Consider the following 57,175-nt stretch of genomic DNA (forward strand, 5'->3'; position numbering starts at 1 on the left):
GGCCCGCGAGGTGTCCCGGGCCGAGCGGGTGGCCCGGGAGTCGGACGCGGCGCGGGCGCTCGGCCAGCCGAGGTTCGCCCGTTCGCAGCCGGGCCCGGCAGCCGGCGGCCCCGTGCAGGCGCAGCCCCGGCCGGCGGCCGGCCCGCGCCAGGGTTCGCAGCCGGAACCCGGGCCCACCGTCCCGGGGGCCCGCCCGGCGGGTCGGGAGCGGCAGCAGACCCCGCTGCCGGGTCGCCCCGGCGTCCGGAAGCTGGACGCCAGGCGGCGGCTGCGGCGCCAGCGGCTGGTGGTCTTCGTGACCGTCACCCTCGGGGTGGCGCTGGTGATCGCGGCGGCCCAGGGCTGCCAGAACCGGCACGCGCAGGGGCGGCCGCCGGCCGCGCCCCCTGCCGCGGCGAGTGCGGGCGAGCAGGTCGGCGCGGCCGGTCCGGCGATCGGGCTGTCGGCGGACGGGGTGCAGCCCTCGGCTCCGGCGGCGCCGGCCGCGCGGACCAGCGGCGGGGCGGGCGGTGCGCCGCTGCCCGCCGGGTTCGGGCCCGCGCCGGGGCCGGTGCCGCCGGTGGACTGGCCGAACCGCAGCTACCCGGACCCGTCCGGCGGGCCGGCCGTCCAGCTGCACGACGGGCGCTCGGCCGGCAGTCCGCAGGTCGCGCTCACCGCGGTGCTGCCGGCCCGGTACCGGGGAGCCCAGGCCGAGCTGGTGGTGCTGCGCCGCACCGACGGGTCGGTGCCGGTGGACCTGGTGGAGCTGTTCGCCTTCACCCCGGACTCCCCCACCCTGCTGACCGCCCGCAGCTCGGCGGCCGACCCGCAGTCCACCGCCACCTGGCGGCTGGACGAGGGCGCGCTGACCCGCGAGGAGCGGGTCACCCAGACCGGGGCGACCACCACCACCCGGTACGCGGTGCGGGCGGACGGCACGCTGGACGAGTCCTGGCCGGGGGCCGGCATCTCGGGCGGCATCGGCGGCTGATCCGCCGCCTGCGCCGCCCCAGGGCCTGCGGCGCGAACATGCCACGACGTACGACAGTTGGTGCCGCACCCTTCTGACGCTGCGTGAGCAATGAGAGACTCTGCGCATGGACCGGATACCTTCGGAGTCCGCTGGTGCGGCCGAACAGCTTTACGCGCTGGGCGAGTTCGCCGCTCGCCCGCCCTACCCGGTGCACGGGCTGCACAGACCGGTGCTGATGCCGGCCCGGCTGGCCAGGTGGGAGACCAGGGACGGCGAGACGGTGGCGGTCCAGCTGGTCTACGGCGAGCTGCAGGAGCCGGGCGCGGCCTTCCTGGCGGTGACCACCCGGGCGCCGGGCAGCGCGGTGGAGCGCGCCGACCTGCTGGGCGAGCTGCGCCGCGAGCGCCTGCTGGAGCGGGGCTCGTGGTCGCAGCCGGAGTACCAGCCGCTGCCGGCCGGCCCGGCGGCGGTCGGCGAGGTGTGCCGGGTCGGCCGGGTCTGGGCGCTGGCGCTGCGGTCGGACGGGCAGGCCGTCACGGTGCTCGGCCGGGGCGTGGAACCACTGGACGTGGAGACCGGGCCGGTCCGCGACCTGCGGCCCTACCTGGGCGGGCAGAGCCGGCTGGTGCGGCTGGCCACCGCCGAGCCCTGGGCCCGGCCCGAGCCGGAACTGGCGCCCGCCCACGGGATCGCGGCGGTGCGGGCCTTCCTGGAGACCTTCCTGCCCGGCGCGCCGGACGCCGGGCCGGCCTACCGGGCGCTGGGGCGGCGGGCGGTCACCGAGCTGGACCGGGCGCTGGGCTGCGGGGTGGAGCGGGCCGAGCGGCTGATCGCCTCGCTGGTCGGGCAGTTGGCCGAACTGCGCCGCCAGGTGCCGTGGTTCACCGAGCCGGACGGGCCGCGCACCGCCGCGCTGGAGGAGTTGCTGCGCCACGTCGGGCTGCGCCAGCCGGTGGACAGCGAAGCGGCCCAGGCGCTCTGGGAGCGCTACTGGGCCGCCCAGCAGTACCTGCCCGCGGAGCGGCTCACCCGGCTGCGCGAGCTCTGGGTTGCCGCCTGGACCAGCTGGGCGCGCGACCGGGAGCGCCCGTGGTGACGGCGGGTCAGCCCGGGTGGACGGTGTAGAAGGCGATGGCGGCCGCCGCGCCCACGTTGAGCGAGTCGATGCCCAGCGACATCGGGATCCGGACCCGCCGGGTGGCGGCGGCCAGCGCCTGCGGGGTGAGGCCGTCGCCCTCGGCGCCGAGCATCAGGGCCGCCCTGGGCAGCTGGTGCGCGGCCGCCTCGGCCAGCGTGACCGACCCCTCGGCGGGGGTCAGGGCGAGCAGCTCGAAGCCGGCCGCGCGCAGCACCTCGAGCGAGGACGGCCACGGGTCCAGGCGCGCGTACGGCACCGAGAAGACCGCGCCCATCGAGGTCTTGACGGCCCGTCGGTACAGCGGGTCGGCGCAGTCCGGCGAGAGCAGCACCGCCTCCATGCCGAGCGCGGCCGCGCTGCGGAAGATCGCGCCCAGGTTGGTGTGGTCCACCAGCCCCTCCAGCACCGCCACCCGGCGCGCACCGGCCAGCACCTCGGCGGCGGCCGGCAGCGGCTTGCGCTCCATCGAGGCGAGCGCGCCGCGGTGCACGTGGTACCCGGTGACCTGCTCGGCCAAGGCCGGCTCGACCAGGTGCACCGGGGCCTCGGTGGCGGCGATCAGATCCGCCATCACATCCAGCCACTTGGCGGTGAGCAGCATCGACCGCATCCGGTAGCCGGCCGACAGGGCCCGCCGGATCACCTTCTCCCCCTCGGCGATGAACAGCCCCTCGGCGGGTTCGCGGCGGCGCCGCAGCTCGACGTCGGTCAGGTCGGTGTAGTCGGCGAGCCGCAGGTCGCGGGGGTCGGTCACGGTGCTGGGCTGGGACACGAGAACCCCTACTGGGCGGGACGGGTGGCGGGGTCGAGCACGTGGACCACCTCGCCGACCACGATCACGGCCGGCGGGCGGACCTGCTCGGCGGCGACCACCCCGGCCACCGTGCCGAGGGTGGCGTCGATCCGCCGCTGGCCGGCCGTGGTGCCCTCCTGGACCACCGCGACCGGGGTGTCGGCGCCGCGGCCGGCGGCCACCAGGCGGGCGGCTATCGCGCCGATCTTGTCCACGGCCATCAGCAGCACCAGCGTGCCGGTCATCCCGGCCAGCGCCTCCCAGTTGACCAGCGAGCGCGGGTCGTCCGGGCCGACGTGGCCGGAGACCACGGTGAACTCGTGGGTCATCCCGCGGTGGGTGACCGGGATCCCGGCCGCGGCCGGCACGCTGATCGAGCTGGAGATGCCCGGCACCACGGTGACCGGGATGCCCGCCTCGGCGCAGGCCAGCAGTTCCTCGCCGCCGCGCCCGTACACGTAGGGGTCGCCGCCCTTGAGCCGGACCACGAACTTGCCCGCCTTGGCGTGCTCGATCAGGGCCTGGTTGATCGCCTCCTGGGCCATGAAACGCCCGTACGGGATCTTCGAGGCGTCGACGACCTCCACGTGCGGCGGCAGCTCGGCGAGCAGCTCGCGCGGGGCCAGCCGGTCGGCCACCACCACGTCGGCGTCGGCCAGCAGGCGGCGTCCGCGCACCGTGATCAGGTCCGGGTCGCCCGGGCCGCCGCCGACCAGTGCCACCCCGGCGGCCCGCTTGCGGTACTGACGCGCGCTCAGCGTGCCGTCCCGCAGGGCCTCCACGACGGCGGTGCGCAGTGCGGCCGAGTGCCGCGGGTCGCCGGTCAGCACGGCGACCGTGGTGCCCGCGCCGTCCTGGCCGCTGGCCGGGGTCCAAGCGGTGGCCGCGGCCGCGTCGTCGCTGCGCGAGCAGAAGATCCGGCGCCGCTCGGCCTCGGCACTGACCGCCTCGTTCACCGCGGGCTCGTCGGTGGCCACCAGCACGTACCAGGCGTCCTCGAGGTCGCCGTCGGCGTAGCCGCGCCGGTGCCAGGTCAGCTCGCCCGCGTCGGCCATCCCCTGCACGGCGGGGGTGGTACTGGGCGAGACCAGCTCGACCATGGCCCCGGCGGCGATCAGCGCGGGCAGCCGGCGCTGGGCCACCTGGCCGCCGCCGACCACCACCACGCGGCGGCCGGCCAGCAGCAGGCCGACGGGGTAGGGGGTCCGGCCCTCGGTGGAGGGGTGCGGGTTGGGCGCGTTCATCGGGAGGTGCTCCTGGGGGGCGGTGAGGGTTTTCGGGTAGCGACGTGCCCCGTACCGGCGCGCCCTCGGGCCGGTACGGGGGGTGGAGCGGCGGGGCTCAGCCCTTCTCGGTGACCCCGGCGGAGTCGAAGGTGGCTACATCGTGCATCGCCCGGGCCGCACTCTGCACCAGCGGCAGGGCCAGCAGCGCGCCGGTGCCCTCGCCCAGCCGCAGGTCCAGGTCGATCAGCGGGCGCAGGCCCAGCTTGGCCAGCGCGGCCTGGTGGCCGGGCTCGGCGGAGCGGTGGCCGGCGATGCAGGCGGCCAGCACCTCGGGGGCGATCGCCTTGGCGACCAGGGCCGCCGAGCCGGCGATCACACCGTCCAGGATCACCGGGGTGCGCAGCGAGGCGGCGCCGAGCAGGAAGCCGGCGATCGCCGCGTGCTCCAGGCCGCCGACGGCCGCCAGTACGCCGATCGGGTCGGCCGGGTCCGGGCGGTGCAGCTCCAGCGCGCGGCGGACCACCTCGACCTTGCGGGCGTGCGTCTCGTCGTCGATGCCGGTGCCGCGCCCGGTCACCTCGGCCGGGTCGGCGCCGGTGATCACCGAGATCAGCGCCGCCGAGGCGGTGGTGTTGGCGATGCCCATGTCGCCGGTGATCAGGATCTTGTTGCCGGCCGCGACCAGGTCGCGGGCGGTCTCGATGCCGACCTCCAGCGCCTTGAGCGCCTCCTCCCGGCTCATCGCCGGGCCCTGGGTCATGTCGTCGGTGCCCGGCTTGACCTTGCGCGGCAGCAGGCCGGTGGTGCGGCCCTGCTGGATCGCCTCCGGCAGCTCGGCCTTCACGCCCACGTCCACCACGCAGACCTCGGCGCCGACCTGGGCGGCGAAGGAGTTGACCACCGCGCCGCCGGCCAGGAAGTTGGCCACCATCTGCGCGGTGACCTCCTGCGGCCAGGGGGTGACGCCCTGGGCGTGCACCCCGTGGTCGCCGGCGAAGATCGCCACGCAGGCGGGCTCGGGGACCGGCGGCGGGCACTTGCGGGACAGGCCGGACAGCTGGGCGGAGATGATCTCCAGCATGCCGAGCGAGCCGGCCGGCTTGGTCATCCGCTTCTGGCGGTCCCAGGCCTCGCCGAGCGCCTTGGCGTCCAGCGGGCGGATGGTGCGCAGGGTGTCGGAGAGCAGGCTGTGCGGCTCCTCGCCGGGCAGCGCGCGGTTGCCGTACTGCTCCTCGTGCACCACCCAGGCGAGCGGGCGCTTCTTGGCCCAGCCCTGCTGCTGCAGCTCGGGCTCGTCCGGGAAGGCGTCCACGTAGCCGACGCACAGGTAGGCGACCACGTCCAGGTGCTCGGGCAGGCCGAGCTCGCGGACCATCTCCTCCTCGTCGAAGAAGCTCACCCAGCCGACGCCCAGGCCCTCGGCGCGGGCCGCCAGCCAGAGGTTCTCCACCGCGAGGGCGGCCGAGTACGGGGCCATCTGCGGCTGGGTGTGCCGGCCCAGGGTGTGCCGGCCGCCGCGGGTGCGGTCGGCGGTGACCACGATGTTCACCGGGGTGTCGAGGATGGCCTCGATCTTGATTTCCTTGAACTGCTTGGCCCGGCCCTTGGGCAGCGAGTCGGCGTAGGCGTCGCGCTGACGGGCCGCCAGTTCGTGCATCTTGCGGCGGGTCTCGGCGGAGCGGATCACCACGAAGTCCCAGGGCTGCGAGTAGCCGACGCTGGGGGCGGTGTGGGCGGCTTCCAGGACGCGCAGCAGCACCTCGTGCGGGACGGGGTCGGGGCGGAAGCCGTTGCGGATGTCGCGGCGCTCGCGCATCACCTGGTGCACGGCCTCGCGCATCGCCTCCTCGTAGCCGGGGGCGGCGGGCGGGCGGGGGGCCTCGGGCTCGGCGGGCTCGGCCGCCTCGGCGGGCGGCTCGGGCGCTGCCGGGACCTCGGCCGGCGGCGCCGGGGCGGCGGCGACCGGCTCGGCGGGCGTCTCCACGACGGGCGCGGGCGCCTGCTCGACGGCCTGCTGGACGGCGGCCGGCTCGACGGCGACTGCCTCGGCGACGGCTGCCTCGGCGACGGCTGCCTCGGCGACGGCTGAGGCGACTGCCTCGGCCGCGGGCGGCTGCTCGACGGCGGGCGCGTGCTCGGCCTCGGCCTGGACCTGGACCTGGACCTGGGCGGCGGGCTCCTCGACGGCGGGGGCGACGGGCTCGGCCACGGTCGCGGCCGCGGGCTGCTCGGGGGCCGGCGCCGCGGCGGGCTCGGGAGCGGTGACGGCGGCAGTGGTGGCAGTGGGGGCGGTGACCGGCTCGGCGACCGCCTCCGCCACGGCCAGGCCCAGCGGGGCCGGGTCGGCCAGGAAGGCGGCGATCCGGCGCGGGTGGCCGGCCTGCGGGGCAGGGGCGGCGGGGGTCGGTGCGGCGGGGGCCGGTGCGGCGGGCGGCACGGGCTGGGCCGGCGCGGTGACCGCGGTGGCCTGGTCGGCGGGCTGCTCGACCGCCGCCGGGACGGCCTGGGCCACCGGCTGGGCAGCCTGCTCGACCGGAGTTGACGGCGCGTCGACAACGGCCTCGGCGGCGACGGCCTGGGCCGGCACCTGCACCGCGACCGGCTGCTCCACGGGGGCCGGTGCGACCGGTGCGACCGGCGGCGCGGCGGCGACCAGCTCCACCGGCGCCATCTGGGCCGGCACCGCGACCACGGGCACACCGTGCGGCGGCGTGCCGCCGGGCGCGGACGGGCCGCGGTCGGCCAGCGAACGGACCGGCACCTGACCGGTCATCAGCGAGGGGTCCGGGATCGGCGGACCGGCGTGCAGCGGACGGCGGACCTGCTGCGCGGCAGCCTGCTGCGCCTGCGCGAGCGGCAGCTCGGTGACCGCGGCGACCGCCGGCGGCTCCAACGGCGGCCAGGACGGCTCGACCGGCGTGCCGGGCGGCTGCTCCGCGACGGCCACCGCGAGCGCGGCGGCCACCGGCTCGGCGGACGGCGCGGACGGTACGGGCTGCGCGGGCGCGCCGAGCGGCACGGGCGGCGCGAGCGGGACCGACTGCGCGGGCGCGACCGCCGGCGCGGAGGGCACGGCAGCACCGGGCGGCACCGCACCCACGGGCGCACCGAGCACACCGGTCGGCGCGACCACGGCCTCGGCCGCCACGGGCACGGGCGCCCCCGGCACCTGGGCCGGCGGCGCGACGGGCGCGCCCTCGCCGGCGGCCGGGTAGCCCAGCGGCGCGAACCCGCCCCCGGGCAGCAGCGCCTCGTCCAGCGGCGCGGCCGGCGTGGCGCCGTCGCTCCACGAGCCCTGCGGACCGGGCATCAGCAGCAGGTCGTCCTCGTCGTCCGGCTGGTCGATGAAGTGGTAGACCGGGCCGGAAGCCGCCACCGGGCCGCCCTGGCCGACGGGGACCGTGCCCCACCCGCCACCTCCCTGCGCCGGGTTGCTCCCGGCTTCGGGGAGCAGGTGCTCCGGCTGACCCTCGCTGGGGATCTGACCGCCGTCGGTCATCTCATACTCCTTCCAGGCCGCTTGCGCGTCCTTGGCGCCCCGGTCGCCGACCAGGGCGCACCGCCCGCTCCCGGGACGGAGCCGCGTGCCGGCCCACCCCACGTCCACCCTGCGGGCCGCCCGGTCGCGGTGGCCGACCCGGCCCCACCCGTCTCCCGCGCGAGCGGGTCACCCGTACGGGCAAGGGGGGATCGGGCACCGTCACCTGAGACAACGACAGCCCTGGGCATCCGGCACGACCGGCCCGGACACCGGGACATTCTCCCGGTCGGGCGCGTGTCAGTCGAATGCCGACGTACCGAACGGCATGTGGGTTGCGCCACGTCGGCACGGCAGCCACCCCCTGACCGGGGTGCCAGTCAGACCGTCAGACTACCTGTCGGCAAAGTCGACTTTGACCGACCGGTCAGCTCTCGGCCCACAGCAGGTATCCGCTCTGCGCGCCCCCGGCGACCACCCCGTCGGCCAGGTCCAGCGGCGCGGACTGCAGGAAGCTGCCCCCCGCCTTGTAGCCCGCGGCGGCCATCGCGGCCCGGATCTCCTCGGCCTCCACGGCGGACACCGTCCAGGCGACCAGCCGGCTCGGGCGCCTGGTCAGCACCGCGGCCACCACCTCCGCGCCGCCGCGCTCCACCACCACCGCGTCCGGTTCGGGCAGTTCGCCGAGCACCTCGGGGGCCCGCCCGGCGGCGGTCTCCAGCTCGACCCCGTACCGGCGGGCGTTGACCGCGATCCGGGCGCAGGTGGCCGCCGACTCCTCGACCGCCACCACCGCCGCGCCGAACCGGGCCGCCTCCACCGCGAGCGCGCCGGTGCCCGCGCCCACCGTCCACACCAGGTCGCCCGGGCCCGGGCCGAGGTGGGCCAGCACCACCGCGCGGGTCTGCGCGCTGAGCGTGGTCTGCCCCTCGTCGTCGTAGGCCTCGGGCTCCAGCGCCCAGCTGCGCTCGGCCGGCGGGTAGCCGACCGGGCGGCCGGCCAGCCAGCCGGCGGTGGCGTCCGCCGGCGGGTTCGGGGTGGAGCCGCCGAGCACCAGCACCACGTTGGGGTCGCGCCAGTCGTGGTCGGGGACCCGGTCCGAGGTGAGCACGGTGACGTCCTCCTCCTCGGTGCCGAGCCCCTCGCAGACCACGAAGGTGCGGTGCACCCCGCGCAGCACCAGGGCCAGTTCGCTGGGCCCGGCGTCGGGACTGGTGAGCACGGCGACCTTGGAGTGGGCCCGGCAGACGTTGGCCGCCCGGCGCAGCCGGCCGCCGTGGGTGCTGACCACCTGGGCGTCCTCCCAGGGCATGCCGGCCCGGGCGAAGGCGGCGGCCACCGAGGAGACCGCCGGCAGCACCTCCAACTCCAGCCCGTACTCGGGGCGGCGCAGCGTGCGCACCACGCCGAAGAAGCCCGGGTCGCCCTCGGCGACCACCACCACCGCGCCGCGGTGCTCGACGATCCGCCGGGCCGCCGACTCCACGCTGCCGAGCGCGATCCGCTCGGCGCCGGCCGGGACGGGGAGCGCGCTCAACTGGTACGGCGCCCCCGCCACCAAGGTCGCCGCGCCGAGCGCGGCGGCGGCCGCCTCCGTCAGCGGCGTCCCGTCCCACCCGATGACCGTGATCCGGTCAGCCATCGCCGCTGCTCTCCCTGTGTCGTGCAGCCGGGGCCCCCGCCCGCCGTCCCCCGCCGTCAATGTTCCAGCCAGCCCGAGGGTACCGGGTGGGCCCGCCCGGCCGCCGCTCCCGGCGATCTTGACCCGCCGTTCGTGTTGCGCCGTCAGGTGTCTCCCCGCCCACGCCGGGCTCAGTCGTGCAGTGCGTACCCGGAGCGGTACGGCACGGGGGCCGGTTCGAGGTCCTCGGGCAGCAGGCTCCACACGATGAGGTCGCTGCGGCTCTCCTCCCCCGCCGAGCCGACCTCGCCGGTGCGCACTATCCAGGCACTGCGCAGCACGCCCTCGCTGATGCAGCCGATCTTCTGCGCCACCTGCTGGGCAGCGGTGTTGCCGGCCGCGGTGCGCAGTTCCAGCCGGTGGAAGCCGCGGTCCTCGAAGAGCCACTGGGCCACCCCGAGCAGCGCCTCGACGGCGTAGCCCTCGCCGCGGGCCCAGGGGGCGGTGACGTAGGCGGCCTCGGTGCTGCGCAGCCGCCAGTCGGTGTGCCGCAGTTCGACGGTGCCGACCAGGCGCTGGGTCAGGTGCTCGGTGATGGCGAAGCTGATGCCGCGGCCCGCCAGCCGGCCGGCCGGGGCCTGCTGGCGCACCCACGCGCGGGCGTGCGCCACGGTGTAGGGCTGCGGCACGTCGGTCCAGCTGAGGACCAGTTCGTCGGCCATCATCGCGACCAGCTCGGGCGCGTCGCCCTCCTCCAGAGGGCGCAGCAGCAGCCGTTCGGTGCTGATCGCGGTCTCGGGGAAGCTCGCTGGCATACCGTCTCTCCTCGCCGGGTCGTGGCCCAACGTTACGCCTCGTGCGCCGGAGCCGCTGTCGCAGGGCCGACGCAGCGTCAGTTCGCCCAAACGGCGCCCGGCCCCGCCGCGGAGTGCGGCGGGGCCGGGGGCCTGCGAGGTCCGGGTCGGCGGCCGTCGGACGGCCGCCCGGACAACCGGTCAGAAGGCCGGGATGACCGAACCCTGGAAGGTGTCGTTGATGTACTTCTTCACCTCGTCGGAGTGCAGCAGCTGGGCCAGCTTCTGCACCCGGGGGTCGTTCTCCTTGCCCTTCTTGACCGCGAGCACGTTGGCGTACGGGTTGCCGTCCGCCTTCTCCAGCAGGATCGCGTCGCTGGCGGGCTTGAGGCCGGCGCCCAGCGCGTTGTTGCCGTTGATCACCGCGGCGTCCACGTCGGAGAGCGCGCGCGGCAGCTGGGCGGCGTCCAGCTCCTTGAACTTGAGGTTCTTCGGGTTGCCGGTGACGTCGCGCACGGTGGCGCCGGTGCCGACCCCGTCCTTGAGGGTGATCACCTGGTTGTCGGCCAGCAGCTTGAGCGCGCGGCCCTCGTTGGTGGCGTCGTTGGGCACCGCGACCGAGGCGCCGGAGGCCAGGTCGGCGACCTGCTTGACCTTCTTCGAGTAGACGCCCAGCGGCTCCAGGTGGACGTTCTCCACCGGGACGACGCTGGTGCCGTGGGTCTTGTTGAAGTCGGTCAGGTAGGGCAGGTGCTGGAAGTAGTTGGCGTCGGCGGAGCCGTCCTGCACGGCGGGGTTCTGCAGGGTGTAGTCCGTGACCTCCTTGACCGTCAGCTTCAGGCCCGCCTTGGCCGCCAGGTTGTCCTTGATGTAGTTCAGGATCTGGGCGTGCGGGGTGGGGCTGGCGACCACGACCAGCGGCTTGTCGGCGCTGCTGGTGGAGGAGGAGCTCGAGGAGCTCGAGGAGCAGGCCGCCAGGGCGGTCAGGCCGGCTGCGGCGAGGACTGCGACGGTGGACTTCAGGACGGTACGCACGAAAAGTGCCTTTCTCCGTTGTGGTGAGGGGCCGCGCGCCCGGGTGCGGGCGGCGGAGGTCTGTGGGGCCCGTGGCGGGCCGTCAGGAGTGGTCGAGCCGCTTGCTCAGGAAGTCGCCGACCAGCTGGAGCAGGGTGACCAGCAGCACCAGCTCGATCACGATCACGACCATGAAGCCGGTCTCGAAGCGCATGTAGCCGTAGGTGATGGCGAGGTTTCCCAGGCCGCCGCCGCCGACCGTGCCGGCCGTCGCGGAGTAGCCGATCAGCGCGATCACCGTGGTGGTCAGTGCCGAGAGCAGGGCGGGCAGCGACTCGGGCAGCAGCACCTTGCGGACCACGGCCCAGGTGGAGCCGCCCATCGCGTGCACCGCCTCGACCAGGCCGCCGTCCACCCCGCGCACCGCGGTCTCCACCAGGCGCGCGTAGAACGGGATCGCCCCGATCGCCAGCGGCACGGTGGCGGCCTGCCAGCCGATCGAGGTGCCGACCACCCAGCGGGTGAACGGGATCAGCGCGACCAGCAGGATCACGAACGGCAGCGAGCGCCCCACGTTCACGATCGCGCCCACCACCTTGTTGACGGGTCGGTTCTGCAGCAGCCCGCCCTTGTCGGTGAGCACCAGCAGCACCCCGAGCGGCAGCCCGACCAGCAGCGTGACCAGGGTGGCGATGCCGACCATCTGCAACGTCTCGACGGTGGCGTCCTGCAGCAGCGGCTGCATCTCGTCCCAGGTCATGCGAGCGTTCCGTTCTCGGTCAGGACGTCCACCTGCAGGCCCTGCTCGCGCAGGTAGCCGATCGGGACCACGTTGTCCTGGTGGCTGCCGGGCAGTTCGACCCGCATCCGGCCGACCTGGCGGCCGCCGATCGTCTCCACCGCGGCGCCCAGGATGTTGAGGTCGATCTGGTAGGTGCGGGCCAGCTGGGAGATGAACGGCCGGCCCGAGCTGTCGCCCTGGAAGGTGACCTCCACCACCGTGCTGCCGCCGTGGCCGGCACCGAACTCGCTGAGCGGGAAGAGCTCGCGGGCCAGCGCCGAGCCGTCGGTGGCGATCAGCTCGGTGAGCGGGCCGGCCTCCACGATCCGGCCCTCGCGCATCAGCGCGGCCGAGTCGCAGACCGACTTGATGACGTCCATCTCATGGGTGATCAGCAGCACGGTCAGGCCCAGCTCCTGGTTGAGCCGGCGCAGCAGCTGGAGGATCGAGCGGGTGGTCTGCGGGTCGAGGGCCGAGGTGGCCTCGTCGGAGAGCAGCACCCTGGGGTCGCCGGCCAGCGCCCGGGCGATGCCGACCCGCTGCTTCTGGCCGCCGGAGAGCTGCTTCGGGTAGCTCTGCGCCTTGTCCGCCAGGCCCACCAGCTCCAGCAGTTCGCCGGCCCGGCGGCGGCGCGCGGTGCGGTCCAGGCCGCGGATCTCCAGCGGCAGCTCGACGTTCTGCTGCACGGTGCGCGAGGCGAGCAGGTTGAAGTGCTGGAAGACCATGCCGATCCGCTGCCGGGCCGCCCGCAGCTCGCGCCCGGCCCGCTGCTCGGTGCCGGGCAGTGCGGTGAGCTCGACCCCGTCCACCGTGACGGTGCCGGAGCTGGGCCGCTCCAGCATGTTGACGCAGCGGATCAGGGTGCTCTTGCCGGCGCCGCTGGTGCCGACGACGCCGTACACCTCGCCCTCGCGGACGTGCAGGTCGACGCCGCGCAGGGCGGTGGTCCGGCCGCCGCGCGAGGTGTAGACCTTGGTGAGGTCCTTGGTGGTGATCACAGCTGCTTTCCGTTGCATGAGGGGATATTGCGGGGCAACCAGCACAAATCGGCCGGCTCGGGCACGCCGGAAGCGGTGCCTGACGGCGATTCGGGACAGGATGACGGCCGGTTCGATCATGGCCGGTGGGCAGCACGGGCGCCGGTCGACCGAGCCGGGCGGCTCAGTACGGGCGCGGTGCGCGGGGGGCGACGGGGACGGTGCTCCCGGTCAGCGGCGACACATTCGACAACACATGCCGGACACACCTGCCGGCATGGTGCCGGTGGCGGTGGCTCTCGTCGTCGCAGTCATGAGAACCAGTAAAACAGATGATCCGCGCGCATCCCAGTTTTCAGGACTTGACGTCCGCATTGCGGACACGAGCCAGTCCTGCCAAGGAAAACGCCGAGGGCCCCGTCCGTTCGGACGGGGCCCTCGGCGCAAGTGGTTCAGACCGCGGTGGCCAGCGGCAGCGGGAGCGACTTCTCCAGCGTGACGAAGCTCAGCCGACCGCCGCCCGGGGTCACCTCGACCTGGCGGTAGCCCTGGCGGGCGTACAGCCGCAGGTTGCCGAGGCTGCGGTGGCCGGTGAACAACTGGAAGACGGTGACCCCGTGCTCGGCGGCCAGGCGGTCCTCGACCGCGCGCAGCAGCCGGCCGCCCAGGCCGTGCCCCTGCATCCGCGGGTGGACCACCAGGCGGCTTATCCGGCCGGTGCCGTCGGCGTCGACCCAGCCGCGCACGGTGCCGACCACCTCGTCGCCCAGCCGGGCCACCAGCACCTGACGGTCGGCCAACTCCTCGCGCAGGCTCTCCAGGGTCTGGGTGAGCGGTTCGATCGACCAGTCGCCGTAGAGCTCGGCCTCGCTCTGGTAGCCGAGGTACTGCAGTTTGAGGATCTGCTCGGTGTCCTGCTCGGTCGCATCCGAAATGATCACGCTCATGCCCATGTGCAGGGGCCTCCCATCGTCGATGCCCGGCGCGCGCAGTGGAGGGCCTGTTACCCAGTTGGTCTGCCGCGCCGGGTGGCCTGCCGGAGGTCGTCCCGGCCAGGAGGTGACCCGGCCCGGGAGTAGCGCTCGACCGTATCAGCAACCATCGTGCGGATACGTTCGCCAGCGCTCTACCCAGCCTTCAGCTGTTCTCAACCTTCCCGCAGCCGCACGTGGCCGAAGTCACTCGGATGCCCCGCCATCCGGGGGAGTCAGGCCACCCACTCCCGCTGCACCGCGAGATCGGCCTTGACCTCCGCCAGCTGCCGGGCGACCGCACTGGGCGCGGTGCCGCCGCGGCCGTCCCGGGCGCCGATCGCGCCGTGCACGCTGAGCACCTCGCGCACCTCGGGCGTCAGGTGCGGGGAGATCTCGGCGAACTGCTGGTCGGTCAGGTCCCACAGCTCGATGCCCAGGCCCTCGCAGACCTTGACGCAGGCGCCGGCCACCTCGTGCGCGACCCGGAACGGCACGCCGCGCTTGACCAGCCACTCGGCGATGTCGGTGGCCAGCGAGAAGCCGGCCGGGGCCAGCTCCTCCAGCCGCTCCCGGTGCACCGTCAGGGTGGCCATCATCCCGGTGAAGGCGGGCAGCAGCACCTCCAGCGTGTCGCAGGAGTCGAAGACCGGCTCCTTGTCCTCCTGCAGGTCCCGGTTGTAGGCCAGCGGCAGCGCCTTGAGGGTGGCCAGCAGGCCGGTCAGGTTGCCGATCAGGCGGCCGGACTTGCCCCGGGCCAGCTCGGCGATGTCCGGGTTCTTCTTCTGCGGCATGATCGAGGACCCGGTGGAGAAGGCGTCGTGCAGCGTGATGAAGCCGAACTCCTTGGTGTTCCAGATGATCACCTCCTCCGCGATCCGGGAGAGGTTGATGCCGATCATCGCGGTGACGAAGGCGAACTCGGCGACGAAGTCGCGCGAGGCGGTGCCGTCGATCGAGTTGCCCACCGAGCCGCCCTCGAAGCCCAGGTCGGCGGCGACCGCCTGCGGGTCCAGGCCCAGCGAGGAGCCGGCCAGCGCGCCGGAGCCGTAGGGGCTGACCGCGGTACGGGTGTCCCACTGCCGCAGCCGCTCGGCGTCCCGGCCCAGCGCCTGCACGTGGGCCAGCACGTGGTGGGAGAAGAGGACCGGCTGGGCGTGCTGCAGGTGGGTGCGGCCGGGCATCGCGGTGTCCGGGTGCGCCTCGGCCAGGCCGACCAGGGCCTCCTGCAGGTCGAGCAGCAGGGCGCCGATGGTCTTCGCGTGGTCGCGCAGGTACATCCGGAACAGGGTGGCGATCTGGTCGTTGCGGGACCGGCCGGCCCGCAGCTTGCCGCCGAGATCGGCGCCGAGGCGCTCCAGCAGGCCGCGCTCCAGCGCGGTGTGCACGTCCTCGTCGGCCACCGTGCCGGTGAAGGTGCCGGCCTGCACGTCGGCCAGCAGCTGGTCCAGGCCGGCCAGCATGCCGGCCAGCTCCTGCTCGCTCAGCAGCCCGGCCTTGGCCAGCACCCGGGCGTGCGCCTTGGAGCCGGCGATGTCGTACGGGGCGAGCCGCCAGTCGAAGTGGACCGAGGCGGAGAGCTTGGCCAGTGCCTCGGAGGGGCCGTCGGCGAACCGGGCGCCCCACAGGCGCACGTCGGCGGGCTGATCGAGAGTCATCGCGGGGGCTCCTCGGGTACGACACGGTCACTGGTGGCATAAGTATGCATGACACCGTATGAAGCATCAAAGCCGGGGGCGGCAGCCACCCGAGCGGGCCGCCGCCCCCGCCGAGACGGGTGCTACCAGGCGACCGGCAGCTCGTGCAGGCCGTAGATCAGCGCCTCGGTGCGGAACCGGAGCTCCTCGAAGGGGACCGCCAGGCGCAGCGTGGGCAGTCGGCGCAGCAGGGTGCCCAGCGCGATCTGCAGCTCCGCCCGGGCCAGCGGCTGGCCCAGGCACTGGTGCACACCGAAGCCGAAGGCCAGGTGGCGGCGGGCGTCCCGCTCCACGTCCAACTGCTCGGCGTCGCCGAACAGCTCCGGGTCGCGGTTGGCGGTGGAGATCGCGCAGAGCACCCCGTCGCCCTCCTCGACCACCACGCCGCCGCCCAGGTCCACCCGCTCCAGCGCCACCCGGGGCACGCCGGTGTGCACGATGGTCAGGTAGCGAAGCAGTTCCTCGACCGCGCCGAGGATCAGGCCCGGGTCCTGGCGCAGCCGCTCGGCCTGGGCCGGGTGGCGCAGCAGGGCGACGGTGGACAGCGAGGTCATGTTGGCGGTGGTCTCGTGGCCGGCCAGCAGGAGCAGCACGCCGTTGGCCGCGACCTCCTCGGGCGTCAGATCCCCGCGGGCGGCCAGCTTGGCGATGACGCCGTCCGGGTCGCCCTGCTTGGCGGCGGCCACCTCGGCCAGGTATCCGGTGAGCGCGTCCATGGCCTGCTGCGGGACCCCCAGCGGCTGGCTGGTGTCCAGCAGCAGCCGGCCCTGCTCCTGGAAGAACTCGTGGTCCGCGTAGGGCACCCCGAGCAGTTCGCAGATCACCAGCGAGGGGACCGGCAGCGCGAACCGGGCCACCAGGTCGGCGGGCGAGCCGGTGGCGATCATCTCGTCCAGCGTCTGGTCCACGATCCGCTGGATCCGCGGGCGCAGCGCGTCCACCTTCTTGATCAGGAAGTCGGTGGTCATCATCCGGCGCAGTCGGCTGTGCTCGGGGTCGTCCATCCGCAGGAAGCTCTGCTTGCGGGTGGCGATCACCTCGCGCGCCACCGGGTTGGTGAACGGGAAGGTCGGGTGGTGGGCGTCGGCGCTGAACCGACGGTCCATCAGCACGGTGCGGATCTGCTGGTAGTCCGTCAGCAGCCAGCAGGGGTTGCCGTCCCAGAGGCTGAACCGGGCGCTCGCGCGCCGGTGGTTGGGGGGCGGGTCGAACGGGCAGCCGGCGGGGCGCGGGGCGGGCAGGCCGAGCTGTTCGGCGGTGGTCACCGGGCCACCTCCGCCAGGGTGATCGCACCGCCGGGGCAGAGCGCGGCGGCGGTGCGCAGCTTGGCGGCCAGCTCGGGGGCGGGGCGGTCCTGGAGCAGGACCACCAGACCGTCCTCGTCGCTCTGGTCGAACACGGTGGGGGCGGTCAGCACGCACTGGCCCGAGCTGCAGCAGCGGTCCTGGTCGACGGTCACGTGCACGGGGTTCCTCCTGAGCGCAGGCGGGAGGGGCGCCCCGAGCCTGTTGCCCGGGGCAACCAACGTTCCGTCACAGAACCTAACCCCGGCGGGTACGGAGCGCGCCGAGCGTTGAAGGGTTCACCTCAGAATGGCCGGATCCGGCCGGTCGGGCCCACTCCGGCTGCGCGCACCGGGCGCCGGGCGCTCAGCGCTCGGTGCGGGCCTGGGCCAGCTGCATCAGGTGGTCCGCCAGGGCCTGGCCGCCGGCCGGGTCGCGGCTGATCAGCAGCACCGTGTCGTCGCCGGCGATGGTTCCGATGATCTCGTAGACCTCGGCGGTGTCGATCGCCGAGGCGAGGAACTGGGCCGCGCCCGGTGGGGTGCGCAGCACCACCAGGTTGCCCGAGGCGGTGGCCGACACCATCAGTTCGCCGGCCAGCCGGGCCATCCGCCCCTCGCTGGCCGACTCCCCCATCGGCGCCCGCGGAGTGCGGTCACCGCCCTCGGCGGGGACGGCGTAGATCAGCGCGCCGTCCCGGTTGCGGATCTTGACCGCCCCCAGCTCGTCCAGGTCGCGGGAGAGCGTGGCCTGGGTGACCACCAGCCCGTCGTCGGCCAGCAGCTTGGCCAACTGGCTCTGTGAGCGCACGGGCTGACGGGTCAGCAGGTCCACGATCCGCCGGTGCCGGGCGGTGCGGGTCTGCGGGACCTGCGGGGTCGCACCGCCGGCGGGCTGGTCGGCTGGGGGAACGGTCATGATGATGATTCTTCCGGACGATCGGTCGGTATGCGCGGCCGGGTCGCCCCGCAGGGCGACCCGCCGGGATCGTGCTCGGTGCTCAGCCCTGGTCGGCCGCGAGTTCGCGCTCGACCTCGGCCAGGACCGCGGGCAGGGCGGCCAGGAACTCGTCCGCCTGCTGCTCCGTCAGGACCAGCGGGGGGACCAGCCGGACGGCGTCCGGGACCGCGGCGTTCACCAGGAAGCCGGCCCGCTGGGCGGCCGCCTGCACCTGGGCCGCGACCGGCCGGGTGAGCACGATGCCGAGCAGCAGCCCGGCGCCGCGCACGTGGGAGACCAGCGGGTGGCCGATCGCCTCGACGCCGCTGCGCAGCCGGTCCCCCACCTTGGTGACCTGGGTCAGCAGGCCCTCGGACTCGATGGTGTCCAGCACCGCCAGCGCGGCCGCCGCGACCACCGGGTTGCCGCCGAAGGTGGTGCCGTGCTGGCCGGGCTGGAGCAGCTCGGCGGCCGCGCCGTAGCAGACCACCGCACCGATCGGCAGGCCGCCGCCCAGGCCCTTGGCCAGCGTGACCACGTCCGGCTCGACGCCCGGCTCGGCCTGGTGGGCGAGCCAGTGCCCGGTGCGGCCGATGCCGGTCTGCACCTCGTCCAGGATCAGCAGGGTGCCGGTGGCCCGGGTGATCTCGCGGGCCGCCGCGAGGTAGCCGGCCGGCAGCGGGAGCGCGCCGTTCTCGCCCTGGATCGGCTCCAGCACCACGGCCGCGGTCTCGGTGGTCACCGCGGCCCGCAGCGCCTCGACGTCACCGAAGGCGACGTGGGTCACCTCGCCGGGCAGCGGCAGGAACGGGGCCTGCTTGCCGGGCTGGCCGGTCAGCGCGAGGGCGCCCATGGTCCGGCCGTGGAAGGCGCCGTCCAGGGCGACCAGCCTGGTCCGCCCGGTCAGCCGGCTGATCTTGAAGGCGGCCTCGTTGGCCTCGGTGCCGGAGTTGCAGAAGAACACCCGGCCCGGGCGCGGGTCCAGCGCGAGCAGCCGCTCGGCCAGCTCGATGGTGGGCTCGGCGGTGAACAGGTTGGAGATGTGGCCGAGCCGGCCGATCTGCGCGGTCACCGCGGCGGTGATCGCCGGGTGGGCGGTGCCCAGCGCGTTGACCGCGATGCCGCCGACCAGGTCCAGGTACCGGTTGCCGTCGGCGTCCGTCAGCACCGCGCCGCTGCCCTCGACCAGCGGCAGCCGGGGCGTGCCGTAGTTGTTGGTGAAGGCCTGCCGGTACCGCTGCGTCAGTTCCTCGTTGCTGCTCACGCCAGTCCCCCCAGTACGGTCGGCTCGTCGTCCGGGACGACCATGGTGCCGATCCCCTCGTCGGTGAAGATCTCCAACAGCAGGCTGTGCGGCACCCGCCCGTCCAGCACGCGCGCGGTACCCACGCCGGAGCGCACCGCGCGCAGGCAGCCCTCCATCTTCGGCAGCATCCCGCTGGCCAGGGTGGGCAGTATGGCCTCCAGCTCGGTGGCGCTGAGCTGGCTGATCACGTCGTCGGAGGCCGGCCAGTCCTGGTAGAGGCCCTCCACGTCGGTGAGCACCACCAGCATCTCGGCGCCCAGCGCGGCGGCCAGGGCGGCGGCCGCGGTGTCGGCGTTGATGTTGTAGACGTGGCCGTCCTCGCCGCGGGCGATGCTGGAGATCACCGGGATCCGCCCGTCGCCGATCAGCGCCTTGACCGCGCCCGCCTCGATGTTGACGATGTCGCCGACCAGGCCGATGTCCACCTGCTCGCCGTCCACCACCGCGTACCGCTTGACGGCGGTCATGGTGTGCGCGTCCTCACCGGTCATGCCGACGGCGAACGGGCCGTGCCCGTTGAGCAGGCCCACCAGCTCGCGCTGCACCTGGCCGGCCAGCACCATCCGGACCACGTCCATGGTCTCCGGGGTGGTGACCCGCAGGCCGTTGGTGAACGAGGACTCCAGCCCCAGCTTCTCCAGCTGCGCGCTGATCTGCGGGCCGCCGCCGTGCACCACCACCGGGTGCAGGCCGGCGTAGCGCAGGAAGACCACGTCCTGGGCGAAGGCGGCCTTGAGCGCCTCGTCGACCATGGCGTTGCCGCCGAACTTGATCACCACGGTCTTGCCGTGGAAGCGCTCCAGCCAGGGCAGCGCCTCGATCAGGGTCATCGCCTTGGGCAGCGCGGTGTGGTTGCGGGCCCGTTCGCCCTTGGGTGCGATCTTCATGCTGCGGTCCCCCGTCAGGTGGAGTAGGCGCTGTTCTCGTGCACGTAGTCGGCGGTCAGGTCGTTGGTCCACAACGTGGCGGCGGCGGTGCCCGCGTTCAGCCGGGCGGTGATGACCACCTGACGGTCCTTCATCGACACCAGGGTGCGGTCCTCACCGGTGGCCCCCGAGCGGCAGACCCAGACGCCGTTGATCGCCACGTCCAGCCGGTCCGGGTCGAAGGCGGCGTCGGTGGTGCCGATGGCGGCCAGCACCCGGCCCCAGTTCGGGTCCTCGCCGTGGATGGCGCACTTGAGCAGGTTGTTGCGGGCGATGGTGCGGGCGACCGTGACCGCCTCGTCCTCGGTGGCCGCGTCGACCACCTCGATCCGGATCTCCTTGCTCGCCCCCTCGGCGTCGGCCACCAGCTGGAGCGCCAGGTCGGCGCAGACCTGCTCGACGGCGGCCGCGAACTCGGCCTCGTCCGGGGTGACCCCGGCCGCGCCGGAGGCCAGCAGCAGCACCGTGTCGTTGGTCGACATGCAGCCGTCGGAGTCCACCCGGTCGAAGGTGGTGCGGGTGGCGGCGCGCAGCGCCCGGTCCAACTGCGCGCTCTCCACCGCGGCGTCGGTGGTCAGCACCACCAACATGGTGGCCAGGCCCGGCGCCAGCATGCCCGCGCCCTTGGCCATACCGCCCACCACCCAGCCGGCGCCGCCGGCCTGGGCGGTCTTGTGCACGGTGTCGGTGGTCTTGATGGCGATCGCGGCGGCCTCGCCGCCGGTCTCGCTCAGCTGCGCGACCGCCAGGCCGACGCCCGGCAGCAGCAGGTCCATCGGCAGCCGCTGGCCGATCAGCCCGGTCGAGCAGACCGCCACCTCGCCGGCGCCGATGTTGAGCTCGGCGCCGACCCGCTCGGCCGTGGCGTGCGTGTCCTGGAACCCTTCGGGCCCGGTACAGGCGTTGGCTCCACCGGAGTTGAGGATCACGGCGGCCAGCTGGCCGTCCTTCAGCACCTGCTGGGACCAGAGCACCGGCGCGGCCTTGACCCGATTGCCGGTGAAGACGCCGGCCGCCGCGAAGGACGGTCCGTCGTTGACCACCAGGGCCAGGTCCGGGGTGCCCGAGGCCTTGATCCCGGCTGTGACGCCGGCCGCCCTGAAGCCCTTGGCGGCGGTCACTCCGGCACTGCTGTGTGCTGTGTTGCTCTGTGCGCTCACGGCGCGACTCCGTTCACGGGAAGGCCCAGCTCCTCGGGCAGACCGAGGGCGATGTTCATGCTCTGCACCGCGCCGCCGGCGGTGCCCTTGACCAGGTTGTCGATCGCGCTGACCACCACGATCCGGCCCGCCTGCTCGTCCAGCACCACCTGCACCAGCGCGGTGTTCGCGCCGGCCACCGACTTGGTCTGCGGCCACTGGAGTTCGGGCAGCAGGTGGACGAACGGCTCGTCGTCGTAGGCCTTGTGGTAGGCGGCGCGGACCTCGGCCGCGCTCACCCCGGGTCTGGCCTTGACGGAGCAGGTGGCCAGGATGCCGCGGGACATCGGGACCAGGGTGGGGGTGAACGAGATGCTCACCGGCTCACCGGCCACCGCGCTCAGGTTCTGCGACATCTCCGGGGTGTGGCGGTGCACGCCGCCGACCCCGTAGGCGCTGACCGAACCCATCACCTCACTGCCGAGCAAGTGGGCCTTGGCCGCCTTGCCGGCCCCGGAGGTGCCGCTGGCGGCCACGATCACCGCCTCCGGCTCGGCCAGGCCGGCCGCGTACGCCGGGTAGAGGGCCAGCGAGACGGCGGTCGGGTAGCAGCCCGGCACCGCGATCCGCTTGCTGCCCATCAGCGCGGCGCGGTGGCCGGGCAGTTCGGGCAGGCCGTAGGGCCAGGTGCCGGCGTGCGGGGAGCCGTAGAACTTCTCCCAGTCGGCCGGGTCCTTGAGCCGGAAGTCGGCGCCGCAGTCCACCACCAGCACGTCCTCGCCCAGCGCCTGCGCCACCGCGGCGCTCTGGCCGTGCGGCAGGCCGAGGAAGACCACGTCGTGTCCGGCCAGCACCTCGGGGGTGGTGGGCTGCAGTACCCGGTCGGCCAGCGGCAGCAGGTGCGGCTGCAGCTCACCGAGCCTGGTCCCGGCGTTCGACCCGCCGGTCAGCGCGCCGATCTCCACCTGCGGATGCCCCAGCAGCAGCCGCAGCACCTCGCCGCCGGCATACCCGCTGGCACCGGCAACAGCGACTCGCAAGGCCATGACCGCTTCCTTCCTTCGGCCCCATGTGATGTGGCATGAATATACGCAACGCGGAACATTCATGCAAGGAGCGGAAGGAGCGGCCCCCGGCGGCCGGTGACCCGGCGCTCCACCTGCGGGTGGCGCAACGCAGGGGGGCTCAGTGGTCCGGCGACCGTCCGGATTTACCCGCGGTCAGCCGCCAGAGGCCGGCCACCTCGTAGTAGACGCCGTTGACGAGTTGCAGCAGCACCAGGGTGACCGGCCAGAGCAGCGCGCCGAGGCCGGGCACCAGGTCCACCGGCAGGGTGTAGGCCATCGCGATCCGCACCACGGCGTCCAGCAGCATCGCCACGCCCCAGATCGCGGTCGAGACCCGCCAGATCCGCCGGAAGGCCGGCTCGCGTTCCCACAGCACGTCCCAGGAGGTGCCGTCGGACCGGAACCGCCCCTCCAGCAGGGGGCGCCCGCCGTGGAAGAGCAGGGGACGCTCGGCCCTGATCGAGATCAGGAACCAGAGGCCGGCCGCGCCGCTCAGCCAGCCGTCCTTGGCCAGCATGAACCGGGGGCTGCCGCTGACCAGCGCGGCCGCGACCCCGAGCAGCATGATCCCGGCGACGAATCCCGCGGTGCCCGCCAGACTGCGGGTGCGCAGCCAGTGCACGGCTGTGGTGGACACCGGCAGGACGGCGCCGGCCAGGAGAGCGACGAAGACGCTGACGCCGGCGGCGCGCAGGCCGTAGTACAGCGCGATCGGAACCACGAGGTCCAGGAGGACACCGAGCAGCAGACGTCGGCGGCTCGGCCGCGGTGGCCCCTCGGAGGTCGCCGCCGGCGGCACATCGCGCGCGGTCACGACGGACTCCGGTCCGAGAAGGGCCAAGGTGGTGCGGGCACGGTCGTCCACCTCCGGGGCGGCCGCGGCATCCGCGCGGCCGATCGAGGACCCCAGGGTGATTCCGTGCTGGACGACGGCCAAACCAGGGGCCGCGTCAGCGGGCCGGCTTGGTGGCGCGCAGGATGACGAACTTGGGGTTCGAGCTGACGGTCTCGCAGTTCCCGAACAGCCGGCGCAGTTTCAGGTGGTAGCCCAGGTGGCGGTTGCCGACCACCCAGAGCTCGCCGCCCGGGCGCAGGGCGCGGCGGGCGCCGGTGAACATCCGCCAGGCGGTCGCGTCGGTGGTGGCCTGGTGCGAGTGGAACGGCGGGTTGTTGAGCACCAGGTCCACCGAGTCGGCGGGCACCGCCGACAGTGCGTCGCCGGCCAGGAACCGGGCCCGGGCGCCTGCGGGCGCGTTGGCGCGGAAGGTGGCCTCGGCCGAGGCGACGGCCTGGTGGGACTCGTCCACGAAGAGCAGCTCGGCCCGCGGGTCGGCCAGTGCGGCGGCGGTGCCCAGCACGCCGTTGCCGCAGCCCAGGTCGACCACGGTGGCCGGGCCGGACGGGGTGGGCAGGTGCTGCAGCAGGAAGCGGGTGCCGATGTCCAGGCGGTCCGCGCAGAAGACGCCGGCCAGGTTGGTGACGGTCCGTCCGGAGAGCGGTCCGATGCCGTCCGGCAGCGCGTACCGCAGCGGCCACGGGTTGGCCGGGCGGTCCAGGCCGGGCGCCGGGGTGCTGAAGATCAGGCGCGCCTTGCGGGCGGCCAGCGAGGTGCGGGTGGGGCCGACCAGGCGCTCGAACAGGTCGAGGGTGGAGGTGTGGATCTCGGCCACCATGCCGGTACCGAGCACCACGCTGTCCTGGTGCAGGGCGGGCGCCAGCCGGTGCAGCTGGTCCTCCAGCAGCGCCAGGCTCTTCGGCACCCGGACCAGCAGCACGTCGATCCGCGCGGGCGGCTCCTCGCTGGTGGTGAGCAGGCGCACCGAGCCCGCGGGCAGCCCGTTGCGCTCCAGGTTGGCGGCGGTCGCCCGCTGCCCGAGGTAGGAGTCGCTGATCTGCACCACCGGGGCCTGCCCGGCCAGCGCCGTGCTGAGCGCGCCCCAGCGGTCGCCGAGCACCACCACCGTGCCGGTCAGCGCCACCGGCCCGGCCGTCGGCACGGCCGGCACCTCGGTCTGGCCGGCCAGTTGGCGCAGCAGGTACTCGTCGGCGGCGTCCCAGGCGCGCAGTTGCTCGCGCGGGTCCTCCGGGAAGCGGGTGAGCCGGTACGCGCCCCAGGGGGTGGTGAAACTGTTCATCGTCCGCCCAGGCTAGCCGCTGCCGGCCGGGTGCACCGGCACCGGGCAGAGCGGTAGGCCGTGAAGGGGTGGCGGCGCCCGGGGTCTGGCGCCGGGCGGGCGCGGGCGGCACAGTGGCGGGATGCAGACTGCACTGACCGGGCCGGTGAGCCGGTGAGCCGGGAGCGGACGCTGGCCGTGCTGGCCGATCTGCGCGCCGAGGGCGCGGAGCTGGACGCCCTGGTGGCCGGCCTGGACGAGGCCGGCTGGACCACGCCCACCCCCTCCCCCGGTTGGGACATCGCCTACCAGGTCGCCCACCTGGCCTGGACCGACGAGTGGTCGCTGCGGGCCTGCCGCGATCCGGACGGGTTCCACCCTGCGGCCAACGAACTGCTGGTCGGCGTGGCCGAGTTCGAGGAGATCGTGGACCGGGCCGCGGCCGCCGGCGCGGCGCTGCCGCGGGCCGAGCTGCTGGCCCGCTGGCGGGCCGGGCGGGCCGCGGTGTCGGCCGCCCTGGAGGCCGTGCCGGAGGGCACCCGGCTGCCCTGGTTCGGGCCGCCGATGAAGGCCGCCTCGATGGCCACCGCGCGGATCATGGAGACCTGGGCGCACGGCACCGACGTGGCCGACGCGCTGGGCGTGGCCCGGGTGCCCACCGGGCGGCTGCGGCACATCGCGCACCTGGGCGTGCGCACCTTCGGGTTCGCGTTCGCCGCCCACGGGCTGGCGGTGCCCACCGACCCGGTGCGGGTCGAGCTGACCGGGCCGGACGGGCAGGTGTGGAGCTGGGGGCCCGGGGAGGCGGCGGACCGGATCAGCGGGCCGGCGCTGGACTTCTGCCTGCTGGTCACCCGGCGCCGGCACCCGGACGACCTGGCCCTGTCCGCCACCGGCCCGACCGCCACCGCCTGGCTCCCGGTGGCCCAGGCCTTCGCCGGCCCGCCGGGCGAGGGGCGCGCGCCGCTGCGGAACTGACGAACCCCCGGCGGGACGGACGTCCAGCAGGTCGGCGCAGCACGGCGGACTGACGGCATGTCATGTCCATCACAAGATCCACCAATGATCCGCCAGGGTAGCGCACCCGGGGTGGGGCCTGTGCAGGATTCCCGCAGTTCGGACCGATTGTACGAACGGCCAGGTATCCATGGGGGCGGAAAGGACGTCCCGTGATCTTCAGCCGGATACGGTCCCGCAGGCCCGCACCCGCACCCTCCCCTGCCACCGCCTCCCCCGCGCCCGGCTGTCCGCTGGGCCACACCGGGCTCGCCCCCAGGCCTGGCGCCGCCGTACCCGATCAGGCCCGCCGGCAGCCGCCGGCCGCCCGCGCCGCGGACTTCACCGACCCGGCCGAGGCCGCCGCCTTCGTCCGCCAGTTCCACGCCGAACAGCCGGGCGCCGGCGACCCGCAGCCGCGGCTGGACCAGGTGCTGGACGAGATCGACCGCACCGGCACCTACCGGCACACCCCCGAGGAGCTGGCCTTCGGCGCCAGGGTGGCCTGGCGCAACGCCGCCCGCTGCATCGGCCGGCTGTACTGGCGCAGCCTGGTGGTCCGCGACCTGCGCGAGGTGCACGACGCCGACCAGGTGGCCCAGGGCTGCTTCGACCACCTGCGGCTGGCCACCAACGGCGGCCGGATCCGCCCGGTGATCACCGTCTTCGCCCCGGACCGCCCCGGCCGCCCGGCCCCGCGCATCCTCAACGCCCAACTGGTCCGCTACGCCGGCTACCAGACCCCGGACGGCGGCCGACTCGGTGATCCGGCCGGCCTGCAACTGGCCGCCCGGGCCCGGGACCTGGGCTGGAAGCCGGGTGAGGGCCGGTTCGACGTGCTGCCGCTGCTGGTCCAGGAGCGGCCCGGTGACCGCCCGCAGTGGTACGAGCTGCCGGATGACACCACCCTGGAGGTACCGCTCAGCCACCCCGACCACCCGTGGTTCGCCGAGCTGGGCCTGCGCTGGTACGCGGTCCCGGCGATCAGCGACCAGACCCTGGAGATCGGCGGCATCCGCTACCCGGCCGCCCCGTTCAACGGCTGGTACATGGGCACCGAGATCGGCGCCCGCAACCTGACCGACGCCGACCGCTACGACCAGCTGGCCGTGGTGGCCGAGCGACTGGGCCTGGACACCAGCAACGACCGCACCCTGTGGAAGGACCGGGCGCTGGTCGAGCTGAACCGCGCGGTGCTGCACTCCTACCAGGAGGCGGGGGTGACCATGACGGACCATCACACCGAGTCCGAACGGTTCCTCAAGCACGTCGCCCAGGAGCGGCGGCTGGGCCGGCCGACCCCGGCCGACTGGAGCTGGATCGTGCCCCCGGTCTCCGGCGGCCTGACCCCGGTCTACCACCGGTACTACGACCCGGTGGACCCCTCGCTGCGCCCGGCGTTCGTGGCCCGCACCCCCTGGTGACCGGCCCGGTAGCCGGCCTGGCGGTACCTCAGCTCCAGCCCGTCCAGCAGTGACTCCACGCCGAGCTCGAAGGCGGCCGCGTCTACCCGGTCGCGCTGCTCGGCCAGCCGGTGCGCCTCGCCCAGGTGCGGGTACGCGCTGCCGTACACCTCCGCGTCCACCGGGAAGCCGGCCGCGAAGGAGCCCAGCGCCGAGCCGGTGACGAAGTAGCGCATCAGCGCGCCGATCCGGGTGGCCTGCCCGCGCGGCCAGCCGGCCTCGACCAGGCAGCCGAAGACCGCATCGGCCAGCCGCAGCGCGTTCGGACGCCGCCCCGGTCCCTGGGCCAGCACCGGGACCACGTGCGGGTGGGCGGCCAGGGCGGCCCGGTAGGACCCGGCCCAGTCGCGCAGCGCGGTGCGCCAGTGCACGGGGTCGCCGCCGAACATCGACAGGTCGACTTCGCCGACCACGCTGTCGGCGACCGCGTCCAGCAGCTCGTCCTTGGTGGCGAAGTGGTTGTAGAGCGAGGGACCGCTGACCGAGAGCTCGGTGGCCAGTCGCCGGGTGGAGAGCGCCTCCAGGCCGTCCGCGTCCACCAGTGCCAGCGCGGCCGTGACGATCCGCTCGCGGCTGAGCAGGGGGGTGCGGGGCCGGGCCATGGGTGGGGCTCCTCCTCTCGGGTGGCAGTGGTCCAGTGTCGCAGGCCGCCCCTTCCCAGACGGGTCCCGGGCGGGCTAGAGTCGAATAAACTTGCACCGCTAGTTTAAGCCCGTCGTTCAGCCTGGGAGGCCGACAGTGAACCTGGAGCTCACCGAGGAGCAGTCGGCGGTCCGGGCGCTGGCCGCCGAGTTCACCGACCGCGAGATCGCCCCCTTCGCCGCCGAGTGGGACCGGGCCGAGTCGATCGACCGCGCGGTCATCGGCAAGCTCGGCAAGCTCGGCTTCCTCGGCCTGACCATCCCCGAGGAGTACGGCGGCAGCGGCGGCGACCACCTCGCCTACTGCCTGGTCCTGGAGGAGCTGGGCCGCGGCGACTCGGCCGTGCGCGGGGTGGTCTCCGTCTCGCTCGGCCTGGTCGCCAAGTCGATCAACGGCTACGGCACCGAGGAGCAGAAGCGGCACTGGCTGCCCAAGCTCTGCTCGGGCGAGGCGCTGGCCTGCTTCGCCCTCACCGAGCCCGGCACCGGCTCCGACGCCGCCAACCTGACCACCAAGGCGGTCCGCGACGGCGAGGACTGGCTGATCAGCGGCGCCAAGATGTTCATCACCAACGGCAGCTGGGCCGACGTGGCGCTGGTCTTCGCCCGCACCGGCGGCAGCGATCCCGACAAGCGCGGCCACAAGGGCGTCACCGCCTTCCTGGTCCCCACCGGCACGCCGGGCCTGGAGCGCCGGGAGATCCACGGCAAGCTCGGCCTGCGGGGCCAGGCCACCGCCGAGCTGAGCTTCGACCAGGTCCGGGTGCCGGACAGCGCCCGGCTCGGCGCCGAGGGCAAGGGCTTCACGGTCGCCATGGCGGCGCTCGCCAAGGGCCGGATGTCGGTGGCGGCCGGCTGCGTCGGGATCATCCAGGCCGCCCTGGACGCAGCCGTGCGCTACGCCACCGAGCGCGAGCAGTTCGGCAAGCCGATCGCCTCCTACCAGCTGGTCCAGGAGCTGCTCTCGGACATCGCGGTCGACCTGGACGCGGCCCGGCTGCTCACCTGGCGGGTCGCCGACCACATCGAGCGCGGCCTGCCGTTCGCCACCGAGTCCTCCGTCGCCAAGCTCTACGCCAGCGAGGCGGCCGTGCGCGCGGCCAACAACGCGCTGCAGGTCTTCGGCGGCTACGGCTTCATCGACGAGTACCCGGTGGGCAAGCTGCTGCGCGACGCCCGGGTGATGACCCTCTACGAGGGCACCAGCCAGGTGCACAAGCTGCTCATCGGACGGTCCCTCACCAACGTCAACGCGTTCTAGCAACGCGTTGTAGAACGGAGCCCAACGCCGTGCGTCCCGTCTACTTCGCCGCTGCCCGCCGCACACCCGTCGGCAGGCTGCGCGGCGCGCTCTCCACGGTCCGCCCTGACGACCTCTCGGCCGCCGTGCTGCGCCAACTGCTCGCCGACGTACCCCAGCTGGATCCGGCCCGGATCGACGACGTCTACTGGGGCGCCGCCAACCAGGCCGGTGAGGACAACCGCAACGCGGCCCGGATGGCGGTGCTGCTGGCCGGCCTGCCCGACTCGGTGCCCGGCGCCACCGTGAACCGGCTGTGCGCCTCCGGCCTGGAGGCGGTCACCCTGGCGGCCCGCACCATCGCGGCCGGCGAGGCGGAGGTCCTGATCGCCGGCGGCTGCGAGTCGATGACCCGCGCCCCCTTCGTGCTGCCCCGCCCGGACGAGGCGCTGCCGCACCGGATCGAGACCCACGACACCCGGCTGGGCTGGCGCCTGACCAACCCGAAGATGGCCGAGCTGCACCACGTGCTCAGCATGGGCGAGACCGCCGAGGAGGTGGCCGCCCGCTACGGGGTGGGCCGCGAGCGGCAGGACGCCTTCGCGCTGCGCAGCCACCAGCGCGCGGCCGCCGCCCGCAAGGACGGCCACTTCGACGCGGAGCTCTTCCCGGTGGTCCGCCCGGACGGGGTGGCGGTGTCCCAGGACGAGTCGATCCGCGAGGACACCAGTCTGGAGCGGCTCGCCTCGCTGCGGCCGGTGTTCCGCAAGGACGGCACGGTGACCGCCGGCAACGCCTCGCCGATGAACGACGGCGCGGCCGGCCTGCTGCTGGTCAGCGAGGCCACCCTGGCCCAGCTGGACCTGGAGCCGCTGGGCCGCTACGCGGCCGGCGCCTCGGCGGGCGTGCATCCGGACGTGATGGGCATCGGCCCGGTCCCGGCCACCCGCAAGGTGCTGGACCGGCTGGGCTGGCGGGTCGGTGACGTCGAGGAGGCCGAGTTCAACGAGGCCTTCGCGGCCCAGGCGCTGGCCTGCGTCGACCAACTGGGCTTCGATCCGGAGCTGGTCAACCCGAGCGGCGGCGCGATCGCGCTGGGCCACCCGCTGGGCGGCTCGGGCGCCCGGATCCTCACCACTTTGCTGCACCGGATGCGCCGCACCGGCGCCCGGCGGGGCCTGGCCACCATGTGCGTCGGTGTCGGTCAGGGCACCGCCGTTCTCGTCGAGAAGGACTGAGGGAGTTTCAGCGATGACACGATTCACCGGCAAGGTCGCCGCGGTCACCGGCGCCGCCCAGGGCATCGGCGCGGCCACGGCCAAGCTGCTGGCGGCGGAGGGGGCCGCGGTCGCGGTCATCGACCTGACCGCCGAGCGGGCGCAGCAGACCGTGGACGAGATCACCGCCAAGGGCGGCACCGCCCGCGCCTACGGCTGCGACGTGGCCGACTACCAGGCGGTCGAGACGGTCTTCGCGCAGCTGGTCGCGGAGCTCGGCGGGCTGCACATCCTGGTCAACAACGCCGGGATCACCCGCGACAACCTGTTCTTCCGGATGCCCAAGGCCGACTGGGACGCCGTCATCACGGTCAACCTGACCAGCGCCTACAACTGCAGCCACGTGGCGCAGAAGTACTTCGTCGAGCAGCAGTACGGCAAGATCGTCTCGCTCAGCTCCCGCTCGGCGCTCGGCAACCGGGGCCAGGCCAACTACGCGGCGGCCAAGGCCGGCATCCAGGGCCTGACCGCGACGCTGGCGATCGAGCTGGGCCCGTTCAACGTCAACGTGAACGCGGTCGCGCCCGGGTACGTGGTCACCTCGATGACCGAGGCCACCGCCGCCCGGGTCGGCTCCACCCCCGAGGAGCACCAGGCCGAGGTGGCCGCCCGCACGCCGCTGCGCCGCCCGGGCCGGCCGGAGGAGATCGCCGCCGTGGTGGCCTTCCTGGCCAGCGAGGACGCCTCCTACGTCAGCGGGCAGACCCTGTACGTCAACGGCGGCGCCCGCTGACCGGGCGCCGGTGACCTGTCAGGCCCCGCGCTCCCCTGACGGGGCGCGCAGGGCCTGACCTCGTGTCACTTCGTCCAGTGCGGGCGCAGCGTGACGCTCAGGATGGTGCGGTACTCGGCCGGCTGGGCGGCCGGCACGGTGTAGAGGCGGGCCGGGTCGGTGCCGTAGGTCGAGCCGGTGGCCGGCAGCGGCTTCGGGGTCGAGTAGCCGGCGAACACCATGGTCAGGGTGCCGTTGTCGTTCTGCACCACGGTCGGGTCGTACACCCGGCCGCCGTAGTAGCCGGCCACGTCCAGGTCGTCGCCGGCCGCCCGGGCGGCCAGGGCCGAGAAGGTGTAGTCGGTGGAGAGCAGCTTCTGCGGGGCGGACCAGTTCTTCCCGTCCGCGGAGGAGGAGTAGAAGATCTGGTTGAAGGCGTCGCTGTCGCCGTCACTGGCGTAGGCACCGGACAGGAAGAGGCCGTAGCTGCCGTCCGGGTTGGTGATCACGGTGCCGCGCGAGCCGATCCAGCGCAGCACCGAGTCGCTGGTGCTGGTCGGGTCGCCCAGGCCGTTCACCTGGCCGAGGTCGGTGAAGTGCAGGCCGTCGGTGGTGTAGGCGGCGCGGACCACGGTGTAGTCCTCGTTGTTGCCGTACAGCGACTTGGGCTTGTTCTTGCCCTCGCCGATCTTGGCCAGCTGGGCGTAGGGCACGGTGGCGGCGCCGGGCGCGCCCACGTTGCTGCCCTTGGCCACGGTGCCGGTGCCGCCGGTGCAGCCGGTCAGGTCGGTGGCGTCGGCGCCGGTGCAGGTGACCTGGACGATGCCGTTCGGGGTGCCCAGGCTCACCGTCACGCCGGCGCCGGCCGCCGGCTTGAGCGCCGTGCTGTCGGCCACCGGCAGGGTGGCGGCCGGCAGCGTGACGGCGGCGGTGGTGGTGGTCGGGACGAAGTAGTCGACGATCTTCTCGGTGTAGAGCACCGCGGTGCTGCCCTTCGGCGCGCCCGGGTAGCTCGGCACCGTGCTGATGATGCCGTCGGGGGCGATCAGGCCGGAGGTCTGCTCGGCCCCGGCCGGGATCACCGCGTCGGCCGTGACCGGGTCGCCGGCCTTGACCGCCACGCCGCCCGGGGTGCGGGTGGTGCAGCCGGTGAACAGGGTGGCGGTGGCGGCGTTGTCGTTGCAGTCCACGGTGACGCCGTCCACCGTGAAGTGGCCCGGCTGCTCGAACTTGGCGGTGGAGCCGACCGCGATGCTCACCCCGTCGCCGCCCGGGCCGGCCGGCACGGTGACCGCGGCGGTCGCCGTGGTGCTGCCGCCCTGGCCGACCGGCTCGGCGGCCGGCAGGCCGGCCAGCGGGTTGCCGCCCTTCGGGTGCAGGGGGTGCACGATCATGTTGGTGCCCAGCCGGTCGCCCGAGGGGCGGGCCAGGGTGTAGAGCAGCTGGCCGTGGCCGGGGACCTTGAGCACGAAGGCGTGGCCCTGGCCGTCGTCGTTGGTGTTGCCGTCCGGGCACAGGCCGGCGTTCTGCTCCAGCGCCTGGCCGGCGAACTGCCAGGTGCGGCCGTGGTCCTCGGAGGTGGCGGCGACCACCGCCTCGTCACCGTCCTTGGGGCGGTAGTCGAACAGGCCGGTCAGCTTGTCGCCGCCGTCCTGGCTGGTGACGAAGGGGAAGTAGTAGGGCTGCATCGGCAGCGTGGTGCCCTCGGGCTGGCGCAGCACCGAGCCGGTCTCGGGGGTCGGGCCGCCGCTGGAGCAGTAGCCGGGCAGCGGGCCCGGGGTGCCGGTGAATCCGCTGGCGGCCGGCACCGAGCCGGAGCCGGCCGGGTCGACGGCCAGGTTGGGGTAGCTGACCCCGTTGACGGTGACGGTGTCACCGTCAACGGTCGGGTCGCCCTGGGCCAGGGTCCACGGGCCGTTCTCGACCCGGTCCACCCGCGGGGTGCCCAGGCTCCAGGTGAGGGTGCCGCGGTGACGGTGGTGGCCGTCCTGCTGGTCGCCCTGGTCGGCGAAGGAGGGTGCGGCATTGGCGGTGAAGGCTGCGACGGTGGTGACCGCGATGGCCGCGGTGGTCGCGAGACGGCGACGTGCCATGAACTGTTCCTCCCGGATCCGTCCCCGTGCTCCTTGCCGTGCCGCACGGGTCAGCGACCGATAGTGCAGGGGGCGGCAACTGTTGGGGAGGGGGATGGCCGAGAGTTCACGGGCCGTTCGTCGACGGTCCGTCACTCCTTATACGAATCTGACGGACCGGCAGGACCATTCGACGGAATTTGTCGGAGTTGTCGCGCAGGGTTGGCGCTCATGTCAAGACTCCGAAATGACTATAGCTCCATCGGCTCTCCACACGATGGGATACCCGGGCCGACTCCGTGTCGGCCATACCCTCCATCTGAAGGAGTTCCATGGGCACGACCCCCGCCACCGCGGGCCCCCGACGCTCCGTGACCACAAGGGCGCTCGCCCTGGCTACCATCGGGGCCACCGCCCTGACCTGCAGCCTGGTCACCGCTCAGAGCACGGTCGCCGCCGCCTCCGCCTTCCCCCACGTGGCCTTCAGGCTGCACCCGGCCTCCGAGGGGCACATCAACGCGACCGCGCGGACCACCCCGATCAGCACCAGTGACTGCGTCACGCAGATCGGCATCCACTGCTACTCGCCGCTGCAGTACCGCAACGCGTACGACCTGAACCCGCTCTACCAGCAGGGCGTCACCGGCAAGGGCCGGACCATCGTGATCGTGGACTCGTTCGGCTCGCCGACGATCCAGCACGACCTGGAGACCTTCGACAAGCAGTGGGGCATCCAGGACACCCAGGTCCAGGTGGTCAAGTGGGGCAACGTCCCCGCCTTCGACCCGACCAACGCCGACATGACCGGCTGGGCCGGCGAGACCACGCTGGACGTCGAGTACGCCCACGCGATCGCCCCGGACGCCCACATCGTCCTGGTCGAGACCGCGGTCGCCGAGACCGAGGGCGTGACCGGCCTGCCGGAGATGATGGACGCCGAGAAGTCCCTGATCAACAAGGGCGTCGGCGACGTCATCACGCAGAGCTTCGGGGCCACCGAGAACACCTTCCCGGGCTTCGACAAGGGTGACTTCTCCTCGCTGACCAACCTGCGCTACGCCTTCAAGGCGGCCGCGGCGCACAACGTCACCGTGCTCGCCTCCTCCGGCGACAACGGGGTCACCGACGCGGACAACAACAACAACCTGTACCCGTTCAAGGTCAACTCCTGGCCGTCCTCGGACCCGCTGGTGACCTCGGTCGGCGGCACCCAGCTGACCCTGGACAACGACGGCACCCGCACCGCGCCCGACGCGGTGTGGCACGACGCGTACGGGGCCGGCGGCGGTGGCGTCTCCGGCATCTTCGACCGTCCGCTCTACCAGATCGGCGTGGCCGGCGTGGTGGGCGACCACCGCGGCACCCCCGACATCAGCATGAGCGCGGCGGTGGACGGCGCGGCCTGGACCTACGAGTCCTACGACCCGACCCGGGTCGGCTGGCACCTCACCGGTGGCACCAGCGAGGCCTCGCCGATCTTGTCCGGCGTGGTGGCCCTGGCCGACCAGCTGGCGGGTCGCCGCCTGGGCCAGATCAACTACAACATGTACGTGCTGAAGCTGCTGCCCTCGCAGTGGAGCGGCATCAACGACGTGACCGTCGGCGACAACGGCTGGAACGGCGTGGCCGGCTACCAGGCGGTCAAGGGCTACGACCTGGCCGCCGGCCTGGGCACGGTGGACGGCTACAAGTTCGTCCACGCGCTCGCGGGCCGCTGAGCTCCGACGTCGTGACGTCGGGACGTTCTGACGGTCAGCTGTTCTGAGGTCGGGATGTTCTGGTGGGGCGGGGTACTTCCGGGTACCCCGCCCTTCGGCGTGCTCCGGCGCTACGCCGGGGCCTGGGCGCCGAGCCGCTGGGCGTAGCGCTCGGCCGAGCGGAGCTTGCGGTGGTCCGGGCCCGGGAGCTGGGCGCGCAGTTCGAGGATGGCGGGGGCGGTGCGCAGCGCCCGGACGGGGTCCGGGATCGCCCGCCAGCAGGCCTCGGCGTTGGTGGCCACCCGCTGCGTCTCCTCGTCCGCCGGGCCCCGGGTGGTCAGCAGGACCAGGGCCACCTCGTAGTAGAGCTCCGCTGCGGCGGCCGGGTCGCCGGCCAGGCGGGCCACGTGAGCCCTGACCTGGCGGACCATCAGGACCGGGGCCGCCACCGCGCCGTGGGTGGCGAGCAGCTGCTGCTCCAGGGTGAGGGCGAGCTCGGTGGCCGCCGCGTGGTCGCCGGCCTCGGCGGTGCGGGCGATCTGGGCGAGCGCCGCGCGGTAGTCCTCGGGCGTGGGGGTGGGGCCGGGCGTGGGGGCGGGGGTGACAGCCGGCTGCGGCGCCTTGCGCAGGTCCACCGGGTGCACCTGACGCACCGTCGGGGCAACCCCGGCCTTCAGCAGGGTGACCGGGCCGCGCTGCTCAGGGATCACGGGGACCACCGGCTCGGCAGGAACCACCGGCTCCACCAGCTCCACCGGGGAAGCCGGTTGGCGGACCACCGGCTCCGCCGGGCGGCCCTGGCCGGCCCCGCGGGCCGTGTTGCGGAACACCGGGCGGTCCTGTCCCGGGCCCGCCAGCACCAGCGCATCCGGCCGCAGCACCGAGTGCACCTGCCCGCGCAGCTGCTCGGGGCTCAGGACCGGCCCGCCACCGGGGCGGCCGCCGTGCAGGCACTCGACCAGCGCCCGGGTGAAGATGCCCACCTGGTCCGGGTCCGGGCTGACCACGGCCCACAGCGGCAGCCCCTCCCCCAGCACCGGCAGCTGCGCCCAGCAGGCGGCCTCGGCGCTCAGGTCGGCGATCACCAGGGTGTCCCGGTCGGCAGGCCGGCCGTGCAGCTCGGCCGCGATCGCGGCCCAGGCCAGCCCGTCCTTGTCACGCAGCGTCAGTTGCAGCCCGCCGCCGCGCTTGTCGGCCACCAGGTGGCCGCCCAGGTGCACCAGCAGCGGCCCGGGGTGCCGGGCGGCCGAACGCAGGTGCGCCAGCACGGTCTGCGGGTCGCCGGCCGTCGGCAGGTGGACCGCGTCCACCTGCTCAGCCGCCAGCAGGGTCTGCGGGGCGACCGCGGCGAGCAGGGTGGAGAGCACCGGGGCCGCGGCCCCCGTGCCGGAGCGGCCCCAGCCGCGCCGACTGCCGTACCCGCCCTCGACGGTGAGGATCCGTCCGCGCAGCCCGCCGCCGACCGAGACCCGCACCGGCTCGGCGCCGGGCTCCTCGGGCGCCGCGGCCGGCTCGACGGCCTCCTGCCGAGCGGCGGCCCGCACCGAAGCCGGCGCCCGGTACTCCGCCGGAACCGCGTCCTCGACCACGGGCGCCGCGCCGCCGTCCGAGGCCGGGAACCCCGTACTGTCCGCCAACTCCGGTCACCACCTCTGGATCCGCTGGTCCGGCAGCTGCCGATCCCCCTGTCCGCGCCACCTTACGGGGTCGGCTCAGGCCCCTTCCAGGCAGTGCCGAGCGCCTCGCCGGCCCGGGCCCCGCCGCCCGGCCCGGGGCGGCCGACTGCTTGACTGTGATCATGCATGCGATACAGCCGCTGCTGTCCGGCTTCGCACCGATCTGGCTGCTCACCGCCGTCGGTTACCTGATCGCCCGCACCGATCTGCTGGGCGAGCAGGCGGAGCTGGTGCTGAGCAAGTTCGTCTTCCACGTGGCGATGCCGGCCGCACTCTTCACCATGCTGGCCAAGGCGCCGCTGACCAGCTTCGCGAACCTGTCGATGCTGGCCTTCGGGGCCGGCACCCTGGTCGCCTCGCTGGTCGGCTGGGCGGCGGCGCGCTGGTTGTTCGGGCGCGGCATCGCCGACCAGGCGATCAGCTCGATGGCCTCGGGTTACGTGAACTCGGCCAACCTGGGCATTCCGGTCGCGGTGCAGGTGCTGGGTGACGCGTCGTTCGTCGGGCCGGTGCTGCTGTTCCAGGTGCTGCTGGTGACCCCGGTGATCCTCACCGTGCTGGACTCGGGGACCGGCACGGCCGACCTGTCCGCGCGCGGCCGGCTGATCGGCACGCTGCGGCTGCCGCTGCGCAACCCGGTCATCCTGGGCTCGGCGGCGGGCGCGCTCTGCTCCGGGATCGGCGTGCACCTGCCGGGGCCGATCGCCCACTCCGGCGAGGTGCTCGGCGCGGCCGGGGTGCCCACGGCGCTGGTCACCCTCGGCATGTCGCTGCACCGGCCGCGGGCCGCGGCCGAACCTGTGCCGGGCCGGCTGGTGGGCCCGCGCGAGGTGGGCCTCGCGGTACTGACGAAGAACCTGGTGCAGCCGCTGGTCGCCTTCCTGGTCGGCTCCGCGCTCCTGCACCTGCGGCCGCACCAGCTGCTGGCCGTGGTGATCTGCTCGGCCCTGCCGACGGCGCAGAACGTCTTCCTCTACGCCCGCCAGTACGGGCTGAACACCACGCTGCCGCGCAACTCGGTGCTGTGGTCGACCCTGGTCTCGATGATCACGCTCTCCACCATCGACTGGGCCCTCGCAGGGCACTGACCAGGCACGGAGGTTGTCCGGAGTTGATTGACCGACGGCTCACGGGGGTCGTGGTCAATGCCGACGGCCCATAGAACTGAGGCATGGAGTTCGGAATCCTCGGTCCACTGCTGATCCGCGACGAGTTCGGGGAGTACCGCGTGCCGGCGCCCAAGCAGCGGGTGCTGTTCGCCGCGCTGCTGCTGCGCCGCGGTCAGGTGACGGCACCCCAGGTACTCGCCCGCAACGTCTGGGACGGCGACCCTCCGCGCAACGCGAACGCGGCGCTGCAGACCTGCGTCATGCGGCTGCGCAAGAGCCTGGGCCCGGTCGGTGTCCGGGTCGAGACCCACGCCGGCGGCTACCTGGTCGACGTGGCCCCGGAGGAGTTCGACCTGCACCGCTTCGCCGACCTGCGCAACCGGGGCCTGGCCGCGCTGCGCGGCCAGGCGTACGAGCAGGCGGCGGCGCTGCTGGACGCGGCGCTGGAGGTGTGGCGCGGCGAGGCGCTGCTCGACATCCCCTCGGACGACCTGCGCCGCGAGCACGCCGACAGGCTGGCCGACGAGCGGCTCCAGGTGGTGGAGGCCCGGGTGGCCGCCGAGCTCCAGCTCGGCCGCCGCTCGATGGTCCCCGAGCTGCACGCCCTGACCGCCGCCCATCCGGAGCGCGAGCGGTTCTGGGCCCAGCTGATGACCGCCCTGTTCCGCGAGGGCCGCCAGGCCGAGGCGCTGGCGGTCTTCCAGCGGGCCCGCCGCCAACTCAACACCGAACTCGGCGTCCTGCCGGGCACCGAGCTGCGCGACCTGCACCAGCGCATCCTGCGCACCGACCCCCGCGCCCCCTTCCACCACCCGGACCACCCCCACCGCCGCCCGCGCGCCGAAGCCCTGGCGCTGCGCTAGCGCGACTCACGATCCCGGTGGGCCGGCCCGTCACGGGGGTGCGGGCCGGCCCACCTCCCCGGCTGCTCGGCGCAGGCCCGGCGGAGCGTCGAGCATCGGCGCCGAGGCCCTGCACTGCCACTGAGGGCCGCCGACGGCGCGCGACCGGCCGCAGCCTGAGCCTTGGACAATGGGGCCATGCGCATGCGAGAGGTCCGGATCGAAGAACTGCCCCTGCTCCAGGACATCGAGCGAGCGGCCGGTCGGTGCTTCCGCGACATCGGCATGCCCGAGATCGCAGACGACGAGCCGCTGCCGCTCGATGAGCTCGCTCGATACCAGCGGGCCGGGCTGGCCTGAGTGGCCGTCAACGAGGCTGATACTCCGGCGGCGTACCTCATCGCTGAGCCCGTCGACGGCAACCTGCACATCGAACAGGTATCGGTGCACCCCGACAACGCAGGCCAGGGCATCGGGCGATCGCTCCTGGACCACCTTGCCGAGCGAGCGGCAGCCCACGGCATTCCTGCCCTGCCCCTTACGACGTTCGCCGACGTGCCGTGGAACGCTCCCTACTACGCACGCTGCGGATTCCGCCCGCTCGACGACAACCTGCTCAGCCCCGGTCTGCTGGACATCCGTACGCGGGAAGCAGCGCACGGCCTCGACAGATGGCCGCGGCTGTTCATGCACCGAGCCGTGTGACGGTCCCCATCCGGCATCTGCCACGCGAACGGCATTCAGAGCATCCTCAGCCTCATCCGGGCCACTCGCCGACAGGTCGCAAGGAAAGCGAGTCCGTCAATCGAAGGACTCGGTACCGTCGTGCCCCGGACGGTGCGGAGTCCGCGCACCGTCCAGGCACTCAAGACCGCAAGAGTCCGACGACTAGCGACTACCGAACGTCACTGATGACCCGTCATCATTGCTCACCAGAGCCTGGATCCTTTCTCTCTGTGCCGCCGTCAGGCCCCCGAGAGGAGGTCGCGGAGCAGGGTGACGGTGTCCGGGTCCAGGCTGCGGCCGGTGCGGCGACTCAGGGCGTCCAGGCGGTTGACCGCCTTGAGCAGTTGGTCGCGGGCGCCGGCCGAGGCGTAGGCGTAGAACAGGTCGCGGTGCAGCAGTTCTACGTCCGGGGCCACCGCCAGGCCGCGGAAGATGGCGGCCTCGGCGCTGCGGTGGTCGCCGTACTGGAGGCGGCGGGCCGCCAGTTCGTGGGCGGTGTCGACCACGGCGGCCAGCATGTCCTGGCGGATCGCCTCCGCCCAGCCGTAGCCGGTCGTGTCGGTCTCGGCGAACGGCGCGCCCCGGACCAGGGCGAGCGCGTGGGCCAGGGCCGCGTCCGCGGTGGTGGAGGTGGACCGCATGCCGCGCCGGTACAGGCTGCGGAACTCGTCCCAGTCGCAGGTCACGGTCGGGGCGAAGGTGTAGCTGTCCAGCACGTCCTGGCGCAGGAAGGCCCGGCCGTCCGGGTCGGCGCCCATCCAGGCGGCCAGGTCGGCGAGCGAGGCCGGGGCGGTGGGCTCGGCGCGGGCGTGGTCCCCCGGGTCCAGGGCCCGGGCTGCGGCGGCCGGGTCGGCGCCGGGGTGCAGGGCCAGGTAGGCGGCGAGCTCGGTGAGCTTGGGCAGCGCGGCCGGGTCCAGCGGGCCGGGTGCGCCGAGCACGTCCACCGGGCCGAGCAGGCGCACCCGGGGGGTGGTGCGGATCGCGTGCGCCTCGGGGGAACGCAGGATGGCGAGCAGGTCGTCCGCGTCGGTCCGGGCCGGCCCGGCCGGCGGGGCCACCGGGACGGGGTCGGGCCGCGCGGGCAGCTGTGCCTCGGGCGCCGTGGGGGCCGCGGCCGCCTCGTGGGTGGGCGCGGGCTCGGGAGCGGGGGCGTAGTCCTCGGGCGGCCGCCGGCCGGGACCGGCCAGCTGCCCGAAGTCGCCGTCCGCCGCAGCCGGGGGGAACGGCACGAAGCCGTTGCCGCCCGCGGCGGGGAGGAGGTCAGGGCCTGCTGACTGCGGCTCAGCGGGGACAGGGTAGTCCGTCGCTGAGCGTGGGTCAGGGGTCGGGAGGGCGTCCGTCAGCGGGTCGGGGCGGTACTCGGGCTGCGGGCCGGCGAACGGGCCCGGGGCCTGGTAGTCCACCGGCGGGAAGGGGGCGCCCGCCGGGGCCGGGGCCGGGTCGAGGGCGGCGACGGGCTCGCGCGGCACCGGGCTGCCCGAGTTCGCCTGGCGGCCCAGGCCGTTGATCACGTGCAGGCCCGGGGGCAGCGCCGCCGCACCCGGGTTGACGGTGGCGAACGGGCTGGTCCCGGTGCTGATCAGGCGGGCGATCAGCTTCGGTCCGGCCTCCGGCGGCCCGTCCGGCAGCGAGGCGCCGACGAACGGGGCGTTAGCGGCGCCGACCCCGGCCAGCACCGGGACCGGCAGGTCGGCCGGCTCCAGCTCGTCGCCGTCGTAGGTCCAGGACGGGGCCGGCTCCTGGGTCGGTGAGGCGGCGGTGGTCAGCAGCTCGCGCCAGTGGCCGTACTGCTCGTCGGTCAGCCGCTGGAGCTGGAGCGCGATGTTGAGCCCGGGCAGCGTGGCCGGGCCGGTCGCGGGCAGCGTCCAGCGGGCCACCGGGCCCGCCCCGCGCTCGGGGGCGCGGGCGATGACGGCCAGGCAGGTGCGCGGCCGCCCGTCCAGCAGCCGGCCCAGCTCGGCCGGCACCTCGCCGATCGGCGGCTGGGCGGAGAGCACGATCTCGGGCACCCAGGCCTCGTCGGCCTGGCCGCGGCTGCGCGCCTCGCGCGGGTGGCCGGCGCCGATCCCCACCAGGGTGGCCCGGGCCCGGGCGGTGCGCGGGCCGAGCGCGGCCAGCGCGGCCTCCAGGGTGGGGTAGCGGCAGACCCGGTCGGCGACGGTGTCGGAGACCGGCAGGTCATCCGGGAACCCGATCAGGTGCAGGTTGAGCTTGTCCGCCAGCGGGCTGTGCGCCAGTTCCAGGGCGATGGTGCGCAGCACCGCACGCGCGTCGTCGGGGTGGCCGGCCAGGTGCAGCAGGCGGACCGTCTCCAGGTCGGCCAGCACCGCGGCACCGTCGGCGGCGGTGCCGAGGGTGACCAGCGACGGGTAGGGCGCGGGCACCTTGGCGGCCTGCTCGGCGGAGAGCAGGTCGGCGGAGTCGGCGGAGCACCACCAGACGGTGGAGGCGTGCGCGGCGCGGAACGGGGCGATCGGCGGGGTGCCGGTGGCCAGGTGCAGCTCGATGGTGCCGCCGCCGGTGACCCGGACCGCCGCGAGCGGGGGCAGCCGGCGACCGGTGCGGGCCACGTTGCGCGCCAGGGTGCGCAGCGCGCGGTTCAGCAGGTCGAGGCCGGTGGAGTTCTGCCGCGCCTTCAGCTCGGCCTCGAAGGAGGCGGCGGCGGGCTTGGGCATCGGGATCCGGTGCCGCGGCTTGCGGGCCCGCTGCTGCGCGCCGCGCCGCTGGGCCACCGCGCCGACCAGGACCGCGGCGAGCAGCACGCCGACCGCGGAGGCGGCCAACGCGCCGGTGTAGTCCTCCTGTGCGGGGGCGGCGTGCGCGGGCTTGGCGTGGGCCGGGGTCTGGCGGGCCGGGGCCGGCGTCTGCTGTGCCGGGGCGGGCGCCGACTGGGCGGGCGCCGCCGAGGGGACGGCCCGCACCGACGGCGCGGGCGGGGCGGGCGAGGGCGCCACCGGCCGGGGCAGCGCTGCCCGCGGGTGCGGCGCCGGGTCGGGGGTGTAGGTCTCGCTCGGTCCGTCCGGCACCGGCGCCGACTGCGGCGTCGCGGCGGGCGCGGGAGCCGGGGCGGGCGCGGCGGCGGCCGGCGTGCCCGGGATGTTCAGCACCATCCCGGGTTCCAGCATGTTCGGATCGGTCAGCCGCGCGCCGTCGGGCGCCTGGACGCCCTTGTTGGCGTCGAACAGCTGCGGCCAGGCCTGCGCGTCCCCCAGCTCGCGCTGCGCGATGGCGGACAGGCTGTCCCCCTCGCGCACCGTGACACTGGCGTGCCGGGCCCCGCCGCCCTGCGCGGCCGGCGGCGCGGGCGCGGCAGCGGCCGGGGCGGCGCCGGTGGCCGGGTCCGGCTTGGCGTCGGCGGGCATCAGCAGCTGCCAACCAGGCTGGATCGGGCGGTCCGCGTCGAAGGTGTCCCCCGAACTGTCCATCACCCGACCGGCGTTGAGCTTGGCGATCTCCTGCCACCGGTCGCCCGAGCCGAGTTGGTGCTCGGCGATGGACCAGAGGCTGTCGGCGGGCCGGGTGTCCTTGACCGTGTAGCTCGGCCGGCCCACCGGGTCGGCGGCCGGCAGTGCCGCGGTGGGCGCGCTGACGGGCGCCGCGGCCAGCGCCTGGTACCGAGGAGCGGCCGCGAGCTGGGCGGGCGCGCTGGCCGCGGTCAGCTGGCCGGGCCCGGCGGTGGCCGCGAACGCCCCGCCGGCCACCGGCAGGACGGCAATCACCGCACCGACCAGGCCGGCCGCCATCCGCTGGCTCCAGCCGAAGGCGGGGATCCGCCGCACCACCCGTCCGCGCAGCTGCGCGGGGACCTCCAGCAGCACCGCGAACGCGAAGCAGGCCCAGGCCACCCAGCCGATCGCCACCAGCGCCCAGAGGAACAGCCGTCCGTCGTCCGGCGTGGTCAGCAGCTCGCGCAGACTGCGGTGCCCCTCGCCGCCCATCGCGGCCACCACCTGGGTACCGTGCCACAGCAGCAGCGGCACCCCGCCGAGCAGCAGCGCGAGCAGCGCCAGCGCCAGCACCGCGCCGGGCAGCAGCCGCAGCGGGCTGCGCCGCCGGCCCAGCGGCGCCGGAACGGGCCGACGGGACCCGGCGGGCGCCTGCCCGTCACGTGAACTCCCCGCGCGGGCGCGGGCCTTGGTTCGTGGCGCGGCCATCAGGGGCCTCCCGGCTTGGTGGGGTCGGTGGCCAGCTTGGCGGTACCGTACCCCTGGACGGACAGGGTCGAGATGTTGAACAGCGAGAGCAGCGCGGTCCGGTAGTCCATGCTGATCGCGATGCTGATGCTGGTGCTGGTGGCGGCAGGCTCGTTCAGGCTGCGGCAGTCGATCTTGAGGTTGACGTTCTGCAGGCGCTGGTCACTGGTGAGGTAGGCCTTGGCGGCGGCACAGCCGGCCTGCTGGTCGATCCGGTAACCGGTGCCGCTCAGCAGGCTGTTCTGGTCGATCTCCTGCCCGCCGGCCCGGGCCGCCTCCTGGGCCAGCGAGTCGGCGAGCTCGATGGTCCGCAACTGCCCGCCCGCGTCCACCACGATGCCGGCGAAGGCGAGCATCATGCTCGCGCTGATCGCCACGAAGATCGAGATGGTGCCGCGCTCGCGGCCACCCCGATGGAACCTCACTTTCCCCTCCCCAGGGACCAGTTGGCGCTAACCGTGATACCGGTCGACGACCGAGCGGAACCCGCCCGTCAGCGTCCACGTTCCGGGTACCCGCACCGGCGACAGGTCACTCACCGGAACGTCACAATTGACGTTCACCACGACGACACCGACCTGCTGGGCAGGAGCCGGCAAGGTCAGCGGGTTGACCCTGACGTCCACCCGCGGCCCACCCACGCAGGTGACCCCGTTGCTCCGCAGCCACTCCTTGGCGGCGTCCTGGGCGGTGCCGATGACGTCGCCGCGCGGGTTCAGCGAGCCCGCGCGGGCGCCGGCCCGCGCTGCCGCCTCGATCGAGGCGGCAGCCTGCTGCGACTCCCCGGCGATCATCACCAGGGTGAACAGCATCAGGATCACCGGTGCCACCAGCGCCGCCTCCAGCGCCAGGCTGCCCCGCTCGCCGGCCCTCACGGCACGAACCGCTCGATCGGCGCCCGCACCCGCTGAGTGACCGTCAGATCGAGCCCGGGCGGCAGGAAGACCGGCTGGATGTGCACGGTGACCGTGATCACCCCGTTGGCCGTGTCGCGCTGCGGCCGGTCGACCGAGGGTGTGCCGAGCATGCCGTGGAAGCGGTCCAGGAACCGCGTCGCCGCCGCCGTCGCGTCGGCGTCGGTACCGTTGTACGCACGTCCGGCGTTGGCCCCCTCGCGCGCGGCGGTGAGGGCCGCACTCTCGGAGTACCAGAGCATCGCGGTCTGCACCACGAGCAGCACGAAGAACAGGATCGCCGGGAAGACGATCGCGAAACTGATGCTGAGGACCCCGCGGTCAGTCCCGCGCCCGTCCCCCCGGCGACCACGCATCAGCTGACGCTGATCGTGGGCACAGCGGTCGGGATGTTGTTCCTGGCGGTCTGGCCGAGCTTCATCACGGCCACCACGATGACGCTGGCAACTGCCACCACGACGACCACGATCAGCGCCATCTCGATGCTCAGCGCGCCGCGGTCGCCCTCGGCGTGGGCCGCCTTCGCCTTCGCCACGCGGATGCGCAGCAGCGCCGCACCGAGCTGGAGCGGCAGCAGCAGTGGGACCAGGAACAGCACGGCCAGGTTGCGGAGGTACTTCATGGGACGTTCTCCTCGGATGATGCGGGGGATGCGGGGGACGGCGGTCCGGTGGGCCGGACGGAGACTCAGAACACATGGAGCATCTGGTACAGCGCGGGGTAGACGATCAGAACGGTCATCAGCAGGGTGAGCGCTGCGCCGGGCGCCACCATCCGTTCGCTGTTGGTGCCGGCCTCGGCCAGGTCCGCGGCCAGCAGTTCGTCGCGCAGCGCCTTCGAGCGGGCCCGCAGGGTGTCGTACACGGCGGCACCGTCGGTGCCGGAGATCCGCATGATGTCCGCCACGTCCTGCAGCGGGCTCAGCCCCAACTCCTCTGCCAGCGCTCCCAACCCCTCCCAGGGCGGGACCCGGTCGGTGGCGGCGCGCTCCAGTGCCTCCTGGATCCGCCGGAACACCGTGCCGCGCCCGATCGCCGCGGCCCGCCGCATCGACTCGGCCGGGCCGTGGTCCGAGGCCCGCTCCAGCGCGACCAGTTCGAGGTAGGCCGCGATCGCGTGCAGGTACTCGATCCGGGCTTCCTTGGCCTCGCCCTGCACCAGCAGGTCCGGCAGCATCCAGCCCGCCGCCGCCAGCGCCAGGCCGACCGCCGCCGGCAGCGCGACCGGCGAGTCGAAGCCGACCAGGGCGGCCATCGCCGACAGGTAGCCGGGCAGCACCAGGCCGAGCAGCGCGAACATCAGCTTGTGCGCCATGAACCGGGCCGGCGTGCGGCCGATCAGCGCCAGCGAGCTGAGCGGCACCTTGGAGCCGGCGAAGGCCAGCGCCCGGTCGCCGAGCCGGTCGTACCAGTGCTCGGCCGCGGCCTGCTCGGCCAGCTGGTGCACCTCGGGCTGGCGGTGCAGCCGGTCCAGCGCCCGGCCCAGGTCCGGTGGCGCGGGCCGCAGTTCGGTGACCAGCAGGGCCAGCCCGCCGGCCGCCACCGCACCGGCCAGCACTGCCCACGGAGAGACGATCACCGGACCTCCTCGGCCAGTTCGGGCTCCGGCCCGGCCGGCACGTTGACCTTGCTGCGCCGGTCGGCCTCCAGCAGCCGGGGCAGGTGCTTGCCCGCGGCCATCGAGCGCATCCAGGCGATCACCGCGATGAAGAAGAGGGACAGCACCACCAGCACCCCCTGCCCGACCAGGGTGTGGTACGGGGCGGTGTAGCGGTCGTTGAACGAGCCGATCGAGACCACCCCCAGGATGATCATCACCAGCCAGCGGATCGTGGTGCGGTGCTTGGCCCGGTCCGCCTCGATCTGGCGGCGCTGGCGCACCTCGTCGCGGACCGAGTCGGCCATGTCGGCCAGCGCCCGGGCCAGGCCCGGACCGCTGTCCCCGGCCCGCAGCAGCAGCGCGGCGAGCACCTTGTCGGCGGTGGCGTCGGCCAGCTCGTCGGCGTACAGCCGCAGCGCGTCCTCCACCCGCCAGCGGGCCTGCAGCCGGGCCGCCAGCTCCTCCACCTCGCGCTGCAGCGCGACGGGCGCGGTGCGCCGGGAGGTGATCAGCGCCTGGTTCAGGCCGGTGCCCAGCAGCAGCACGTCGGACAGCCGCTGGGTCCAGTCGGCCAGCGCCTCCAGCCGGACGATCTGCCGGGTGTCGGAGCGGGTGGCGGCGAACAGCCAGGGCAGGCCGAAGACCAGCATCGGGATCAGGAACGCGGTCACCGGGATGCCGCTGAACAGCCAGGCCGGCGGGCCCAGCAGCAGGCTCAGCGCGACCTGGATCCGGCGCAGCCGCACCGTCCCCGGGTCGGGGGTCCCGGGCGCGCCGTACCAGAGCACGTGCAGCCGGCCGGCCAGCGGGCTCGGCGCGTGCGGCTGCTCGGCGGTGCCGCGCAGTCCGACCACCAGGGCCACCAGGCCGCCGGTGACCAGCAGCCCGCACAGGGCGAAGAGCAGCATCAGCGGACACCCCCGATCCGCAGCGAGAGCGGCGCCTGCCAACTGCCGTACGCCGACTGGAGCAGCCCGGCGTCGAAGCCGGCCCGGCGCAGGTCGTCCAGGCAGTTGGGCGGGGTGTGCGGCACGCCGCGCGGCTCGCCCAGGTCGGGGCGCGGGCCGAAGACGGTGTTCAGCGCCGGACGGCCGTTCTCGCCGAGCCCGGTGACCTCCAGCACGTGCGAGACGAACCGGTGCCGGCGCCCGCCGACCGCGGTCTCGTCCACCATGCTGACGTGCACGATCAGGTCGACCGCGTTGGCGGTCAGCCGGTAGGCCAGCGTGTCGGTCATGTGCGAGCCGTACTCCAGGCAGAGTTCGGCGATCCGGTCCACCACCATGTGCGGGCCGCGGGCGTGCAGGGTGCACATCGAGCCGCCCTCGCCGTTGGTCATGACGCGCAGCATCGGGACCACCTCGCCGGACCGGACCTCGCCGACGATGATCCGGGAGAGCGTCATCCGCAGCGCGGCCGGGATGAGTTCACCGATCGACAGCTCGCCGGCCGCCTTGCCGTCGATCCGCTCGCCGTTGCCCTCCCGGGCCTCCATCGGCACCACCTGGCGCAGGTGGCCCAGGGTGTGCAGCCAGAGCTCGAACTCCGACTCCAAGGTGCCGATCCGCTCGTCGGGCGGGATCTCGGCGGCCATCGCGCGCAGCATGCTGGTCTTGCCGACGCCCTGAGTGCCGGTGATCATCACGTTCTTCCGGGCCCGGATCGCCGCGGCCAGGAAGGCGGCCAGGGTGGAGTCCACGGTGCCGAGTTGGACCATGTCGGCGAGGGTGGCGGAGGCCACCCGGTGGCGGCGGATCGCCACGTACGGGCGCGGGGTGACCTCGGTCATCGCCTGCAGCCGCATCCCGCCCTCCAGCCGCAGCGCGAGGGTGGGGCTGGCGGTGTTCAGGCTGCGCTCGCCGCCGCCGTGCTGACGGGCCAGGTCCTGGAGCAGCTCGATCAGTTCGGCGTCCGAGTCGGCCACCGGCGGGACCTGCTTCAGCGGCTGGTGCACCCGGGAGACCCAGACGTCGTCGCAGCCGTTGATCAGGATGTTCTCGATCTCCGGGTCGTCCAGGTAGGGCTGCAGCCGGCCGGCCCGGAACAGCAGGTCGTAGACGGCCTCGGCGAGGGCGCGGTCCTGCTCGCGGGTGGGCGCGGCGCCGTGGGTCTGGGCGTAGGCGTCCGACCAGCGGGCCACCACCTCCTCGATCAGCGCCCGGCCGCGCTGGCGGCGGGTGGCCCGGTCGATCTCCAAGCCCGGCGTGGCGTTGGTCATCTTGGTGAGCTGCTGGTGCAGTTCGGCCGCCACCTGGCGCTTGAGCTCGCGCGCCACCTGCGGGTCGATCGCCGGCGGGGCCGGGGTCGGCGGGGTGGGCAGCACCGGCAGCGAGGTCGGTGCCGTACCGGCCACCGCACCGCCGGCCGCAGCCGGCACCGGGGTGCGGGCGGCGGCGGGCGGGGCGACCCAGCTCGGCACCGCGCCGGCCGAGGCCGGCGGCGGCGTCGCGGCCCAGGGCTGACCGCCGCCGGGCGGCGGGGCGAACTGGGTGGGCTGCTGGGTGAACTGACCGGGCGGCGGGCTGAACTGGCCAGTCGGCTGGGCGAACTGGGCGGGCTGGGGGGCCGACTGGGGAGTCGGCTGGGCGAACTGACCGGCCGGCTCGTTGAACTGACCGGTCACCCGGTCGAACTGGGCGTTCGGTACCGGCCCGGCGAACTGGCCGGCCGGCGCGGCCGAGGGGCGCACCGGACCCGGCACCAGGTAGTCGGGCTCCGGCTCCTCGGGCAACTCCGCCGGCCGGTCCCGCATCGGACTACCGCGCACGGAGCACCTCTCCCTGGGTCTCGTTGTCGGGGGCGGGTGCCGGGAACGGCTCGGGGGCCGCCGGGTGCGGCGCTATCCCCGCCAGCGGCGGCTGGGCGGCCCCGGGCCGCACCTGCACCGGGCCGGTCTGCGGCACGAACACCTGGCCCACCGGCGAGGCGAATGCCTGGCCGCCGTCCGAAGCGGTGCCGGCGGAGGCAGCGGAGGCAGCGGAGTTGGCGGAGACCGCGGTCTCCGCGGCGGCCGGCTCGGCCGGCCGGGTAGGCCCGGTCGGCGACCGGTAACCCTGGTACTCCGGCTGCTTGACCGGCTGCTGCTGAACCTGCGACTGCTGGAACTCGGGCTGCTGGTACGCCGTCTGCTGGTACGTCGTGGCGCCCTGGTAGGCGGGCGCGGCGCCCTGGGCCGGCGGCTCGTACACCTGCCCGGACGGCGGCGCGTACGCCTGCTGGTGCCCCCAGGCCGCCCCGGCCGCCGGGTAGCCGCCCTGCTGCGGCGCGCCCCAGGCCTGCGGCTGGTCCAGCGGCGGCTGCGCCTCCCGCAGCCGCGACTCCTGGTAGCCGCCCGCCTGCTGCTGGGCCGCCGACTGCTCCGGCCGCGGCTCGGCCGGGCGGGCGGGACGCGGGTCGAGCACCTCGCGCCGCCGGGCCACCGCCTCCAGCACCTTGTCGGCGGTGGTGCGCGCGGTCCGCATCAACTCCGAGCGCAGGAAACGCCGGTCGGTGCTGTCCCCGCCGTCCGAGAGCACCCGGGCGGTGCGCGGCGCGAACGGCAGCACCCCGAACACCGGCAGGCCCAGCTGCCGGCTCACGTCCGGTGCCGGGTACGGGCCCTCGGCCACCACCAGGATGCCCAGACCGTCGGCGCCGGTCCCGGCGCTCTCCAAGTCCTCGCGCAGCGCGGCCAGTCGGGGCCGGGCCGAGCTCAGGCCGCGCAGCGTGCTGCGCACCGTGGCGACCACCACGTCGGCGCGCCGGGCCAGCACCGCCCCGGTCCCGGTGGCGCCGTTGCGCCCGAGGTCCAGCAGCACGTCGTAGCCGGCCGGTTCGAGCGCGTGCAGCGCCTCGACCAGCGGCTCCCAGGTGTACGCGAGGCCCACCGCCTGGGCCGGGTCGGTCAGCCCGGGCAGCAGCAGGCGCTCCCCCTGGCCCTTGGGCGAGACGTCGATCAGCTGGTCCCAGAGCGCCTCGGCGAGCATCCCGCGCCGGTCCGCCACGGCCAGGTTGCGCAGCCCGTACACGGCCTCCACCCGGCCCTCCAGCGCGCCGGCCAGCGCCGCCCCGCCGTCCGGGTCGCACTCGACCAGGATCAGCTTGCGCCCGTCCGCCAGCGGCCAGGCCAGCAGCAGCGCCAGGGCCGAGGTGGTGGCGCCCGGCGCGCCGGTGCCGCCGGTCACCGCGATCACCGCCATCAGGAGCTCCCGGACCCGCTCGGGCTGGGCGAACCGGCCGGTGCGGCAGCGGCCTTGGGCGCCAGCAGGATCTGGAACCGGCCGGCGGCCGCCCAGTTGGCGAGCCGGGTGGCGTCGGCCACCGGCACCGCCACGTCGATCACCTGGCTGTCCCCGCCCTTGCCGAGCTGGGCCACCACCGCGTTCATGGTGGCGCTGGAGCCGACCGCGCTCTGGTCGCCGATCAGCACGATCTCGATGTGCTGGCCCACCTGGAGTCCGGCAGCAGGCAGTTGGGCGGTGTGCACCGGCAGGCCGACCTCCTGCATGCCGGGCTGCACCACCACCGCACCGGTCACGTCGCTGGCCAGCAGCAGGGTGCCGCGGTGCAGGTCGGTGGTGGCCCGCAGGCCGACCGCCCGGTTCAGGTCGGCGGCACTGATCGGGGCCAGCGCCGGATCGCTGGAGATCCGGGCCACCACCAGGTCGTTGGCGGTGATCGGCTGCCCGTACGGCACGTCACGGGCCAGCGCCAGGACGGCGATCCGCTGCCCGGTGCTGTTGTAGAGGACCGCGCCGCCCAGGCCGCCGGCGGCGATCAGCGCGACCGCCATGGCCACCATGCCGGGCCGGCGCCGCCGGGCCCGCAGCGAGCGCGTGGGCGCGACCGGGCGCGCCTCCCCCCGCCCGGGCGCGACGGGCGTACCGAGGGTCGGCGACGGGACGGTGCGGTTCTCCATCGGACGTTCGGCCTTTCCTGACGTTTCCTGGCGGACTGACGGTCTTTCGGATTCTGCGCTGACGGTAGGTCAGTTGAGGACTTGGAGCTGGTTGACCTGGACCTGGACCGGCGCTCCGGAGACCCGGAAGGTGATCCCGTCCCACCCGGTGACCCCCGTGTTCACCGTCCACACCTCGGTGGCCACCACCCAGAACCCGCCGCCGGCCATCGCGGAGGCGGTGGGCTTCGGCGCGGTGCTCGGCGGGGCGCCGCCGGCGGGCGAGAGCTCGCCGAACCTGGCCACGCAGGCGTCGGCGGGCGGGTGGTTGCTGTCGGACTGCCCGGGCACGAACTGCGTGCCGGGGCCCTTGCCGCCGAGACAGGTGACCACCTTCTCCTTGCCGCCCTCCTGGTAGCCCAGGTCCCAGTCCACCTCGGTCAGGGTGGCGGTGGCGGTCACGCTGATGGTGTCCAGGTTGACGGTCTGGCTCTGCGGCCCGACGTTCATCGCCAACTCGGCGTCGTTCTTGCCGCGCTCGTACCAGAGCCAGGCGTCGGTGCCGACCAGGGTACGCCCGGTCTTCGGGTCGACGTGCTCGATCGGGCGGGCGAACTGGAGCTTCTTGATCGCCATCTGGGCCACCAGACCGGGCGTGGGAGCCGGGCCGCCGACGTAGGGCGGCTTGTCGATCACGTCGGTGAAAGCCGCCTGCGGGTTGTTGTTCGCGTCGTAGCAGGTGGCCATGTAGACCGAGCCGAGGGTCTTGCCCTGCCAGAGCGGGTCCCCGGGATTTGGCTGCGGGTCCAGTGCCTGGAGGTAGCACCCGGCGTACTTGCTGGTCGTGTCGGTGACGAAGTACCCGCGGTCCGGGTCCCAGCACGGGTAGTCGACCCCGTGCCAGGTGCAGGGCTTGGCCGGGCCGCCGCCGCCCCCCGAGCCGCCGCTGCCGCCGCCGGTGGTGCCCGGCGAGCCGCTGCTGCCCGGCTGGTCGATCTCGATGCAGATCGCCAGCACCACGCACTGGTTGATCCCCCCGGTCGGGCCCGCCGCCTGCGCCGGGATGGTCGCTGCCGCCACCATCCCGCCCGCCAGCACCAGTTGTCCCGCCCGGCTCAGCATTGTCCTCAACATGTCCGGCCCGCCTCACGGTTGAACTCGAACACTTTCCACAAACCGGCATTGATCCGCAGTACCGCCTTGGCCCGATATCGGGTCAGGTGCTGCGGTGCGTCCTTGACCGACCCGGTGGCCGGATCACTCTGGTGCCACCCGGTGACATCCACGCAGTCCTCGATCACCGCGCTCTGCGGCGAGGCATTGAGATCGACCGAAGTGACCTGGGGGGATATCGCCGGCTGGCCGGTCATCACCAACTTGGCGTCACGCAGCCCGGCCAGACTCTGCAGCACGTTGGCGAGCGCCAGACCGTTGGAGTACACCCGGACCTGGGCCCCGTTCGGGTCCTCCCCGGAATACGCCTTCACCTGCGCCGCCCACCAGTCCTGATAGGTACTCAACACCACCCGGCCGACGGCCTGCTCGGCCCCGGCGGTCGGCGCCGGAGCCCCCCCGGCCGTCGCGCCGCCCGTCCCATTACCCCCACCGGGCGCCGCGGAATCACCCGGCGCCGCGGAAATCCCCGAATTCACCGAATCCCCAGTGGCACCACCGGCACCACTGATCCCGGAAAGGTGCTGGGCGCCGCCCGCCTGCCCGCAGCCGGCCACCGGAAAAAGGATGAGTGGAACCACCGCACCGACCCAGAGCGCCCGCAGGCGTGACACAGCCCCGTACCGGCCCATAGCCCCACCTAGTCGCGATTGCCCGACAGCTGGCCGAAGTTGGCAGAAAAGTTCCGCCTCGAGTGAACGTGTTGGCCCTGACCTTAGTCGGAAGCCGGATCCGTTGGGGCGCTTTCGCGCCAAAGGACAGCCAACAGTTCTTCGGAAACCGACAATCCGGCCAACGCCCCCCGCACGGCGGCCCGATTGCGCAGCCGCAGCCGACCACCCGAGGGGGGGACCAGCAGGCGGGCCTCGGTTCCTGACGCCAGATCACCCCAGGCCAGTTCGGCCGCCACGGCCGGGTGCGTCTCGGCCGGCCCGACACTGGCCGGGGCGCCCGGCACCCCGCGCTCCAGCACCCGCCCGAGCGCCCAGCTGAACGAGCCCTCGGCCCCCGGCAGGATCGCCGAGCGCCCCCGCCGCCCGCCCGCCCACGGCCCGACCCGCCCCCACAGCGGCACCCGCGAGTGCGCCAGCAGCTCGGCCGCCCCGTGGTCCCCGCTCGCCAGCGCCTCCCACACCGGCGGCGCCGCCACCAGGTCCACCAGCAGCAGCGACTCCTCCTGCCCGCCGTGGACCATGGTCGACACCACCCAGTCCCAGGCCAGCCCGCGCCGGTAGGCGTTGTCCGGGGTGCTGTCGGCGGTGACCAGGGCCAGCCGGCGCCCGCGCGGATCCAGCACCAGCTGCCCGAGCAGCGCGACCACCAGCCAGCGCCCCTCGCGCCGGGCCGCGTCGCGCAGCACCGTGAGCATCGTGTTGGCGTCTGCCCGCGGCGGCACCACGCTCACCCGGCTGGCCCGGTTGCCCGCGTCGAAGGCCACCGGCGGCAGCGCCTGGGCCAGCACCTCGGCCCCCCGGCCGGCCAGCGCCGAGCCGCCGAAGCCGCGCTCCGGCCCGCCGTCCGCCCCGATCAGGACCAGCTCCACCCCGCCCGACGTCTCCACCATGCCCGCACCCCTCCTGAATGGATCCGCCGCCATCGTCGCACTGGATCCGGCGACTGGACCCCGTTCTTCCGCTACTGCGCAGCTCTTGTTCATCCGCTGCTCCGCGGTGCTTCCGGGACCATGGGCCCTACTGGCCGGCCCGCTCGGGGCGCACCATCGTCCCTATGGACCAGGTGGACCGTATCGAGGAGCTGGACGAGGCCGCGTGCCTGCGGCTGCTCAGCACCGTGCCCATCGGACGGGTGGTGTACACCGAGCACGCGCTGCTGCGGGTGGTGCCGGTGGCGTTCCAGGTGGAGCCGGGCGGCCGGCTGGTGCTGGCGCTGCTGCCCGGCTCACCGGTGCTGCGGGTGCTGGACGGGATGGTCTGCGCCTTCCAGGCCGACCGGCTGGACGAGCACAGCCGGACCGGCTGGTCGGTGGTGGTGCACGGCACCGCCGCGGTGGTCCGCGACCCGGCCGCCCACGCCGAGCTGCTGCGCAGCGGCCCGCGCAGCTGGGTGACCGAGCGCGAGCCGGTCTTCGTCCGGCTCACCAGCGAGCTGTTCACCGGCCGCCGGCTGCACCCGCCGGCGGTGCGCGACCCGCTACCCCACGGTCAGGTGACCGGCGAGTAGGGCTACGCTCCGAGCCAACCAGCCCTGCCCCTCGAAGGAGCGCAGCATGACGGAGTTCGCCAGCCTCGACGAACTGGCCGCAGCGGTCGGCACCGAGCTCGGCACCAGCCAGTGGCACACCGTGACCCAGCAGCAGGTGGACCTGTTCGCCGAGGCCACCGGCGACCACCAGTGGATCCACGTGGACCCGGAGCGGGCGAAGTCGGGCCCGTTCGGCGGCCCGATCGCGCACGGCTACCTGACCCTGTCGCTGATCCCGCTGCTGGCCAAGGAGTGCTACAGCGTCGGCGGCGTCCGGATGGCGGTCAACTACGGCTCGGACAAGGTCCGGTTCCCGGCGCCGGTGCCGGTGGGCACGGCGGTGCGGGCCACCGCGGAGCTGCTCTCGGTCGAGGAGGTGCCGGGCGGGCGGCAGGCCGTGGTCCGGTTCTCCGTGGTGAGCGAGGCGAGCCCGAAGCCGCACTGCGTGGCCGAGACGATCACCCGGTTCTACCTCTGAGCACCGGCTGACGCGCGGTCGGCCCGGGGCACCGCGCTGCGGGAACGGACCTGACACGGCAGCACACCAAGATCCGACCTGACGCGGCACCACGAACCGGGACCGGACCTGACGCGTCAGTACACCGAGGTCGGACCTGACGCGGCACCGCGAACCCGGGCCTGATCGGCGGATCCACCGCGCCGGGGCCGGTTCGGGCCGGTAGTCTCCCGATCAGGTGTTGATCGTATTCGAGCGGGCCCCGGCGGCGCCGGGTGCCCGCTCGGTGTGGTGCCGCTGCCGTCCCCGCTCCTAGGAGGTGCCGTGTCCGGCTCCGTCCCCAGCGCGTCCCCCGTCTCCCGGCTGCGCGAGCTGGCGGCCGCCGGCTGGCGGCGGGTCCGCACCGAGGCGTTCGGCGCCGAGCCGACCGGTGCCCGGCTGGACCGGATCCGGCGCAGCCCCCAGTTCGCCGACGGCGCCTTCCGCAACCCCGTGCCGACCCGTCGCCTGGTCTACGAGCGGTCCCCCTTCGAGGTCACCCGGGCCCAGCTGTCCGGGCCGCGCGAGCGCCGGCTGCCGGCCCGCCCGATCCCGGTGCACCCGCTGAGCTCGGCCGAACTGGCCGCCGCGCCCGCCTCCGGACTGCGGGTCAGCTGGCTGGGGCACGCCACCGTGCTGGCCGAGCTGGACGGGCGCCGGGTGCTCTTCGACCCGGTGTGGAGCCCGCGCTGCTCGCCGTTCCCCGGGATCGGCCCCAGGCGGCTGCACCCGATGCCGATCCGGCTGGCCGACCTGGGCCCGGTGGACGTGGTGGTGATCTCGCACGACCACTACGACCACCTGGACATGACCTCGATCCGGGCGCTGATCGGCAGCGGTGCCCAGTTCTGCGTCCCGCTCGGGGTCGGCGCCCACCTGGAGCACTGGGGCGTGCCGGCCGCGCGGATCACCGAGCTGGACTGGTGGGAGTCGGCCGAGGTGGCCGGGCTCACCCTGACCGCCACCCCCGCCCGGCACTACTGCAGCCGCGGGCCGCGCACCAGCACCCACTTCCTGTGGGCCTCCTGGGCGGTGGCCGGGGCCGGGCACCGGGTCTTCCACAGCGGGGACACCGGGTACTTCGCCGGCTTCGAGCGGATCGGCGCCGAGCTCGGGCCGTTCGACCTGACCATGGTCCAGGTGGGCGCCTACTCGCCGTTCTGGCCCGAGGTGCACATGACCCCCGAGGAGGGGGTGCGGGCCCACCTGGACCTGCGCGGCGGGCTGCTGCTGCCGATCCACTGGGCCACCTTCAACCTCGCGCCGCACCCGTGGGAGGAGCCGGTCGAGCGGACCCTGGCGGCGGCCCGGGAGCGGGGCGCCGAGGTGGTGGTCCCCCGGCTCGGGGTGCCGTTCGAGCCCGCGGCGGCGCCTGCCGCGGACTACTGGTGGCGCGCGGTGACGGCGCTGCCGGTGGGTACGCCGGCCGGGCAGCCGGTGGGTGCGGAGCCGGTCGGTGTGGAGCCGGTGGCGCCGGTGGGCGCGGTGCCGGCCGCGGTGGTGCCGGACGTGGATGTGGACGTGGACCGGGAGGACGGGGTGCCGGCCTGAGCCGCTGTCAGGTCGACGCAGGTTACTGAGCGACCGCTCAGTAACCTGCGTCACTGTAGTCCGGACCACTCTCTGTCACTATGGCGCCGTGACCGACGCCCCCGCCGCCGACTTCCTCGACCTGCTGCACATCGAGGAACTCGACGAGAACCTGTACCGCGGCCAGTGCCATGCCGGCGCCCCGCTGCGCGCCTTCGGCGGCCAGGTGGCCGCCCAGGCACTGATCGCCGGCGGGCGCACGCTGGAGCCGGGCCGGCACGTGCACTCGCTGCACAGCTACTTCGTGCGGGCCGGCGACCCGACCCGGCCGATCGTGTACCAGGTCGAGCCGATCCGGGACGGCCGCTCCTACGCCACCCGCCGGGTGGTCGCCGTGCAGCGCGGCGAGGCGATCTTCACCCTCTCCGCCTCCTTCAAGCGGGCCGAGGAGTCCGCCGGCGACCGCCAGCGCACCATGCCCGAGGTGCCGGGCCCCGAGGAACTGCCGGACCCGTTCCCGGCCTGGGCCGCCGCCGACCCGGAGGACTTCCGCAAGGCGGCCGCGTTCCGCTCGCTGGACATCCGGTTCATCCCGCCGGACGCGCCCGGACTGCCGCCGCAGAGCCCCGGCGTGCCGCAGCAGTTCGTCTGGCTGCGCACCGGGACGCCGCTGCCGGACGACGACCCGCTGCTCCAGGTCTGCGCACTGACCTACCTGTCGGACCTGACACTGGCCTCCACCACCGCGCTCCACCTCCAGCCGCACCGGTTCCAGCGCAACGAGCCCGCCAAGATCCAACTGGCCTCGCTGGACCACGCGATGTGGTTCCACCGCCCGTTCCGCGCCGACCAGTGGCTGCTCTTCGCCCAGCGCAGCCCCTCGGTCTCCGACGGCCGCGGGCTGGCCCTGGGCGAGTTCTACGACCAGCAGGGCACCCTGGTCGCCTCGGCCGTCCAGGAGACCCTGCTGCGCGAACGCCGCCCGGCCGCGCCCCGGCAGGCCTGACGGGGTCGATTGACGGGGTCGGCTGACGGGGCGTCGGGCAGGGTGCCTGACGGCGCCTCACCCAGGCGGGTGAGGGTGCGTTACACTCCGTTCACCTGGCGTGACGGCAGGTCAGTTCGTGTGCCATGCTGACAGGCGCTCTGTCTCCTCGGCTCGAAAGCGGCCCGCCCCATGTCCGTCCAGACGGTCGCGCCCGGCCTCGGCCACCCCGGCATCAACAACGCCGGCACGGCGACCACGCCGGCCGGCACCCGGTGCGACTGCCGCCCTGCCGTGCTGCTGCCGATCTTCTTCTACGGACCGGCCATGCTGCGCCGCCGATGCTGACCGGGCACCGGCCGCCGCCCGGCCGGCCCGCCCCAGGGGTGCGCTAGCAGCTCGCTAGGGGGTCTCAGCTGCGGCGCAAGGGGCGCACTCGACGCTGTACGCGCCTTCTCGCGCCGCATGATCCAAACTGCCGCGTCTCCCCTGGCCGGCGTTCACCCGTGTGTAGTCATCGTTTAACAACCGACTGGA

49 protein-coding genes and 2 pseudogenes are annotated in these 57,175 nt (G+C 74.2%); 16 read left to right on the plus strand and 35 right to left on the minus strand.

Annotation, left to right across the window (positions count from 1 at the left end; all coding sequences use genetic code 11):
• Positions 1 to 973: pseudogene (locus C7C46_RS21200) on the plus strand (hypothetical protein); the annotation flags it as partial.
• Between the two features lie 106 nt (positions 974 to 1,079).
• Entirely contained in the window at positions 1,080 to 2,051 is a 972-nt protein-coding gene (locus tag C7C46_RS21205; RefSeq protein WP_110671465.1) for a hypothetical protein, read from the plus strand.
• A gap of 7 nt (positions 2,052 to 2,058) precedes the next feature.
• Here the strand turns inward: C7C46_RS21205 and C7C46_RS21210 are convergent, their stop codons facing one another.
• The 19 genes from C7C46_RS21210 to C7C46_RS21300 form a co-directional block, all read right to left on the minus strand.
• Positions 2,059 to 2,865 (minus strand): TrmH family RNA methyltransferase, encoded by an 807-nt coding sequence (locus C7C46_RS21210; RefSeq protein WP_110671466.1) that lies wholly within the window; start codon positions 2,863 to 2,865, stop codon positions 2,059 to 2,061.
• Positions 2,866 to 2,873: 8 nt separating this feature from the next.
• Complete coding sequence (cobA, locus tag C7C46_RS21215) at positions 2,874 to 4,130, minus strand: uroporphyrinogen-III C-methyltransferase (RefSeq protein WP_110671467.1); 1,257 nt, start codon at positions 4,128 to 4,130, stop codon at positions 2,874 to 2,876.
• A gap of 97 nt (positions 4,131 to 4,227) precedes the next feature.
• Positions 4,228 to 7,611, minus strand: a complete 3,384-nt coding sequence (gene cobT / locus C7C46_RS21220) for a nicotinate-nucleotide--dimethylbenzimidazole phosphoribosyltransferase (RefSeq protein ID WP_110671468.1) — start codon at positions 7,609 to 7,611, stop codon at positions 4,228 to 4,230.
• A 406-nt stretch (positions 7,612 to 8,017) separates the two neighbouring features.
• Positions 8,018 to 9,232, minus strand: a complete 1,215-nt coding sequence (gene cbiE, locus C7C46_RS21225; RefSeq protein WP_110671469.1) for a precorrin-6y C5,15-methyltransferase (decarboxylating) subunit CbiE — start codon at positions 9,230 to 9,232, stop codon at positions 8,018 to 8,020.
• A 170-nt stretch (positions 9,233 to 9,402) separates the two neighbouring features.
• Positions 9,403 to 10,026: a GNAT family N-acetyltransferase gene (locus tag C7C46_RS21230; RefSeq protein WP_110671470.1), complete on the minus strand. Its 624-nt coding sequence runs from the start codon at positions 10,024 to 10,026 to the stop codon at positions 9,403 to 9,405.
• A gap of 180 nt (positions 10,027 to 10,206) precedes the next feature.
• The gene (locus C7C46_RS21235; protein ID WP_110671471.1) at positions 10,207 to 11,040 is read right to left on the minus strand and encodes a MetQ/NlpA family ABC transporter substrate-binding protein; all 834 of its coding nucleotides are present in this window, start codon (positions 11,038 to 11,040) and stop codon (positions 10,207 to 10,209) included.
• Positions 11,041 to 11,122: 82 nt separating this feature from the next.
• The gene (locus C7C46_RS21240; RefSeq protein ID WP_110671472.1) at positions 11,123 to 11,779 is read right to left on the minus strand and encodes a methionine ABC transporter permease; all 657 of its coding nucleotides are present in this window, start codon (positions 11,777 to 11,779) and stop codon (positions 11,123 to 11,125) included.
• Entirely contained in the window at positions 11,776 to 12,798 is a 1,023-nt protein-coding gene (locus C7C46_RS21245) for a methionine ABC transporter ATP-binding protein (RefSeq protein WP_110671473.1), read from the minus strand. Before C7C46_RS21245 ends, C7C46_RS21240 begins: the two co-directional genes overlap by 4 nt.
• A gap of 431 nt (positions 12,799 to 13,229) precedes the next feature.
• The gene (locus tag C7C46_RS21250; RefSeq protein WP_110671474.1) at positions 13,230 to 13,730 is read right to left on the minus strand and encodes a GNAT family N-acetyltransferase; all 501 of its coding nucleotides are present in this window, start codon (positions 13,728 to 13,730) and stop codon (positions 13,230 to 13,232) included.
• A 254-nt stretch (positions 13,731 to 13,984) separates the two neighbouring features.
• On the minus strand, positions 13,985 to 15,406 hold the full coding sequence (gene argH / locus C7C46_RS21255) for an argininosuccinate lyase (protein WP_110671475.1): 1,422 nt from the start codon (positions 15,404 to 15,406) through the stop codon (positions 13,985 to 13,987).
• A gap of 122 nt (positions 15,407 to 15,528) precedes the next feature.
• On the minus strand, positions 15,529 to 16,710 hold the full coding sequence (locus tag C7C46_RS21260) for a cytochrome P450 (RefSeq protein ID WP_110671476.1): 1,182 nt from the start codon (positions 16,708 to 16,710) through the stop codon (positions 15,529 to 15,531).
• Entirely contained in the window at positions 16,707 to 16,910 is a 204-nt protein-coding gene (locus C7C46_RS21265; protein WP_110671477.1) for a ferredoxin, read from the minus strand. The genes C7C46_RS21260 and C7C46_RS21265 overlap by 4 nt, the downstream gene beginning before the upstream one ends.
• Positions 16,911 to 17,094: 184 nt before the next feature.
• A complete protein-coding gene (locus C7C46_RS21270; RefSeq protein ID WP_110671478.1) occupies positions 17,095 to 17,646 on the minus strand; it encodes an arginine repressor in 552 nt (183 codons plus the stop codon).
• Between the two features lie 82 nt (positions 17,647 to 17,728).
• On the minus strand, positions 17,729 to 18,931 hold the full coding sequence (locus tag C7C46_RS21275) for an acetylornithine transaminase (RefSeq protein ID WP_110671479.1): 1,203 nt from the start codon (positions 18,929 to 18,931) through the stop codon (positions 17,729 to 17,731).
• Entirely contained in the window at positions 18,928 to 19,860 is a 933-nt protein-coding gene (gene argB / locus C7C46_RS21280; protein WP_110671480.1) for an acetylglutamate kinase, read from the minus strand. Before argB ends, C7C46_RS21275 begins: the two co-directional genes overlap by 4 nt.
• A gap of 14 nt (positions 19,861 to 19,874) precedes the next feature.
• Positions 19,875 to 21,020 (minus strand): bifunctional glutamate N-acetyltransferase/amino-acid acetyltransferase ArgJ, encoded by a 1,146-nt coding sequence (gene argJ, locus C7C46_RS21285; RefSeq protein WP_110671481.1) that lies wholly within the window; start codon positions 21,018 to 21,020, stop codon positions 19,875 to 19,877.
• 35 nt (positions 21,021 to 21,055) lie between these two features.
• Positions 21,056 to 22,084: an N-acetyl-gamma-glutamyl-phosphate reductase gene (gene argC, locus C7C46_RS21290; RefSeq protein WP_110671482.1), complete on the minus strand. Its 1,029-nt coding sequence runs from the start codon at positions 22,082 to 22,084 to the stop codon at positions 21,056 to 21,058.
• 139 nt (positions 22,085 to 22,223) lie between these two features.
• Positions 22,224 to 22,919, minus strand: coding sequence for a VC0807 family protein (locus tag C7C46_RS21295; RefSeq protein WP_146259162.1), 696 nt, complete (start codon positions 22,917 to 22,919; stop codon positions 22,224 to 22,226).
• A gap of 136 nt (positions 22,920 to 23,055) precedes the next feature.
• Positions 23,056 to 24,240: a methyltransferase gene (locus C7C46_RS21300; RefSeq protein ID WP_110671484.1), complete on the minus strand. Its 1,185-nt coding sequence runs from the start codon at positions 24,238 to 24,240 to the stop codon at positions 23,056 to 23,058.
• A 153-nt stretch (positions 24,241 to 24,393) separates the two neighbouring features.
• Here C7C46_RS21300 and C7C46_RS21305 point away from each other — a divergent pair, with 153 nt between their 5' ends.
• Complete coding sequence (locus tag C7C46_RS21305; protein WP_110671485.1) at positions 24,394 to 25,197, plus strand: TIGR03084 family metal-binding protein; 804 nt, start codon at positions 24,394 to 24,396, stop codon at positions 25,195 to 25,197.
• A 194-nt stretch (positions 25,198 to 25,391) separates the two neighbouring features.
• The gene (locus C7C46_RS21310; protein WP_425470102.1) at positions 25,392 to 26,639 is read left to right on the plus strand and encodes a nitric oxide synthase oxygenase; all 1,248 of its coding nucleotides are present in this window, start codon (positions 25,392 to 25,394) and stop codon (positions 26,637 to 26,639) included.
• Here C7C46_RS21310 and C7C46_RS21315 read toward each other — a convergent pair.
• A complete protein-coding gene (locus C7C46_RS21315) occupies positions 26,582 to 27,280 on the minus strand; it encodes a TetR/AcrR family transcriptional regulator (protein ID WP_110671486.1) in 699 nt (232 codons plus the stop codon). The genes C7C46_RS21310 and C7C46_RS21315 overlap by 58 nt on opposite strands.
• Positions 27,281 to 27,416: 136 nt before the next feature.
• On the opposite strand from C7C46_RS21315, the gene C7C46_RS21320 reads away from it, so the two are divergent.
• The 3 genes from C7C46_RS21320 to fabG are packed head-to-tail and all read left to right on the plus strand — an operon-like array spanning position 27,417 to position 30,569.
• Positions 27,417 to 28,580: an acyl-CoA dehydrogenase family protein gene (locus tag C7C46_RS21320; protein ID WP_110671487.1), complete on the plus strand. Its 1,164-nt coding sequence runs from the start codon at positions 27,417 to 27,419 to the stop codon at positions 28,578 to 28,580.
• Between the two features lie 29 nt (positions 28,581 to 28,609).
• On the plus strand, positions 28,610 to 29,797 hold the full coding sequence (locus C7C46_RS21325) for a thiolase family protein (RefSeq protein ID WP_110671488.1): 1,188 nt from the start codon (positions 28,610 to 28,612) through the stop codon (positions 29,795 to 29,797).
• Between the two features lie 13 nt (positions 29,798 to 29,810).
• The gene (gene fabG / locus C7C46_RS21330) at positions 29,811 to 30,569 is read left to right on the plus strand and encodes a 3-oxoacyl-ACP reductase FabG (RefSeq protein WP_110671489.1); all 759 of its coding nucleotides are present in this window, start codon (positions 29,811 to 29,813) and stop codon (positions 30,567 to 30,569) included.
• 65 nt (positions 30,570 to 30,634) lie between these two features.
• Here fabG and C7C46_RS21335 read toward each other — a convergent pair whose 3' ends face one another.
• The gene (locus C7C46_RS21335) at positions 30,635 to 32,641 is read right to left on the minus strand and encodes a hypothetical protein (protein WP_110671490.1); all 2,007 of its coding nucleotides are present in this window, start codon (positions 32,639 to 32,641) and stop codon (positions 30,635 to 30,637) included.
• A gap of 311 nt (positions 32,642 to 32,952) precedes the next feature.
• Between C7C46_RS21335 and C7C46_RS21340 the strand changes: the two genes are divergently transcribed.
• On the plus strand, positions 32,953 to 34,338 hold the full coding sequence (locus C7C46_RS21340) for a S53 family peptidase (RefSeq protein ID WP_110671491.1): 1,386 nt from the start codon (positions 32,953 to 32,955) through the stop codon (positions 34,336 to 34,338).
• Positions 34,339 to 34,448: 110 nt separating this feature from the next.
• Here C7C46_RS21340 and C7C46_RS21345 read toward each other — a convergent pair whose 3' ends face one another.
• Complete coding sequence (locus C7C46_RS21345; protein WP_110671492.1) at positions 34,449 to 35,954, minus strand: hypothetical protein; 1,506 nt, start codon at positions 35,952 to 35,954, stop codon at positions 34,449 to 34,451.
• A gap of 161 nt (positions 35,955 to 36,115) precedes the next feature.
• Here C7C46_RS21345 and C7C46_RS21350 point away from each other — a divergent pair, with 161 nt between their 5' ends.
• From C7C46_RS21350 to C7C46_RS21360, 3 genes and pseudogenes are all read left to right on the plus strand, one after another.
• Positions 36,116 to 37,081 carry an AEC family transporter gene (locus tag C7C46_RS21350; protein ID WP_110671493.1) on the plus strand — a complete coding sequence of 322 codons (966 nt, stop codon included), beginning with the start codon at positions 36,116 to 36,118 and terminating at the stop codon, positions 37,079 to 37,081.
• An 83-nt stretch (positions 37,082 to 37,164) separates the two neighbouring features.
• Complete coding sequence (locus C7C46_RS21355) at positions 37,165 to 37,965, plus strand: AfsR/SARP family transcriptional regulator (RefSeq protein WP_110671494.1); 801 nt, start codon at positions 37,165 to 37,167, stop codon at positions 37,963 to 37,965.
• Positions 37,966 to 38,142: 177 nt separating this feature from the next.
• Positions 38,143 to 38,649 (plus strand): annotated as a pseudogene (locus C7C46_RS21360) (GNAT family N-acetyltransferase).
• 260 nt (positions 38,650 to 38,909) lie between these two features.
• Here the strand turns inward: C7C46_RS21360 and C7C46_RS21365 are convergent.
• From C7C46_RS21365 to C7C46_RS21420, 13 genes are all read right to left on the minus strand, one after another.
• Complete coding sequence (locus C7C46_RS21365) at positions 38,910 to 42,824, minus strand: LysM peptidoglycan-binding domain-containing protein (protein ID WP_110671495.1); 3,915 nt, start codon at positions 42,822 to 42,824, stop codon at positions 38,910 to 38,912.
• Positions 42,824 to 43,288 carry a TadE/TadG family type IV pilus assembly protein gene (locus C7C46_RS21370; RefSeq protein WP_110671496.1) on the minus strand — a complete coding sequence of 155 codons (465 nt, stop codon included), beginning with the start codon at positions 43,286 to 43,288 and terminating at the stop codon, positions 42,824 to 42,826. The genes C7C46_RS21365 and C7C46_RS21370 overlap by 1 nt, the downstream gene beginning before the upstream one ends.
• 27 nt (positions 43,289 to 43,315) lie before the next feature.
• Positions 43,316 to 43,675 carry a hypothetical protein gene (locus tag C7C46_RS35175; protein ID WP_181442448.1) on the minus strand — a complete coding sequence of 120 codons (360 nt, stop codon included), beginning with the start codon at positions 43,673 to 43,675 and terminating at the stop codon, positions 43,316 to 43,318.
• Between the two features lie 59 nt (positions 43,676 to 43,734).
• Entirely contained in the window at positions 43,735 to 44,133 is a 399-nt protein-coding gene (locus C7C46_RS35180; protein ID WP_181442449.1) for a TadE family protein, read from the minus strand.
• Entirely contained in the window at positions 44,133 to 44,399 is a 267-nt protein-coding gene (locus C7C46_RS35185; RefSeq protein WP_181442450.1) for a hypothetical protein, read from the minus strand. Before C7C46_RS35185 ends, C7C46_RS35180 begins: the two co-directional genes overlap by 1 nt.
• 65 nt (positions 44,400 to 44,464) lie before the next feature.
• Positions 44,465 to 45,355, minus strand: a complete 891-nt coding sequence (locus C7C46_RS21385; RefSeq protein ID WP_146259163.1) for a type II secretion system F family protein — start codon at positions 45,353 to 45,355, stop codon at positions 44,465 to 44,467.
• The gene (locus tag C7C46_RS21390) at positions 45,352 to 46,284 is read right to left on the minus strand and encodes a type II secretion system F family protein (RefSeq protein WP_110671500.1); all 933 of its coding nucleotides are present in this window, start codon (positions 46,282 to 46,284) and stop codon (positions 45,352 to 45,354) included. Before C7C46_RS21390 ends, C7C46_RS21385 begins: the two co-directional genes overlap by 4 nt.
• On the minus strand, positions 46,284 to 48,143 hold the full coding sequence (locus C7C46_RS21395; RefSeq protein ID WP_245984659.1) for a TadA family conjugal transfer-associated ATPase: 1,860 nt from the start codon (positions 48,141 to 48,143) through the stop codon (positions 46,284 to 46,286). The genes C7C46_RS21390 and C7C46_RS21395 overlap by 1 nt, the downstream gene beginning before the upstream one ends.
• On the minus strand, positions 48,133 to 49,554 hold the full coding sequence (locus C7C46_RS35190) for a CpaE/TadZ family protein (RefSeq protein ID WP_181442451.1): 1,422 nt from the start codon (positions 49,552 to 49,554) through the stop codon (positions 48,133 to 48,135). The genes C7C46_RS21395 and C7C46_RS35190 overlap by 11 nt, the downstream gene beginning before the upstream one ends.
• The gene (locus C7C46_RS21405) at positions 49,554 to 50,273 is read right to left on the minus strand and encodes an SAF domain-containing protein (RefSeq protein WP_110671501.1); all 720 of its coding nucleotides are present in this window, start codon (positions 50,271 to 50,273) and stop codon (positions 49,554 to 49,556) included. Before C7C46_RS21405 ends, C7C46_RS35190 begins: the two co-directional genes overlap by 1 nt.
• 69 nt (positions 50,274 to 50,342) lie before the next feature.
• The gene (locus C7C46_RS21410) at positions 50,343 to 51,386 is read right to left on the minus strand and encodes a hypothetical protein (protein ID WP_146259164.1); all 1,044 of its coding nucleotides are present in this window, start codon (positions 51,384 to 51,386) and stop codon (positions 50,343 to 50,345) included.
• A complete protein-coding gene (locus tag C7C46_RS21415; protein ID WP_146259165.1) occupies positions 51,380 to 52,039 on the minus strand; it encodes a hypothetical protein in 660 nt (219 codons plus the stop codon). The genes C7C46_RS21410 and C7C46_RS21415 overlap by 7 nt, the downstream gene beginning before the upstream one ends.
• Before the next feature lie 101 nt (positions 52,040 to 52,140).
• Positions 52,141 to 52,989, minus strand: coding sequence for a hypothetical protein (locus tag C7C46_RS21420; protein ID WP_110671504.1), 849 nt, complete (start codon positions 52,987 to 52,989; stop codon positions 52,141 to 52,143).
• A 164-nt stretch (positions 52,990 to 53,153) separates the two neighbouring features.
• Here C7C46_RS21420 and C7C46_RS21425 point away from each other — a divergent pair, with 164 nt between their 5' ends.
• From C7C46_RS21425 to C7C46_RS35195, 5 genes are all read left to right on the plus strand, one after another.
• On the plus strand, positions 53,154 to 53,606 hold the full coding sequence (locus C7C46_RS21425) for a pyridoxamine 5'-phosphate oxidase family protein (RefSeq protein WP_110671505.1): 453 nt from the start codon (positions 53,154 to 53,156) through the stop codon (positions 53,604 to 53,606).
• 46 nt (positions 53,607 to 53,652) lie between these two features.
• On the plus strand, positions 53,653 to 54,105 hold the full coding sequence (locus C7C46_RS21430) for a MaoC family dehydratase (protein ID WP_110671506.1): 453 nt from the start codon (positions 53,653 to 53,655) through the stop codon (positions 54,103 to 54,105).
• A gap of 303 nt (positions 54,106 to 54,408) precedes the next feature.
• Positions 54,409 to 55,674 (plus strand): MBL fold metallo-hydrolase, encoded by a 1,266-nt coding sequence (locus tag C7C46_RS21435; protein ID WP_110671507.1) that lies wholly within the window; start codon positions 54,409 to 54,411, stop codon positions 55,672 to 55,674.
• 88 nt (positions 55,675 to 55,762) lie between these two features.
• On the plus strand, positions 55,763 to 56,659 hold the full coding sequence (locus C7C46_RS21440) for an acyl-CoA thioesterase (RefSeq protein WP_245984661.1): 897 nt from the start codon (positions 55,763 to 55,765) through the stop codon (positions 56,657 to 56,659).
• Positions 56,660 to 56,830: 171 nt separating this feature from the next.
• Positions 56,831 to 56,986, plus strand: a complete 156-nt coding sequence (locus tag C7C46_RS35195) for a hypothetical protein (protein WP_181442453.1) — start codon at positions 56,831 to 56,833, stop codon at positions 56,984 to 56,986.
• Positions 56,987 to 57,175 lie beyond the last annotated feature (189 nt).

It is taken from the genome of Streptomyces tateyamensis, from assembly GCF_003205575.1.
Classification (GTDB): Bacteria; Actinomycetota; Actinomycetes; order Streptomycetales; family Streptomycetaceae; genus Kitasatospora; species Kitasatospora tateyamensis.

Bases quoted from the DNA above. Each gene is read 5' to 3' on its own strand.
- C7C46_RS21205 (WP_110671465.1), top strand. From the start codon at position 1,080: ATGGACCGGATACCTTCGGAGTCCGCTGGTGCGGCCGAACAGCTTTAC.
- cobA (WP_110671467.1), bottom strand. From the start codon at position 4,130: ATGAACGCGCCCAACCCGCACCCCTCCACCGAGGGCCGGACCCCCTAC.
- cobT (WP_110671468.1), bottom strand. From the start codon at position 7,611: ATGACCGACGGCGGTCAGATCCCCAGCGAGGGTCAGCCGGAGCACCTG.
- cbiE (WP_110671469.1), bottom strand. From the start codon at position 9,232: ATGGCTGACCGGATCACGGTCATCGGGTGGGACGGGACGCCGCTGACG.
- C7C46_RS21230 (WP_110671470.1), bottom strand. From the start codon at position 10,026: ATGCCAGCGAGCTTCCCCGAGACCGCGATCAGCACCGAACGGCTGCTG.
- C7C46_RS21240 (WP_110671472.1), bottom strand. From the start codon at position 11,779: ATGACCTGGGACGAGATGCAGCCGCTGCTGCAGGACGCCACCGTCGAG.
- C7C46_RS21250 (WP_110671474.1), bottom strand. From the start codon at position 13,730: ATGGGCATGAGCGTGATCATTTCGGATGCGACCGAGCAGGACACCGAG.
- argH (WP_110671475.1), bottom strand. From the start codon at position 15,406: ATGACTCTCGATCAGCCCGCCGACGTGCGCCTGTGGGGCGCCCGGTTC.
- C7C46_RS21270 (WP_110671478.1), bottom strand. From the start codon at position 17,646: ATGACCGTTCCCCCAGCCGACCAGCCCGCCGGCGGTGCGACCCCGCAG.
- argB (WP_110671480.1), bottom strand. From the start codon at position 19,860: ATGAAGATCGCACCCAAGGGCGAACGGGCCCGCAACCACACCGCGCTG.
- argC (WP_110671482.1), bottom strand. From the start codon at position 22,084: ATGGCCTTGCGAGTCGCTGTTGCCGGTGCCAGCGGGTATGCCGGCGGC.
- C7C46_RS21300 (WP_110671484.1), bottom strand. From the start codon at position 24,240: ATGAACAGTTTCACCACCCCCTGGGGCGCGTACCGGCTCACCCGCTTC.
- C7C46_RS21315 (WP_110671486.1), bottom strand. From the start codon at position 27,280: ATGGCCCGGCCCCGCACCCCCCTGCTCAGCCGCGAGCGGATCGTCACG.
- fabG (WP_110671489.1), top strand. From the start codon at position 29,811: ATGACACGATTCACCGGCAAGGTCGCCGCGGTCACCGGCGCCGCCCAG.
- C7C46_RS21335 (WP_110671490.1), bottom strand. From the start codon at position 32,641: ATGGCACGTCGCCGTCTCGCGACCACCGCGGCCATCGCGGTCACCACC.
- C7C46_RS21340 (WP_110671491.1), top strand. From the start codon at position 32,953: ATGGGCACGACCCCCGCCACCGCGGGCCCCCGACGCTCCGTGACCACA.
- C7C46_RS21350 (WP_110671493.1), top strand. From the start codon at position 36,116: ATGCATGCGATACAGCCGCTGCTGTCCGGCTTCGCACCGATCTGGCTG.
- C7C46_RS21355 (WP_110671494.1), top strand. From the start codon at position 37,165: ATGGAGTTCGGAATCCTCGGTCCACTGCTGATCCGCGACGAGTTCGGG.
- C7C46_RS21365 (WP_110671495.1), bottom strand. From the start codon at position 42,824: ATGGCCGCGCCACGAACCAAGGCCCGCGCCCGCGCGGGGAGTTCACGT.
- C7C46_RS35175 (WP_181442448.1), bottom strand. From the start codon at position 43,675: ATGCTGTTCACCCTGGTGATGATCGCCGGGGAGTCGCAGCAGGCTGCC.
- C7C46_RS35180 (WP_181442449.1), bottom strand. From the start codon at position 44,133: ATGCGTGGTCGCCGGGGGGACGGGCGCGGGACTGACCGCGGGGTCCTC.
- C7C46_RS35185 (WP_181442450.1), bottom strand. From the start codon at position 44,399: ATGAAGTACCTCCGCAACCTGGCCGTGCTGTTCCTGGTCCCACTGCTG.
- C7C46_RS21390 (WP_110671500.1), bottom strand. From the start codon at position 46,284: ATGCTGCTCTTCGCCCTGTGCGGGCTGCTGGTCACCGGCGGCCTGGTG.
- C7C46_RS35190 (WP_181442451.1), bottom strand. From the start codon at position 49,554: ATGGCGGTGATCGCGGTGACCGGCGGCACCGGCGCGCCGGGCGCCACC.
- C7C46_RS21405 (WP_110671501.1), bottom strand. From the start codon at position 50,273: ATGGAGAACCGCACCGTCCCGTCGCCGACCCTCGGTACGCCCGTCGCG.
- C7C46_RS21410 (WP_146259164.1), bottom strand. From the start codon at position 51,386: ATGTTGAGGACAATGCTGAGCCGGGCGGGACAACTGGTGCTGGCGGGC.
- C7C46_RS21420 (WP_110671504.1), bottom strand. From the start codon at position 52,989: ATGGTGGAGACGTCGGGCGGGGTGGAGCTGGTCCTGATCGGGGCGGAC.
- C7C46_RS21425 (WP_110671505.1), top strand. From the start codon at position 53,154: ATGGACCAGGTGGACCGTATCGAGGAGCTGGACGAGGCCGCGTGCCTG.
- C7C46_RS21430 (WP_110671506.1), top strand. From the start codon at position 53,653: ATGACGGAGTTCGCCAGCCTCGACGAACTGGCCGCAGCGGTCGGCACC.
- C7C46_RS35195 (WP_181442453.1), top strand. From the start codon at position 56,831: ATGTCCGTCCAGACGGTCGCGCCCGGCCTCGGCCACCCCGGCATCAAC.